The 56,027-nt window shown below is 71.7% G+C and carries 58 protein-coding genes (2 of these 58 running past the window's edge); 23 read left to right on the top strand and 35 right to left on the bottom strand.

What is annotated here, in order from left to right:
* The 5 genes from HS041_RS13755 to HS041_RS13735 form a co-directional block, all read left to right on the top strand.
* Positions 1–724 carry the 3' portion of an extracellular solute-binding protein gene (locus HS041_RS13755; RefSeq protein WP_196441078.1) on the top strand. 611 nt of this gene lie to the left of the window's left edge, so the window shows 724 of its 1,335 coding nt (coding positions 612–1,335); its start codon lies off the left edge, out of view; the stop codon is at positions 722–724.
* 2 nt (positions 725–726) lie between these two features.
* Positions 727–1,740: a carbohydrate ABC transporter permease gene (locus tag HS041_RS13750; RefSeq protein ID WP_196441077.1), complete on the top strand. Its 1,014-nt coding sequence runs from the start codon at positions 727–729 to the stop codon at positions 1,738–1,740.
* Positions 1,737–2,642, top strand: coding sequence for a carbohydrate ABC transporter permease (locus tag HS041_RS13745; RefSeq protein ID WP_196441076.1), 906 nt, complete (start codon positions 1,737–1,739; stop codon positions 2,640–2,642). The genes HS041_RS13750 and HS041_RS13745 overlap by 4 nt, the downstream gene beginning before the upstream one ends.
* 97 nt (positions 2,643–2,739) lie before the next feature.
* Positions 2,740–4,194, top strand: a complete 1,455-nt coding sequence (locus tag HS041_RS13740) for a glycoside hydrolase family 3 protein (RefSeq protein ID WP_196441075.1) — start codon at positions 2,740–2,742, stop codon at positions 4,192–4,194.
* 114 nt (positions 4,195–4,308) lie between these two features.
* Positions 4,309–6,033, top strand: coding sequence for a glycoside hydrolase family 3 protein (locus tag HS041_RS13735; protein ID WP_196441074.1), 1,725 nt, complete (start codon positions 4,309–4,311; stop codon positions 6,031–6,033).
* A gap of 5 nt (positions 6,034–6,038) precedes the next feature.
* Here HS041_RS13735 and HS041_RS13730 read toward each other — a convergent pair whose 3' ends face one another.
* The gene (locus tag HS041_RS13730) at positions 6,039–7,217 is read right to left on the bottom strand and encodes an ROK family transcriptional regulator (RefSeq protein ID WP_196441073.1); all 1,179 of its coding nucleotides are present in this window, start codon (positions 7,215–7,217) and stop codon (positions 6,039–6,041) included.
* 187 nt (positions 7,218–7,404) lie between these two features.
* Here HS041_RS13730 and HS041_RS13725 point away from each other — a divergent pair, with 187 nt between their 5' ends.
* Entirely contained in the window at positions 7,405–7,854 is a 450-nt protein-coding gene (locus HS041_RS13725) for an RrF2 family transcriptional regulator (RefSeq protein WP_196441072.1), read from the top strand.
* A 52-nt stretch (positions 7,855–7,906) separates the two neighbouring features.
* The gene (locus HS041_RS13720; RefSeq protein WP_196441071.1) at positions 7,907–8,686 is read left to right on the top strand and encodes an Fpg/Nei family DNA glycosylase; all 780 of its coding nucleotides are present in this window, start codon (positions 7,907–7,909) and stop codon (positions 8,684–8,686) included.
* A gap of 49 nt (positions 8,687–8,735) precedes the next feature.
* Here HS041_RS13720 and HS041_RS38265 read toward each other — a convergent pair whose 3' ends face one another.
* From HS041_RS38265 to HS041_RS13675, 9 genes are all read right to left on the bottom strand, one after another.
* Complete coding sequence (locus HS041_RS38265) at positions 8,736–9,131, bottom strand: helix-turn-helix domain-containing protein (protein WP_230879059.1); 396 nt, start codon at positions 9,129–9,131, stop codon at positions 8,736–8,738.
* A gap of 207 nt (positions 9,132–9,338) precedes the next feature.
* Positions 9,339–9,860 (bottom strand): CinA family protein, encoded by a 522-nt coding sequence (locus HS041_RS13710; protein ID WP_196441070.1) that lies wholly within the window; start codon positions 9,858–9,860, stop codon positions 9,339–9,341.
* Positions 9,857–10,465, bottom strand: coding sequence for a CDP-diacylglycerol--glycerol-3-phosphate 3-phosphatidyltransferase (pgsA, locus tag HS041_RS13705; RefSeq protein ID WP_196441069.1), 609 nt, complete (start codon positions 10,463–10,465; stop codon positions 9,857–9,859). Before pgsA ends, HS041_RS13710 begins: the two co-directional genes overlap by 4 nt.
* A 25-nt stretch (positions 10,466–10,490) precedes the next feature.
* The gene (gene rimO, locus HS041_RS13700; protein ID WP_196441068.1) at positions 10,491–11,900 is read right to left on the bottom strand and encodes a 30S ribosomal protein S12 methylthiotransferase RimO; all 1,410 of its coding nucleotides are present in this window, start codon (positions 11,898–11,900) and stop codon (positions 10,491–10,493) included.
* An 80-nt stretch (positions 11,901–11,980) separates the two neighbouring features.
* Positions 11,981–12,769: a helix-turn-helix domain-containing protein gene (locus HS041_RS13695; RefSeq protein ID WP_307845280.1), complete on the bottom strand. Its 789-nt coding sequence runs from the start codon at positions 12,767–12,769 to the stop codon at positions 11,981–11,983.
* Positions 12,770–12,847: 78 nt separating this feature from the next.
* Complete coding sequence (locus HS041_RS13690; protein ID WP_196441066.1) at positions 12,848–15,412, bottom strand: DNA translocase FtsK; 2,565 nt, start codon at positions 15,410–15,412, stop codon at positions 12,848–12,850.
* A 226-nt stretch (positions 15,413–15,638) separates the two neighbouring features.
* Positions 15,639–17,324 (bottom strand): ribonuclease J, encoded by a 1,686-nt coding sequence (locus tag HS041_RS13685; RefSeq protein ID WP_196441065.1) that lies wholly within the window; start codon positions 17,322–17,324, stop codon positions 15,639–15,641.
* Positions 17,325–17,482: 158 nt separating this feature from the next.
* Positions 17,483–18,409: a 4-hydroxy-tetrahydrodipicolinate synthase gene (gene dapA, locus HS041_RS13680; RefSeq protein ID WP_196441064.1), complete on the bottom strand. Its 927-nt coding sequence runs from the start codon at positions 18,407–18,409 to the stop codon at positions 17,483–17,485.
* Between the two features lie 149 nt (positions 18,410–18,558).
* The gene (locus HS041_RS13675; protein WP_196441063.1) at positions 18,559–20,925 is read right to left on the bottom strand and encodes a discoidin domain-containing protein; all 2,367 of its coding nucleotides are present in this window, start codon (positions 20,923–20,925) and stop codon (positions 18,559–18,561) included.
* A gap of 292 nt (positions 20,926–21,217) precedes the next feature.
* Here HS041_RS13675 and HS041_RS13670 point away from each other — a divergent pair, with 292 nt between their 5' ends.
* The gene (locus HS041_RS13670; protein ID WP_196441062.1) at positions 21,218–21,940 is read left to right on the top strand and encodes a GntR family transcriptional regulator; all 723 of its coding nucleotides are present in this window, start codon (positions 21,218–21,220) and stop codon (positions 21,938–21,940) included.
* A gap of 169 nt (positions 21,941–22,109) precedes the next feature.
* Positions 22,110–22,751: a JAB domain-containing protein gene (locus tag HS041_RS13665; RefSeq protein WP_230879058.1), complete on the top strand. Its 642-nt coding sequence runs from the start codon at positions 22,110–22,112 to the stop codon at positions 22,749–22,751.
* A 324-nt stretch (positions 22,752–23,075) separates the two neighbouring features.
* Here HS041_RS13665 and HS041_RS13660 read toward each other — a convergent pair whose 3' ends face one another.
* Positions 23,076–23,369 (bottom strand): hypothetical protein, encoded by a 294-nt coding sequence (locus HS041_RS13660; protein ID WP_307845279.1) that lies wholly within the window; start codon positions 23,367–23,369, stop codon positions 23,076–23,078.
* Positions 23,370–23,510: 141 nt separating this feature from the next.
* On the opposite strand from HS041_RS13660, the gene HS041_RS13655 reads away from it, so the two are divergent.
* From HS041_RS13655 to HS041_RS13645, 3 genes are all read left to right on the top strand, one after another.
* Positions 23,511–23,996 (top strand): GntR family transcriptional regulator, encoded by a 486-nt coding sequence (locus HS041_RS13655; RefSeq protein ID WP_307845278.1) that lies wholly within the window; start codon positions 23,511–23,513, stop codon positions 23,994–23,996.
* 75 nt (positions 23,997–24,071) lie between these two features.
* Complete coding sequence (locus HS041_RS13650; RefSeq protein ID WP_196441058.1) at positions 24,072–24,362, top strand: FitA-like ribbon-helix-helix domain-containing protein; 291 nt, start codon at positions 24,072–24,074, stop codon at positions 24,360–24,362.
* 4 nt (positions 24,363–24,366) lie between these two features.
* The gene (locus HS041_RS13645) at positions 24,367–24,813 is read left to right on the top strand and encodes a type II toxin-antitoxin system VapC family toxin (RefSeq protein WP_196441057.1); all 447 of its coding nucleotides are present in this window, start codon (positions 24,367–24,369) and stop codon (positions 24,811–24,813) included.
* A gap of 20 nt (positions 24,814–24,833) precedes the next feature.
* Here the strand turns inward: HS041_RS13645 and HS041_RS13640 are convergent, their stop codons facing one another.
* On the bottom strand, positions 24,834–25,310 hold the full coding sequence (locus HS041_RS13640; protein ID WP_196441056.1) for a peroxiredoxin: 477 nt from the start codon (positions 25,308–25,310) through the stop codon (positions 24,834–24,836).
* Positions 25,311–25,456: 146 nt separating this feature from the next.
* Positions 25,457–25,915, bottom strand: a complete 459-nt coding sequence (locus tag HS041_RS13635; RefSeq protein WP_196441055.1) for a GNAT family N-acetyltransferase — start codon at positions 25,913–25,915, stop codon at positions 25,457–25,459.
* A 150-nt stretch (positions 25,916–26,065) separates the two neighbouring features.
* Between HS041_RS13635 and HS041_RS13630 the strand changes: the two genes are divergently transcribed.
* Complete coding sequence (locus HS041_RS13630; RefSeq protein WP_196441054.1) at positions 26,066–26,470, top strand: YybH family protein; 405 nt, start codon at positions 26,066–26,068, stop codon at positions 26,468–26,470.
* A 90-nt stretch (positions 26,471–26,560) separates the two neighbouring features.
* Here the strand turns inward: HS041_RS13630 and HS041_RS13625 are convergent, their stop codons facing one another.
* Positions 26,561–27,583, bottom strand: a complete 1,023-nt coding sequence (locus HS041_RS13625) for a hypothetical protein (protein ID WP_196441053.1) — start codon at positions 27,581–27,583, stop codon at positions 26,561–26,563.
* 58 nt (positions 27,584–27,641) lie between these two features.
* A complete protein-coding gene (locus tag HS041_RS13620) occupies positions 27,642–28,577 on the bottom strand; it encodes a DMT family transporter (RefSeq protein WP_196441052.1) in 936 nt (311 codons plus the stop codon).
* Between HS041_RS13620 and HS041_RS13615 the strand changes: the two genes are divergently transcribed.
* Positions 28,576–29,979 (top strand): aminotransferase-like domain-containing protein, encoded by a 1,404-nt coding sequence (locus HS041_RS13615; protein ID WP_196441051.1) that lies wholly within the window; start codon positions 28,576–28,578, stop codon positions 29,977–29,979. The genes HS041_RS13620 and HS041_RS13615 overlap by 2 nt on opposite strands.
* Before the next feature lie 26 nt (positions 29,980–30,005).
* On the opposite strand, the gene HS041_RS39270 is transcribed toward HS041_RS13615, so the two are convergent.
* On the bottom strand, positions 30,006–30,134 hold the full coding sequence (locus HS041_RS39270) for a hypothetical protein (RefSeq protein WP_255529967.1): 129 nt from the start codon (positions 30,132–30,134) through the stop codon (positions 30,006–30,008).
* Positions 30,135–30,233: 99 nt separating this feature from the next.
* On the opposite strand from HS041_RS39270, the gene HS041_RS13610 reads away from it, so the two are divergent.
* The 3 genes from HS041_RS13610 to HS041_RS13600 all read left to right on the top strand — a co-directional run bounded on the left by HS041_RS13610 (position 30,234) and on the right by HS041_RS13600 (position 32,525).
* Positions 30,234–30,803, top strand: a complete 570-nt coding sequence (locus HS041_RS13610) for a CGNR zinc finger domain-containing protein (RefSeq protein ID WP_196441050.1) — start codon at positions 30,234–30,236, stop codon at positions 30,801–30,803.
* A 128-nt stretch (positions 30,804–30,931) separates the two neighbouring features.
* Positions 30,932–31,543: a GNAT family N-acetyltransferase gene (locus HS041_RS13605; protein ID WP_196441049.1), complete on the top strand. Its 612-nt coding sequence runs from the start codon at positions 30,932–30,934 to the stop codon at positions 31,541–31,543.
* A 112-nt stretch (positions 31,544–31,655) separates the two neighbouring features.
* Entirely contained in the window at positions 31,656–32,525 is an 870-nt protein-coding gene (locus tag HS041_RS13600; RefSeq protein WP_196441048.1) for a 1,4-dihydroxy-2-naphthoate polyprenyltransferase, read from the top strand.
* 128 nt (positions 32,526–32,653) lie between these two features.
* On the opposite strand, the gene HS041_RS13595 is transcribed toward HS041_RS13600, so the two are convergent.
* The 8 genes from HS041_RS13595 to HS041_RS13560 all read right to left on the bottom strand — a co-directional run bounded on the left by HS041_RS13595 (position 32,654) and on the right by HS041_RS13560 (position 41,660).
* A complete protein-coding gene (locus HS041_RS13595; protein ID WP_196441047.1) occupies positions 32,654–33,163 on the bottom strand; it encodes a GNAT family N-acetyltransferase in 510 nt (169 codons plus the stop codon).
* Entirely contained in the window at positions 33,132–33,308 is a 177-nt protein-coding gene (locus HS041_RS13590; RefSeq protein WP_196441046.1) for a hypothetical protein, read from the bottom strand. The genes HS041_RS13595 and HS041_RS13590 overlap by 32 nt, the downstream gene beginning before the upstream one ends.
* A 60-nt stretch (positions 33,309–33,368) precedes the next feature.
* Positions 33,369–34,106, bottom strand: coding sequence for a 4-hydroxy-tetrahydrodipicolinate reductase (gene dapB / locus HS041_RS13585; protein WP_196441045.1), 738 nt, complete (start codon positions 34,104–34,106; stop codon positions 33,369–33,371).
* A 115-nt stretch (positions 34,107–34,221) separates the two neighbouring features.
* Positions 34,222–35,535 (bottom strand): M16 family metallopeptidase, encoded by a 1,314-nt coding sequence (locus tag HS041_RS13580; protein WP_196442477.1) that lies wholly within the window; start codon positions 35,533–35,535, stop codon positions 34,222–34,224.
* Positions 35,535–37,886: a polyribonucleotide nucleotidyltransferase gene (locus tag HS041_RS13575; protein ID WP_196441044.1), complete on the bottom strand. Its 2,352-nt coding sequence runs from the start codon at positions 37,884–37,886 to the stop codon at positions 35,535–35,537. Before HS041_RS13575 ends, HS041_RS13580 begins: the two co-directional genes overlap by 1 nt.
* A 317-nt stretch (positions 37,887–38,203) precedes the next feature.
* Positions 38,204–38,473 (bottom strand): 30S ribosomal protein S15, encoded by a 270-nt coding sequence (rpsO, locus tag HS041_RS13570; protein WP_196441043.1) that lies wholly within the window; start codon positions 38,471–38,473, stop codon positions 38,204–38,206.
* Positions 38,474–38,649: 176 nt separating this feature from the next.
* Complete coding sequence (locus tag HS041_RS13565) at positions 38,650–40,266, bottom strand: amidohydrolase (RefSeq protein WP_196441042.1); 1,617 nt, start codon at positions 40,264–40,266, stop codon at positions 38,650–38,652.
* A complete protein-coding gene (locus HS041_RS13560) occupies positions 40,263–41,660 on the bottom strand; it encodes an APC family permease (protein ID WP_196441041.1) in 1,398 nt (465 codons plus the stop codon). Before HS041_RS13560 ends, HS041_RS13565 begins: the two co-directional genes overlap by 4 nt.
* Before the next feature lie 122 nt (positions 41,661–41,782).
* On the opposite strand from HS041_RS13560, the gene HS041_RS13555 reads away from it, so the two are divergent.
* Positions 41,783–42,400: a TetR family transcriptional regulator C-terminal domain-containing protein gene (locus HS041_RS13555; protein WP_196441040.1), complete on the top strand. Its 618-nt coding sequence runs from the start codon at positions 41,783–41,785 to the stop codon at positions 42,398–42,400.
* Between the two features lie 9 nt (positions 42,401–42,409).
* Here the strand turns inward: HS041_RS13555 and HS041_RS13550 are convergent, their stop codons facing one another.
* The 9 genes from HS041_RS13550 to rimP form a co-directional block, all read right to left on the bottom strand.
* Positions 42,410–43,363 carry a bifunctional riboflavin kinase/FAD synthetase gene (locus tag HS041_RS13550; RefSeq protein ID WP_196441039.1) on the bottom strand — a complete coding sequence of 318 codons (954 nt, stop codon included), beginning with the start codon at positions 43,361–43,363 and terminating at the stop codon, positions 42,410–42,412.
* A 135-nt stretch (positions 43,364–43,498) separates the two neighbouring features.
* Entirely contained in the window at positions 43,499–44,398 is a 900-nt protein-coding gene (gene truB / locus HS041_RS13545; protein WP_196441038.1) for a tRNA pseudouridine(55) synthase TruB, read from the bottom strand.
* Positions 44,399–44,459: 61 nt separating this feature from the next.
* Positions 44,460–45,458 carry a DHH family phosphoesterase gene (locus tag HS041_RS13540; RefSeq protein WP_196441037.1) on the bottom strand — a complete coding sequence of 333 codons (999 nt, stop codon included), beginning with the start codon at positions 45,456–45,458 and terminating at the stop codon, positions 44,460–44,462.
* On the bottom strand, positions 45,455–45,946 hold the full coding sequence (gene rbfA / locus HS041_RS13535) for a 30S ribosome-binding factor RbfA (protein ID WP_196441036.1): 492 nt from the start codon (positions 45,944–45,946) through the stop codon (positions 45,455–45,457). The genes HS041_RS13540 and rbfA overlap by 4 nt, the downstream gene beginning before the upstream one ends.
* Positions 45,947–46,012: 66 nt before the next feature.
* A complete protein-coding gene (locus HS041_RS13530; RefSeq protein ID WP_196441035.1) occupies positions 46,013–46,312 on the bottom strand; it encodes a DUF503 domain-containing protein in 300 nt (99 codons plus the stop codon).
* Positions 46,313–46,388: 76 nt separating this feature from the next.
* A complete protein-coding gene (gene infB, locus HS041_RS13525) occupies positions 46,389–49,514 on the bottom strand; it encodes a translation initiation factor IF-2 (protein ID WP_196441034.1) in 3,126 nt (1,041 codons plus the stop codon).
* A gap of 142 nt (positions 49,515–49,656) precedes the next feature.
* Positions 49,657–49,959: a YlxR family protein gene (locus tag HS041_RS13520; protein WP_196441033.1), complete on the bottom strand. Its 303-nt coding sequence runs from the start codon at positions 49,957–49,959 to the stop codon at positions 49,657–49,659.
* On the bottom strand, positions 49,943–50,947 hold the full coding sequence (nusA, locus tag HS041_RS13515; protein WP_307845277.1) for a transcription termination factor NusA: 1,005 nt from the start codon (positions 50,945–50,947) through the stop codon (positions 49,943–49,945). The genes HS041_RS13520 and nusA overlap by 17 nt, the downstream gene beginning before the upstream one ends.
* A gap of 11 nt (positions 50,948–50,958) precedes the next feature.
* Positions 50,959–51,480 carry a ribosome maturation factor RimP gene (rimP, locus tag HS041_RS13510; protein WP_196441032.1) on the bottom strand — a complete coding sequence of 174 codons (522 nt, stop codon included), beginning with the start codon at positions 51,478–51,480 and terminating at the stop codon, positions 50,959–50,961.
* Positions 51,481–51,632: 152 nt separating this feature from the next.
* Here rimP and HS041_RS13505 point away from each other — a divergent pair, with 152 nt between their 5' ends.
* From HS041_RS13505 to HS041_RS13490, 4 genes are all read left to right on the top strand, one after another.
* Entirely contained in the window at positions 51,633–52,148 is a 516-nt protein-coding gene (locus tag HS041_RS13505; RefSeq protein WP_196441031.1) for a hypothetical protein, read from the top strand.
* Complete coding sequence (locus tag HS041_RS13500) at positions 52,145–52,600, top strand: ferritin-like domain-containing protein (RefSeq protein ID WP_196441030.1); 456 nt, start codon at positions 52,145–52,147, stop codon at positions 52,598–52,600. Before HS041_RS13505 ends, HS041_RS13500 begins: the two co-directional genes overlap by 4 nt.
* Positions 52,601–52,723: 123 nt before the next feature.
* A complete protein-coding gene (locus HS041_RS13495; RefSeq protein WP_196441029.1) occupies positions 52,724–52,918 on the top strand; it encodes a DUF4236 domain-containing protein in 195 nt (64 codons plus the stop codon).
* Between the two features lie 64 nt (positions 52,919–52,982).
* The gene (locus HS041_RS13490; protein WP_196441028.1) at positions 52,983–53,186 is read left to right on the top strand and encodes a DUF4236 domain-containing protein; all 204 of its coding nucleotides are present in this window, start codon (positions 52,983–52,985) and stop codon (positions 53,184–53,186) included.
* A 157-nt stretch (positions 53,187–53,343) separates the two neighbouring features.
* Here HS041_RS13490 and HS041_RS13485 read toward each other — a convergent pair whose 3' ends face one another.
* The gene (locus HS041_RS13485; RefSeq protein WP_196441027.1) at positions 53,344–55,086 is read right to left on the bottom strand and encodes a proline--tRNA ligase; all 1,743 of its coding nucleotides are present in this window, start codon (positions 55,084–55,086) and stop codon (positions 53,344–53,346) included.
* Between the two features lie 77 nt (positions 55,087–55,163).
* A complete protein-coding gene (locus HS041_RS13480) occupies positions 55,164–55,796 on the bottom strand; it encodes a hypothetical protein (RefSeq protein ID WP_196441026.1) in 633 nt (210 codons plus the stop codon).
* Between the two features lie 120 nt (positions 55,797–55,916).
* Here HS041_RS13480 and HS041_RS13475 point away from each other — a divergent pair, with 120 nt between their 5' ends.
* Positions 55,917–56,027, top strand: partial view of an acyl-CoA dehydrogenase family protein gene (locus HS041_RS13475; RefSeq protein WP_307845276.1) — the 5' end (the start) only. 891 nt of this gene lie beyond the right edge of the window; the window shows 111 of its 1,002 coding nt (coding positions 1–111); its start codon is at positions 55,917–55,919; the stop codon falls past the right edge of the window.

Genomic DNA, 56,027 nt, shown 5'->3' with positions numbered 1-56,027 from the left:
CGGCTTCGCCTTCAACGGCGGCTCCGACGCCAACATGTCGCTCTCGCCGTTCGTCTGGTCCGCCGGCGGCGACTTCGCCGCCTTCGAGGGCGGCAAGTGGGTCGGCAAGCTGACCGAGCCCGGCTTCAAGGAGGGCTTCCAGTACTACACCGACCTCGTCGTCAAGCACGGCGTCTCGCGCAAGTCCGCCCTGACCCAGAACTCGGTGGACATCGCGACCCGCTTCGCCAACAGCAAGGTCGGCATGTACGTGACCGGCGGCTGGGACATCACCACCATCAAGGAGCAGAGCGGCGGCAAGGTCGGCGACGAGAAGATGGCCTTCTTCTCGCTCCCGGCCAAGGACGGCAGCGGCCCGGCGCCCGCCTTCCAGGGCGGTAACGACATCGCCATCTGGAAGGACGCCAAGAACCCCGAGCTGGCCGCCGAGTACATCAAGCTCGCCGCGGGCGAGGAGTTCGGCACCCGCTACGCCAAGGACGGCGGCCTGCTGCCGCTGTACCCGAAGGCGCTGGGCGAGTACGCCTCCGACCCGGTCCAGGCCCCGTTCGCGGAGACCTTCAAGGTCGCCAAGGGCTTCCCGAACGACACCAACTGGGCTGAGGCCAACGACACCAAGGCGGTCCTGCAGAACGCGGCCCGCTCGGTCATCGAGGGCAAGAAGGACGTCGACACCGCGCTGGCCGACGCCAACAAGGAACTCGAAGAGATCCTGAACCAGTAAACATGGCCGACACCTCAACCATCGCCCGGGGCGGGGACTCCTCCCCCGCCCCGGCGCGGGGGCGCCGAGGCAGTGCACCCCCGCGCAAGCCCAGCGGGCTGCCCGCCTGGGTGGTCCCCTACGCGCTGCTCCTGCCCGGCCTGGTGGTCATCGGCGGGCTCCTGCTCTACCCGCTGTATCAAATGGTCGTCATGTCCTTCCAGAACGTGGGACTGCGGCAGATCCGGGGCGTGCCCGCCGAGTCGGTGGGGCTGGAGAACTACGAGAAGCTGCTGGAGTCGGAGCTCTTCTGGACCTCGCTCCGCAACACCGTCGTCTTCGCCGTCGTCACCGTGGCGTTCACCATGATCCTCGGCACCCTGGTCGGGATCCTGCTGCACAACCTCGGCAAGAAGATGTCGACCTTCCTCGTCGTCGGCATCATGGCCGCCTGGGCCACGCCGGCGATCGCCAGCGCGATCATCTGGCGCTGGATGTTCGACGCGGAGTCCGGCATCATCAACTGGGCCCTCAACGCCCTCCCCGACTGGTTCTCGGAGCTGCTCTTCGGCCGCTCCGACTGGGCCGGTGAGCCCTGGCTCAACGAGCCCTTCACCATCTACCTCGTGCTCATCCTCGTGGTGACGTGGGCGGGCTTCCCGTTCATCGCGGTGTCGGTCCTCGCCGGGCTCAAGAGCATCTCCGCGGAGCTCTACGAAGCGGCCCGGGTGGACGGCGCCTCCGCGTGGCGCACGTTCTGGAAGATCACGTTCCCGCTGCTGAAGCCGGTCTTCTCGGTGCTGATCGTGCTCTCCACGATCTGGAACTTCAAGGTCTTCACCCAGCTCTTCGTCCTGGCCGGCGGGACCTCCAACCGCGAGGCGTTCAACCTGTCGCTGTACTCCTTCACCCAGGCGTTCAGCGCACCGCCCAAGATGGGCATGGGCGCGGCCATCGCGGTGGTGCTGACACTGATCCTGCTCGTCATCACCGCCGTCTACGTCCGCCAGATCGTGAAGACGGAGGACGTGCGATGACCGCTGTCGAAACGTCCCGGCGGGCCGCCGGAGCGCGCGACCGGGCGCATCAGAAGGCCGGCAAGCGCAAGCGACTGCGCAGATACGGACTCAACGCCGCGGCCATCGCGGTTTTCCTGTTCGCGGTGTTCCCCGTCTACTGGATGGTGACCACGGCGTTCAAGAGCAGTGAGCAGATCTTCACCACCGACTTCATCCCGTTCCCGACCGACCCGACCTTCGAGCACGTCGAGCGGGTCTTCACCCAGGGCGTCGCCGGGCACTCCATCTGGCGGTTCCTGCTCAACAGCGCCATCGTGGCGATCGGCACGGTGCTCGTCGGCGCGGTCTTCGCCCTGCTGGGCGCGACCGCGGTGGCCCGCTTCCGCTTCCGGGGCCGCACCTCGTTCCTGATCCTGCTGCTCATCGTGCAGATGGTCCCGGCTGAGGCGCTGCTCATCCCGCTCTTCCTGATGGTCCGCCGGGCCGGGCTCTACGACCAGCTCCTCGGCCTCATCGTGGTGAACGTCGCGCTGACGCTGCCGTTCGCCATCTGGATGCTGCGCACCTTCGTCGCGGCGGTGCCCAAGTCGCTGGAGGAGGCGGCCTGGATCGACGGCGCGAGCCGGTTCACCACCTTCTGGCGGGTGCTGTTCCCGCTGGTGGCCCCCGGCCTCGTCGCGACCAGCATCTTCTCGTTCATCACCGCGTGGAACGAGTTCGTGTTCGCGCTGATCCTGATCAACGACCAGGGCAGCTACACCATGCCGGTGGCACTGCGGTTCTTCGTGAGCCAGCGGTCGGTGGACTGGGGCGCGATCATGGCCGCCTCCACCCTGATGACCATCCCGGTGGTCATCTTCTTCCTCCTGGTGCAGCGGCGGATGGTCTCCGGCCTCGTCGCGGGCGCCGTCAAGGGCTGACCCCCCTGGCGCTGGTACGGCTCGCGCCCACAAGGCGCGAGCCGTACCAGCCCTGCTCGTATTCGCATCCCCTTCAGGTAAGGAGCTCTCCAGCGCCATGTCCGAGTTCATCACGGGTCCCGGTGAACAGGGGCTGTACCGCCTCGCGGCCGGCACGCTGCTCGCCGCCTTCCAGGGGACCACCGCTCCCGAATGGGTTCTCCGGGAGCTGGACAACGGCCTCGGCGGCGTCACCCTCTTCGGCTTCAACGTCGCCGACCCCGGCCAGCTCTCCGCGCTGACCGCGCGCCTGCGCGCGGCCGGTGACCCGGTCGTCTCGCTGGACGAGGAGGGCGGCGACGTCACCCGCCTCGCCTACCACGTGGGCAGCCCCTATCCCGGCAACGCCGCCCTCGGCGCCGTGGACGACGTCGAGCTGACCCGGAGCGTCTACCGATCCATCGGCGACGACCTGGCCCGCTGCGGCGTCAACCTCGACATGGCTCCGGACGCCGACGTCAACACCGCCGACGACAACCCGGTGATCGGCACCCGCGCGTTCGGCTCCGACGCCGGGCTCGTCGCCCGGCACACCGTCGCCGCCGTCCACGGCCTGCAGTCGGCGGGCGTGGCCGCCTGCGTCAAGCACTTCCCCGGCCACGGCGCCACCCGCCAGGACTCCCACCTGGAGGTCCCCCTCGTCGACGCCTCCATGGAGCTGCTGCACGCGCGCGAGCTGGTGCCCTTCCGCGCCGCCATCGAGGCCGGGGCCAAGTCCGTCATGACCGCGCACGTCCAGGTCCCGGCCCTCACCGGAAACCTGCCCGCGACGCTCTCCCCCGCCGCCCTGACCGGCCTGCTCCGGGGCGAGCTGGGCTACGACGGCGTCGTCGTCTCCGACGCCCTCGACATGAAGGCGATCACCGACGCCTACGGGCTGGCCGGTGGCGCGGTGCTCTCCCTGGCCGCGGGGACCGACCTGCTCTGCCTCGGCCCGCTGCCCACCGAGGAGGACGTCCGCCGGATCGTCGCCGGGATCGTCGCCGCGACCCGCGACGGCCGCCTGCCCGTCTCCAGGCTGGAGGAGGCCGCCGAGCGCGTGGCCCGCCTGCGCGCCTGGTTCGGCGAGCCCCGGCAGGTCCCGGCCGGGGAGAACGTGATCGGGCTGACCGCGGCCCGCCGCGCCGTCAGCATGACCGGTTCGGCCTCGCCGCTGGTCGACCCGCTGGTGGTCGAGGTGGACACCCCGCCGACCATCGCGGTCGGCGACGTGCCGTGGGGCTTCTCCCCCTGGCTCTCCCAGGCGGAGATCATCCGGGTGAAGCCGGAGGCCGCGGACGTTCCGGGCATCCTGGCGCGGGCGAGCGGCCGGTCCCTGGTGGTCGTCGTCAAGGACGCGCACCGCTACGAGGCCAGCCAGACGGTGGTCTCCGCGCTGCTCGCCGCCCGCCCGGACGCGACCGTGGTGGAGATGGGCCTGCCGATCTGGCGGCCCGCCGGGACCACCTACCTCGCCACGTACGGCGCCGCCCGCGCCAACGCCCAGGCCGCCGCCGAGCTCCTGAGTCTCTGAGGCCCCGGGTCTCGGGGCCCCGCGCCGTCGAGTTCCCGGGTTCCGGGGTCCGAACCGGTGACCTCGCCGGGGACGCCCGGAGAGTCGTCCGAACCACCGACCGGAAGGCTTCACATGACCATGCGCGAGAGCGCGAGTCCCGAACTGGCCAGACTCGCCGCCACCGTGCTGCAGCCCGGGTTCGTGGGAACCGAGGTACCCGGCTGGCTGCGCGGGCGCCTGGCCGAGGGCCTGGGCGGGGTGGCCCTCTACTCCCGCAACATCGTGGACGGCGACCAGGTCAGGGCGCTGACCGCGGCGCTGCGCGCCGAGAACCCGGACGTGGTGATCGCCACCGACGAGGAGGCGGGAGACGTCACCCGGCTGGAGGCGCTGACCGGCAGCTCCCGTCCGGGGAACCTGGCGCTCGGAGCGGCGGACGACTGCGCGCTGACCGAGCGCGTCGCCCGGGACGTCGGCCTGGACCTGGCGGCGGCGGGCATCACGCTGAACTACGCGCCCGTCGTCGACGTCAACTCCGACCTCGACAACCCCGTCGTGGGCACGCGAGCCTTCGGCTCCGACCCGCGGCTGGTCGCCAGGCACACCCGCGCCTGGGTCGCCGGCCTGCAGTCCGCCGGGGTGGCCGCCTGCGCCAAGCACTTCCCCGGCCACGGGGCGACGGCGACGGACTCCCATCACGGCCTGCCGGTGGTGTCCTGCTCCGCCGAGGAACTGGCCGCCACCGCCCTGCCTCCCTACCGGGCCGCCATCGCGGCCGGGGTGCGCGCCGTGATGACCGGCCACCTGCTCGTCCCCGTCTACGATCCGGACTCCCCCGCCACGATGAGCGGCCGCATCCTGATCGGGCTGCTCCGCGAGGAGCTGGGCTTCGACGGGCTGATCGTGACCGACGGGGTGGAGATGCCCTCGGTCGCCGACCGGTACGGCGTGACCGGCGCGGCCGTCCGCGCGCTCGCGGCGGGCGCCGACGCGATCTGCGTCGGCGGCGAGCGCAAGGGCCCCGGCGTGGTCGGCTTCATCCGCAACGCCATCGTGGCGGCGGTGATGGACGGCACCCTGCCCGAGGAACGCCTGGCGGAGGCGGCGTCCCGCGTCCGCCGCCTGGCCGCCTGGTCCGCCGGGCGGCTGGAGAGCGGTCACGCCGGAGCCGGAGCGCCCTCGCCCCCGGTTCGCCCCGCCGTGATCCTCCATGCAGGCCCCCCGCACCCGGCCTCTCCCGCAGGCCTCGCCGCCCCGGCGGGCCCCGGTCCCGTCCCGCCCGTCCCCTCCCCGTCCCCCGCCTCGACCGCCCCCGGCCTGGCCGCCGCCCGGCGCGCCCTTCGGGTGACCGGTGCGGGTCTGCCCCTTGCGGACGCGCCCCACGTCGTCGAGATCGTCTCCCCCACGAACATCGCCATCGACCCCCTCACGCCGTGGGGGGTCGCCGCGCCGCTGTCGGCACTGCTCCCCGGCACCACCTCGGTCCGCCTCACGGAAAAGGACCTGTCCCCCCCGCGCCCCGACGCACCCGACGCACCCGACGCACCCGACGCACCCGACGCACCCGACGCACCCGACGCACCCGACGCACGAACCGCGCTCGACGTCCTCAAGATTCCCGCCGACCGGCCGCTGGTGCTCGTGGTGCGGGACGCGCACCGGCATGCCTGGGTGGCGGCCCTGCTCGACACCGTGCTCGCCCGGCACCCCGGCGCGATCGTGGTGGAGACGGGTCTTCCAGGGCGTCACACCCGCGGCGGCACGCGCGTCGTCACCCACGGGGCGACGGCCGTGTCGAGCCGGGCCGCGGCCGAACTGCTGGCCGGCGCGGTTCCGCCGGAACCGTCTCCCGCCTGAGGGCGTCAGGAGGCGAAGATCTCCTCGCGGGCCTGCTCCAGGGCGGCGAGGACGGCGCCGCGCAGCACTGGGTTGCCGTCCACCTCGCTGGCCACCACCTGCGGACGGACCGGGCAGATCCGGGCCACGGCCTCCTCGATCCGCCCGGTGAGCATGCTCCCGCCCGCCTGGCTGACCTCGCCCGCGAGCACGACCAGCCCGGGGTCGAGCACCACGCACACCGAGGCCACGCCCAGAGCCAGCCTCCCGGCGATATCGTCCAGCAGGGGTCTGCCGCGCTCGCCCGCCTCGACCGCGGCCGCCACGCACTCGGCCGCGCTCTGCCCCGTGAAGCCGTACTGGGCGGCGAGCTCGGTCACCGCCTCGGCGCTCACCAAGGACTGCAGCCCGCCGGCGAGCGACGGCAGCCGCCCCGGTACGGCCCGCACGTCCTCGGCCAGCGGCACTCCCGGTACCGGCAGGTAGCCGATCTCGCCCGCGCTGCCGGACCGGCCGCGGTGCAGCCGTCCGCCGAGCACGACGCCGAGACCGATGCCGCGGCCCACCCAGAGCAGCACGAAGTCGTCGGCGTCGCGGGCGGCGCCCAGGGTGCGCTCGGCGACCGCGACGAGGTTCACGTCGTTCTCGATCTTCACGTCGCGGCGCAGGTCGCGGGCGAGCGCCTCGTGGATGCCCTCGTGCCAGCCCGGCAGGTCGAAGGAGAATCGCACGTCGCCGGTGCGCGGGTCGACCACGCCCGGCGTGCCGATCACGACCGCCCGCAGTTTGGAGAGCGCGACCTTGGCCGAGCGGCACGCCTTGACCACCGCGTTGTGCACGACCGCGACCGGGTCGTCGTGCCCGTCGGGCGCGACCGTCGCCTCGGCGACGATCCGTCCCCGGATGTCGGCGATGGCGGTGGTGACGAACTCCGGGCCCACGTCCAGCCCCGCCACGTAGGCCGAGGAGGAGACGACGCCGTAGAGGGCCGCGTTGGGCCCCCTGCCTCCCGCCTGCTCGCCCGCCACCTCGACCAGGCCCCGCTCCTCCAGCCGGGCCAGCGTCTGCGACGCCGTCACCTTGGACAATCCGGTGAGCTCCCCGATCTGGCCCCGCGTCAGCGGTCCGGAGGAGAGCAGCAGCTCCAGAGCGGCCCTGTCGTTGATCTCCCGCAGCAGCCTGGGCACGCCAGGACGTCGCTCCATACGCATGCTCTCTTATTCGCCGTTCCCCGTCGCCATTACATTCGGGCAGAATAACGATTCTGTCGATTAACAAAGCTTGCTGAAGTTTAGCGCGGGCCGAGAGCCCTCACGGGCCCCGCTGGGAGCGCTCCCGTCCTGGTGGGACCTCGCGTCCGAGGAGTGGACCGCAGCCGGGATAATCGATCGCATGCGTCTATCCGCTCGTGTCGACTATGCCCTGCGCGCCGCCGCCGAACTCGCCGCCGCAGGCGACGGCCCAACCACCGTGGGCGAGCTGGCCAAAGAGCAGGACATGCCGCCCAAGTACCTCGAGAACATCCTGCTCCAGATGCGCCGCGCCGGCCTGGTCCGCGGCCAGCGCGGCCCGGAGGGCGGCTACGTGCTGGCCCGCCCCGCCACCGAGATCACCCTCGCCGACGTGATCCGGGCGGTGGACGGCCCGCTGGCCAACGTGCGGGGGGAGCGTCCCGAGCACGTGGGCTACCGCGGACCCGCCGAGTCTCTGCAGCAGGTGTGGATCGCACTGCGCGCCAGCGAGCGGGCCATCCTGGAGGAGGTCACGCTCGACAGCGTGGCCACCGGCGCGCTTCCCGCGCGGGTCCGCCAGCTCGCCGCCGACCCCGCCGCCTGGGACTGATCCCGGCCGGAGCGGAGGGCCGGTCCCGGACCGCCGGGGATACCCTGGGCCCATGCCCGAGGGTGACGTCGTCTACCGGACCGCGAGGCGGCTCGGCCGGGCGCTCGACGGCTGGCCCCTCATCCGCTCGGACTTCCGTGTGCCCCGCCACGCCACCGCGGACCTCTCCGGGCGGACCGTGCTGGAGACCGTCTCCCGGGGCAAGCACCTGCTCACCCGGGTCGAGGGCGATCTGACCGTCCACACCCATCTGCGGATGGACGGCGCCTGGAACGTCTCCCCCGCAGGCCACCGGGTCCCCGGGGGCGATCGCGTCCGCCTGGTGCTCGCCAATGCCGAGTGGCAGGCGGTGGGCGTGCGACTGGGCGTGGTCGACCTGCTGGCGACGGGTGAGGAGCACCGGGTCGTCGGGCATCTCGGCCCCGACCCGCTGGGGCCGGACTGGGATCCGGAGGAGGCCGTACGGCGGCTGCGGGAGAGCCCCGGACGGACCATCGGGGAGGCGCTGCTCGACCAGCGCGCCCTGGCCGGGGTCGGCACCATCTACCGGGCCGAGACGCTGTTCCTCGCGGGAGTCTCGCCGTGGCGGCCGGTGGAGGAGGTCGGCGACCTGAACGGGATCGTGGAGCTCGCGCGCCGGTTGCTGGAGGCGAACAAGGACCGGCCGGACAGGACGACCACCGGAGATCTGCGGCCCGGGCGGGGCATGTGGGTCTACGGGCGGGCGGGACGTGCCTGCCTGCGCTGCGGAGGCAGGGTCGGCCGGGGAGAGATGGGGGCACAGCCGCAGGAACGGCTGATCTACTGGTGCCGCGGCTGTCAGCCCGGCTGAGGTTCCGGCCCCCGGCGACCGGTCACCGGTGGCCAGGCGCCGGCAGCGGTCAGGCGGCGACCATGTCCTTGACCTCGGGACTGTGCTCGATGGGCGGGACGACCGCCCGGAAACCCTCGAACGCGTCCTCCGGCAGGGATCCCGGCACGGTCTCGGGGATCGGCAGGCGCTCCCGCTCGGGAACGTCGGCGAGCACCGGGGCGTGCTGGAGCTCGGCCAGCGCGAACTGGTCGGACACCTCACGCAGCACCTGGGACAGCGGCACCCCCAGGGCGCCGCAGATCGACGCGAGCAGCTCGGACGACGCCTCCTTCTGACCGCGTTCCACCTCGGACAGATAGCCGAGGGAGACCCGAGCCAGCGTGGAGACCTCACGCAGGGTGCGGCCCTGCCGCACCCGCAGCCGCCGCAGCACGTCACCGAGCAGCTGACGCAGCAAGACCATCTGTCGCTCCCTCCCCGGCGCGGACGCCTTCACGACGTTCCGCGCGGCCGGTTCGTACCGCCCGTTCTTCGAACGCGACCCTTCGTACATTCGCCTCGCCGTCATCATCGCTTGACGCTGCCCTCACTCACAGATCCACCGTACCCGCATCCACAGGCACCGCGGCAGACCGTGGTGAGCATGTTCGCTGGGGACGTAACGCGGTAATCATCCTGAATGTTCCCCGGAGTTCGTCTCCAGAACCTCCCCGAGCAGATCCACCGCCTCGTTCACGGTCCACCCACGGATCTCCTCACGTGTCCCACTCAGGTGCAGTTCCCGATGCCATACCCGCCTACCGGGCCCGCTAACAGCCAGGTGCACGGTGCCGACCGGTTTTCCGTCCTGCGGGTCGGGCCCGGCCACGCCCGTGGCGGCCAGGCCGTACGTGGCGCCGGTCAGTTCGCGCACGCCGCCCGCCATGGCCTCCGCGACCTGCGGATGCACGGCCCCCTCGCGTTCCAGCAGATCCGCCGGGACGCCGAGCAGACGCTGCTTGAGCTCGGTGGCGTAGGAGACGACCCCGCCCACGAAGGCCGCGGAGGCCCCCGGGGGACCGGTCAGCGCCGCGCCGATCGCCCCGGCCGTCAGCGACTCCGCCACCGCCGCCGTCTCGCCCCGGGCGACCAGCAGCGACAGCACCCGGGCCGCGGGCGACGCGCCCCGGCCCGCCGGCCGCTCCCGGCTCACCGGCCGGCCCTCGCCCGCTTGGCCACCTGCCGCAGCTTGACGGCCCGGACCACGTAGTCCACCCCGGTGCCGACGGTCACGAGGACCGCCGCGCCCATGGCGATCCAGCGGACGAGGCCGGGCACGCCCGGCCACATGTAGCAGGTGATGGCGAAGATCTGCAGGACGGTCTTCACCTTGCCGCCGTAGCTGGCCGGGATCACCCCGTGCCTGATGACCGCGAACCGCAGAAGGGTGACGCCGACCTCCCTGCCGATGATCACGGCGGTGGCCCACCAGGTCAGCTCGCCGAGGATCGAGAGGCTGACGAGCGCGGCGCCGATGAGGGCCTTGTCCGCGATCGGATCGGCGATCTTCCCGAAGTCGGTGACCAGGCCGTAGCGGCGGGCCAGCTCGCCGTCGAGCAGGTCGGTGAGCGACGCCACCAGGAACACCACCAGCGCGGTGATCCGCCAGCCGGTGCCCGGCAGGAAGAGGCAGACCACGAAGAACGGAACCATCGCCAGTCGTAGCACCGTCACGATGTTGGCGATGTTCCACGCGCTCACCTGAGGGCTCGCGGTCGCCGGAGTCGCGTCGGTGCCGGTCTCTGGCGTGTTGGTCATACGCCCTCCAGGCCCGGGGGCGCGCTCATGGCGCGGCCTTGATGCGAGCGATCAGATCGACTCCCTCGGAGTCGACGACGACGGCCCTGACGATCTGACCGGGGACCAGGCCGATGCCCTGGACCGTGACGCATCCGTCGACCTCGGGCCCCTGGTGGGCCGCCCGGCCCTCGTAGCCGCCGTCGCCGAGGTCCTCCTCGATGAGGACGTCCACCTCGGTGCCGATCCGCTCCTCGGCCCGCTGGGCCATCAGCTCCTCGGCCAGCTCGGTGAGGGCGGCCACGCGGGCGTCCACGGTCTCCTGGTCCAGCTTCCCGGGGAGCGTCGCCGCCTCGGTGCCCTCCTCGTCGGAGTAGCCGAAGACGCCGATCACGTCGAGTCTCGCCTCCTGCAGGAAGTCCACCAGTTCGGCGAACTCCTCCTCCGTCTCGCCGGGGAAGCCGACGATGAAGTTGGAGCGCACTCCCGCCTCGGGGGCGACGGCCCGGATGCCCTCCAGCAGGCCGAGGAAGCGCCGGGGATCGCCGAAGCGGCGCATCCGGCGCAGCACCGAACCGCTGGCGTGCTGGAAGGACAGGTCGAAGTACGGCGCCACGCCCTCCGTGCCGGCGATCATCTCCAGCAGGCCGGGACGGAGCTCTGCGGGCTGCAGGTAGCTGACCCGCACCCGCTCGATTCCCTCGACCTCGGCGAGGGCGGGCAGCAGCTTCTCCAGCGCCCGCAGGTCCCCGAGGTCCTTGCCGTAGGAGGTGGAGTTCTCGCTCACCAGCACGAGCTCCTTGACGCCCTGCTCGGCCAGCCAGGCGGCCTCACCGAGGAGCTCCTCGGGGCCGCGCGAGACGTAGGCGCCGCGGAAGGCCGGGATCGCGCAGAACGTGCAGCGCCGGTCGCAGCCGGAGGCCAGCTTCAGCGAGGCCACCGGTCCGTCGCCCAGGCGTTTGCGCAGCGGCCGGGGGCCGCTGGCGGGGGCCAGGCCTTCGGGCAGCTCACCGTGGCCGGGGATGGCGGTCTTGGGGGCGGCCGCGCGCTCGACCGGCGAGATGGGCAGCAGCGTCCTGCGGTCGCGCGGGCTGTGCGGGACGAGCGGGCGGCCCGCCAGCACGTCGTCCAGGCGCGCGCCGATCTCGGTGTAGTCGTCGAAGGAGACGACGGCCGCCGCCTCCGGCAGCGCGTCGGCGAGCTGGTCGCCGTAGCGCTCGGCCATGCAGCCTGCAGCGACCACCTTGGCCCCGGAGTCGGCTGCGGCGAGCAGCGTGTCGATGGAGTCCTTTTTCGCTGAGTCGATGAAGCCGCAGGTGTTGACGACGATGACGTCGGGGTCGTCGTCGCCCACCTGCCAGCCGGCAGCCTCAAGCCGCGCGGCGAGCTCTTCGGAGTCGACCTCGTTGCGCGCGCAACCCAGTGTGATCAGCGATGCGGTTCGGCGGGATGACATGGTGAACACTACGGTATCGGGAGTTGGCCACTACCCGGTGCACCTCCCCCGCTCCGGCCGCCTTATCCGTCCTCCGAGGGCTATCTCCGGGAGGCCGTGGCGACCCCGTAGAAGCGCTTGAGGCTCTGCCCCGGACGGCCGGGAGCGCCGAGGTTCTTCCCGTTCACCAGCAGGGAGACCGCTCCTCCGTCGCCGAAGGTGACCCGCACCCCGGTCTTGGCCTTCCACACGGAGGTTTTACCCGCCTTCAGCGTGCCGGAGAACAGTCGGCGTCCTTTGGCGTCCCTGACGTCGAGCCGCGAGGAACGCTCCGCCCTCACCTGGAACACGACCGTGTCGCCTCCCCTGGCTCCCAGCGAGGCAGCCCGCTTCTTCGGTTCGGGCGCCTTGACGATGGAGGCGGGCGGTGAGGCGGGCGACGCCGAATGGACCTCCGCCGTGGGGACGTCGCCGGCCCCGCCCATGGTCTTCACCACGCCGAACACGACGATGACGGCCAGCGCGACGGCCATGGCCATCGCCCAGTTGGGCGAGCGGCGCTGGCGGATCTTGAGTGGCCGCTCCGCCTGGAACACGGCGGCGGCCCGAACCGGGAGCGGCACGCCCCCGTGCAGCTCGTCGAACTCATGAACCATGGCCTCGGCGTCAAGCCCGACGAGCTTGGACAGGTTGCGGATGTGCCCCCGCGCGTAGAAGTCCCCCCCGCACAGGGAGAACTCGTCCCTTTCGATGGCCTTGATCAGTGTGTCGCGCACGCGTGAGCGTACGCTCAGCTGCTCGACGGTCAGCCCCGCCGCCTGGCGGGCCTCCGCCAGGGTGGCTCCGAGACTCTTGCGACTTCCCTGTCCGGTGCTCTCCTCGTTCTCCACTGCACGCCTCCCCCGATCACGACGCTGCGTAATGGGTCCCATTCAACCAGTAATGTCCGGGAGAGGGCACGGGGGGTCTCATTCTCCGCGGAGGTCCGCCAGCAGGCCCGGGAGCTCGTCGGGCTTGACCATGACCTCGCGCGCCTTCGACCCCTCGCTCGGGCCGACGACGTTGCGGCTCTCCAGCAGGTCCATCAGGCGGCCCGCCTTGGCGAAGCCCACGCGCAGCTTGCGCTGGAGCATGGAGGTCGAGCCGAACTGGGTGGTCACGATCAGCTCGGCCGCCTGGACCAGCAGGTCGAGGTCGTCGCCGATGTCCTCGTCGATCTCCTTCTTCGCGGTGGCGGCGGCCGTGACGTCAGGGCGGTACTCGGCCTGCATCTGGGCCTTGCAGTGCGCCACCACCTCCGCGATCTCCTTCTCGGAGACGAAGGCGTTCTGCAGGCGCATGGGCTTGCTCGCGCCCATCGGCAGGAAGAGCGCGTCGCCCTGGCCGACGAGCTTCTCGGCGCCCGGCTGGTCGAGGATGACCCGGCTGTCGGCGAGGCTGGAGGTCGCGAACGCCAGGCGCGAGGGCACGTTGGCCTTGATCAGGCCGGTGACCACGTCCACGGACGGGCGCTGGGTGGCGATCACCAGGTGGATCCCGGCCGCCCGGGCGAGCTGGGTGATGCGGACGATGGAGTCCTCCACGTCGCGGGGGGCGACCATCATCAGGTCGGCCAGCTCGTCGACGATCACCAGCAGGTAGGGATAGGGCTGGTAGACCCGCTCGCTGCCGGGCGGCGGCACGAGCTTGCCCGCGCGCACCGCCTTGTTGAAGTCGTCGACGTGCCGGAACCCGCTGGCCGCCAGGTCGTCGTAGCGGCGGTCCATCTCGCCCACCACCCACTCCAGGGCCTCGGCGGCCTTCTTGGGGTTGGTGATGATCGGCGTGATGAGGTGCGGGATGCCCTCGTAGACGCTGAGCTCGACCCGCTTGGGGTCGACCAGCACCATGCGGACCTCGTCCGGGGTGGCGCGCATCAGGATCGAGGAGATCAGGCCGTTGACGCAGACCGACTTGCCGGCGCCGGTGGCGCCCGCGATGAGCAGGTGCGGCATCTTGGCGAGGTTGGCCACGATCGTGCGGCCCTCGACGTCCTTGCCGAGCCCGACGATCATCGGATGCTGGTCGGCCTGAGCCACCTGCGAGCGCAGGATGTCGCCGAGGGAGACCAGGTCCTTGTCGGTGTTGGGGATCTCCACGCCGATCGCCGACCGCCCGGGGATCGGCGACAGGATGCGCACGTCGGCCGACTTGACCGCGTAGGCGATGTTCTTGGTGAGCGCCGTGACCTTCTCGACCTTGACCGCCGGTCCGAGCTCGATCTCGTAGCGCGTCACCGTCGGCCCCCGGGTGAAGCCGATCACCTGGGCGTCGATCGCGAACTGCTCCAGCACGCTGGTCAGCGCGTTGACCACGACCGTGTTGGCCTTGGTCTGCGGCTTGGGCGCGCTGCCCGGCCGCAGCAACTGGGTGTCGGGCAGGGTGTACGGCCCCGCCTGCGGGGAGAGCACGAGCTGCTCGACCTTGCGCGGCGCCGGGGTCGGCTCGGGCAGCTCCGCCTTGCGGACCGGCTGGTCCTCCGCGGCCGGTTCCTCCGGGACCAGGCCGGGCACGATCTCCGGAGAGTGGTCGGCGAGCCTGCCCGGCGTCTCGGCGATGACCGGCGTGTCGTACGGCTTGACGCCGCCGTCGCCGCCGTCGCCGCCGTCGCCGGGACCACCGGCCCGCTCACCGGCGGACTTCCTGCGGGCGGGCCGCCTGGCCGGCGGGCGGGGCGCGCGGGAGCCGGCCGGGATGTCCCGGGTGAAGAGCATGTGCCTGATCTCGGCCAGCCGCTCGGGGACCCGGTGCACCGGGGTGGCGGTGATGACCAGCACGCCGAAACCCGACAGGAGCAGCAGCAGCGGGACCGTGATGAAGACCGGCAGGATGCTGTCGGGCGGGGCGGAGACGATGAACCCGATCATGCCGCCCGCCGCCGACACCTTGTCCATGCCGTCGGAGGCCCCGCCCGACGGGTACGGCGTGCCGTTCGCGACGTGCACGACGCCCAGCACGCCGATCGTCAGGGCGGACCACCCGATCATCATCCGGCCGGTGTCCGTGCTCTGGTCGGGGTGACGCAGCAGCCGCCAGGCCAGCAGCACCAGCAGGAGCGGGATCAGCCAGGTCAGCGCGCCGAAGACGCCGCGCATGACGGTGTTGACCACTTCCGAGACCGTGCCCGTGGGGGTCCGCCAGGTCATCGCGGCCAGCACGATCGCCCCGGCGATCACGGTCAGCCCGAGGCCGTCGCGGCGGTGCACCGGGTCCAGCTCCCGCGCGTTCTGCCCCAGCGCCCGCGCCGCGCTGCCGATGCCGCCGGCGAACAGCATCCAGATCCCCACGAACAGCTTGCCGATCATGGTGAAGACCCAGCCGAGCGGGTCGGGCTGGGAACCGGCCGGCCTGCGGGCCGGACCGGCCGCCCTCGCCCGGGCGGAGGCCCCTCGCGCGGTCGTACGGGAGGCGGGCCTGGACCGGCCGGAGGCTCCCTTGGCCGGGGTTTTGCCCTGCGGCTTTCCTGGGGTGCCTTTAGACGTACGGGTGGCCATGGTAGGGAGGCTAGCCACGTGACGGGCGGTTCGCCCGGAGACTCGCCGTTCGGGGAGAAAACAACCCCGAACCGGACATGACTCAGTCTCGCCGGTCCCTTTGCCTCCGCGCCGCCCCGACTCGGGCGAGAGCCCGCCGCCGACCCGCCGCCGTTCCGAACGGCGGCGGTGACGGAAGGCAGGGCCGCCGTACGGCGATCGCGGCACCGCCGTACGGCCGGGCGGGTCAGACCTCGACGATCACCGGAATGATCATCGGGCGGCGGCGGTAGGTGTCGCTCACCCAGCGGCCCACGGTCCTGCGGACCACCCTGCGGATCTGCTGGATGTCCACCACACCGTCGGCGGCGTTGTCCTGCAGCGCCTTCTCCACCTGCGGCAGGATCTCCTCGAAACGCTCGGGGTCGATGCCCGAGCCGCGGGCGTGGATCTCCGGCGCGGCGGCCAGGTCGCCGGTGGCGGTGTCGACCACGATGACGACCGAGATGAACCCTTCCTCACCCAGGATCCGCCGGTCCTTCAGGGCGAACTCGGTGACGTCGCCCACCGAGGAGCCGTCCACGTAGACGTAGCCGGCCTGGACCGCGCCCGCGATCCGCGCGCGGCCGTCGATCAGATCGACCACGACGCCGTCCTCGGCGATCACGATGTGGTCGTCCGGCACCCCGGTCAGCGCGGCCAGCTTGGCGTGCGCCCGCAGGTGCCGCCACTCGCCGTGCACCGGCATGAAGTTGGACGGCCTGGTCAGGTTGAGCACGTAGAGCAGCTCGCCCGCGGCGGCGTGCCCGGAGACGTGCACCTTGGCGTTGCCCTTGTGCACGACGCGGGCGCCCCACCGGGTCAGCCCGTTGATCACCCTGTTGACGGCCGTCTCGTTGCCCGGCACCAGCGAGGAGGCCAGCAGCACGGTGTCGCCCTCGGCGACCCGGATCGGGTGGTCGCGGTTGGCCATGCGCGACAGCGCGGCCATCGGCTCGCCCTGGGAGCCGGTGCAGATCAGCACCACCTCCTCCGGCGGCCAGCCCTCGATCTCCTTGGAGTCGACGATCAGTCCCGGCGGCACCTTCAGGTAGCCCAGGTCGCGCGCCACGCCCATGTTGCGCACCATGGAGCGGCCGATGAGGGCGACCTTGCGGCCGTGCCGCTCGGCGGCGTCGATGACCTGCTGCACGCGGTGGATGTGGGAGGCGAAGCTCGCCACGATCACCCGCTTGGCCGAGGTCCGGACCACCTCGTCGATGACCGGCCCGATCTCCCGCTCGCTGGTGACGAAGCCCGGCACCTCGGCGTTGGTGGAGTCCGACATCAGCAGGTCGACGCCCTCGCGGCCGAGCCGGGCGAAGCCGCCCAGGTCGGTCAGGCGCCCGTCGCTGGGCAGCTGGTCCATCCGGAAGTCACCGGTGTGCAGCACGATCCCGGCCGGGGTGCGGATCGCAACCGCCAGCGCGTCCGGGATGGAGTGGTTGACCGCGAAGAACTCACACTCGAACGGCCCGAACCGGTGCCGTTCCTCCTCCACGACCTCGACCTTCACCGGCTGGATGCGGTGCTCGGTCAGCTTGGCCTCGATCAGCGCCAGCGTCAGCTTCGATCCCGCGATGGGGATGTCGCGGCGCTCGCGCAGCAGGTACGGCACCGCGCCGATGTGGTCCTCGTGACCGTGGGTCAGGATGACCGCCTCGATGTCGTCCAGGCGGCCGCGGATGTAGTCGAAGTCGGGAAGGATCAGGTCGACGCCCGGCTGCTCGTCCTCGGGGAACAGCACCCCGCAGTCGACGATCAGCAGGCGCCCGTCGAACTCGAACACCGCCATGTTGCGGCCGATCTCCCCGAGGCCGCCCAGCGCGACGATGCGCAGTGCGCCCTCGGCGAGGACCGGCGGCGGCCCGAGCTCGGGATGGGGGTGACTCATCCGGTCACACCTCTCTTACACGTGTCGGCGAATCCTCTGGACGGCAGGACTGCTCCCTCGCCGAGCACTCCGGACTCCATCGGGCCCTTGTATCGGTGCTTCAAACCGCCGTTCCTCCCTCCCGCGGCCGTCTGTGCCGCGGTATCCGTTGTTCCCTGTCATGCCACACCTTCTCCGGACAGCTTCACGCCGCCCGCGACCAAGCTCGCGCGCAGGTTCTCGACCTGCTGTTCCGTGGCCTCCACCAGAGGCGGGCGCACCGGGCCCGCGGCCTGGCCCACCAGAGCCAGCGCCACCTTGGCCATGATCGCGCCACCGGCCTGCATCATGATCCCGGAGACCACCGGGAGAAGCCTGCGATGGATCTCCAGCGCGCCCGCGACCTCGCCGGCGCGGTACAGCGCCATCATCTCGGCGATGTCCGCGCCCACGACGTGGCCCACGACACTCACGCACCCGGCGGCCCCCACCGACACCCACGGCAGGTTCAGCGTGTCGTCACCGGAGTAGAAGACCAGGTCGGTGGCGAGCATGACCTGCGACCCGGCGAACAGGTCGGCCTTGGCGTCCTTCACCGCGACGATGCGCTCGTGCTGCGCCAGGCGGATGAGGGTCTCGGTCTCGATGGGCACGCCGCTGCGGCCGGGGATGTCGTAGAGCATGACCGGCAGCCCGGTGGCGTCGGCCACGGCGGTGAAGTGCCGGTAGAGCCCCTCCTGCGGGGGCTTGTTGTAGTAGGGCGTCACCACCAGCAGGCCGTGGGCCCCCGCACGCTCGGCGGCACGGGCCAGCTCCACGCTGTGGTGGGTGTCGTTGCTGCCGGCCCCGGCCACCACGACGGCGCGGTCGCCGACCGCCTCCATGACGGCGCGCAGGATGCGCTCCTTCTCCCCGTCCGAGGTCGTCGGGGACTCACCCGTGGTCCCGCTCACCACGAGGCCGTCATTGCGCTGTTCGTCCACCAGGTAGGTGGCCAGGCGCTGCACCGCCTCGTAGTCGACCGCACCATCACGGGTGAAGGGCGTGACCATGGCGGTCAGCATGCGGCCGAAGGGGGCGTCGGAGGTTGTCGTTGGCGCTGCCATAGACGGAACGGTACCCGGATCCGGGAAGACGGTGGACCCCGCCACCCCGCTCCGCCCCTCCTTCCCGCCCCGCGCGGCCTCCGCGGAGCGGCCTGCCTGCGGTTCCGGCACCGGCCGGGCAGGCCCCGCACGGGCCCTCCCCGCCCGCTTCAGCCCTCGTACACCGACAGCCCCATGAGCGAGTAGCCCCACCCGGTGCCCCTGCGCACGCCGTGCACCCGGACGTGCCGCGCGACGGCGGACAGTCCCGCGACCTCGTCCACGCCCCCGTCCCCGGTGCCCACCTCGCGGAGCACGGTCCACGAGACGCCGTCGGGGGAACCCTCGATCCGGTAGCGGGAGCCGTACGCCCGCTCCCAGTGGAGCACCACCCGGCCGACCTTCCGGGCGGCGCCGAGGTCGACCTGGATCCACTGCGGGTCGGCCCTCTTGACCGAACCCCAGCGCGTGTCCGGGTCGCCGTCGACGGCCTTCTCCGGGCCGAGCTCCCCCGACTCGACTCCCGAGGCGGTGGCCGGGCGGCCCAGCGCCAGGTCCGGGCCGATGGAGTCGGCCCGGTGGCGTTCCCGGGCCTGCCGGTCCGTCAGCGCCGTGCCGGACATGGCGACCTCGTCCAGGGCGCCCCCGAACGGGCCCATGGACCACGCCGGCAGGCCGATCACCTCGGGCACGGTCCCGATCCGCCGCCCGTCCGCGTGCAGGGTGGTGCCGCCCGGCGTCGCGACGAGGACGAGGTGGGTCCAGCGGTTCAGCGGGAGGCGGTACCCGAAGGCGAACTCCCGGACGCCGGAGACGGCGATCTCGCCCCCGTCGACGACGATCGCCTGGCCGAGACCGCCGAGCAGCGTCCCCCGGGCCCGGTCCTCGCTCCGCACCCACATGGAGACCGTCCAGGGCGGGGGCGCCGAGGCACCGCCGAGTGTGAACCGCCTGCCCTCGCCGAACCTCGCCGCCGTGCCGAGCCGGCCCGGCACGGGGAACCACGGCGCAGCGCCCCTCCCCGGCTCCGCGGTCGCGTGCACGCCGCCCTCCTCCGGCGGGGTTCCGCCCGCCCCCTCATCCGGGCGTGCACCGCCCGCGCCGTCCGCGGCGCTGACCAGCAGCCCCTGCCGCCACGCGGCCGGGGCGTGCGTGCCGCCCGCCGGAACGTGGAGCCCGTCGAAGCCGTAGCGGTGCTCCGCCCCGCCCGCCCGGGGGTTCTCCGAGAGAAGACCCGGCGCCCCGCCCACCGCGCCGAGCCTGGCGGAGAACCCCTCGGCGGGCGAGTCCCGGTTCCAGGCCCGCTCGGCGAACTCGGCGAGCGGGCCCGCCAGCGCCGCCTCGGCCGCGCCCGGATCGCCGAAGGGCGTGATCTCTGCGAGCAGGGCCCGGCCGGACCCGCCGGCGCCGGGATCCTGCCTCAGGAGGTCTCCGGCGTACCAGCCAGCGGCCTCGACGACGTCGACGACGTCGTGCTCCCCGGACCGGGCGGACGCCCGGGTCTCCGGCGCGGCCTCGTGCAGGATCACCGGCTCGCCCTCCAGCGGCGGGACCCGGTCCCGGACCGTGAGAACCGGCCGCCTGCCCAGGCTCACGGCGTGCGCGATCAGCTCCCGCGCCCCCTCCCGCCACTCGGGCTCGTCGCAGGCGTCCACCCGGCCGAGGCCGACGAGTCCCGCGCCGAACCATCCCGAGAAGGTGTCGAGCACGGCCGCCAGCCGCTTTCTTACCTCGGCGTCGGCGAGGTCGGGCACGTGCTCGCCGGCGCAGCGGCGCACCGGGGTGAGCGCAGCGGTACCGTCCAGCACGTCGATCTCCGGGACCACGGTGACGTGGTGACGGGCGGCCACGGCCTGGACGGCGTCGATGTCCGCACGGGTGTAGTGCCGGGCGGGGACCGCGGCGGCGAAGGCCGGGCCGGACGGGGCCGGGTCCGACAGCCGCAGCGCGGCGTCTCCGGACAGCCGCAGGTGCAGGGTGTTCAGCTTCAGCCAGGCCATCCTGCGGATGAGGTCCTGGATGCGCGCGGCGGGCCAGAACCCCCGCTGCACGTCCAGGATGACCATGCGGGTGCGCAGCGCCGGCCGGTCCTCCAGCGTGCCGCGCGGCGCCGTCCGGTCCGCCCCGAGCAACTGGAGCAGCGTACGCCCGCCGTAGAAGAGCCCGGCCTGCTCCGGAGCCCCGATCTCGACATGGTCGCCGATCTCCATGCGGTACCCCTCGGGACCGCCGGTCCCGGCCTCCCTGACGAGGCGTACGTCACCGGGGGCGGGTTCCGGGACCGGGCCGGTGACCACGGGAACCGCCAGGCCGGTCGCCTCGCGCAGGTGCTCGCCGAGCAGGCCGGCGAGCTCGGCGCTCTGCGGGGCGGCGAGGATCCGCGACTCCGGGGTGAGCTGGAACGATCCGCCCGCGCCGCTCCACCGCGCGGGCGCGGGAACCGTGGCCGGAAGCTCCTCCGCGTGGGCGCCGGCCGGTACGGCCGCCGCCTGGACGGCGAGCAGCACCGCGAGCCACAGAGTTAAAGATCGTCCCAAATACCCATACACAAGGAGTAAGGGTATTAATGTCCTCTTTGGGGGAGTTATTCGGACCCCGGGAACGTGAAAGAGGCCGCCGATATGTGCTCGGGGGTACACACATCGACGACCTCTACCGGTGAATCGGGGGCACTCGCGAGTGTGTTACAGATCCTTTCGGAGATTTTTTCGCCTTCGGGACCGGTCGGCGAGTCCGTAAAGTTGGGGCTCCAACTTGGGGCCATCACCCTGCGTCTCCTCGCGGATACGACAAGATGGGCTACCCGAGACCCCCCCTTGGATGGCTCACGTGGCAAGCTCAGATCCGGTCTACCTGCGCGTCGTCGCCGACATCCGCCGCCAGATCGTCGACGGCTCCCTGCCTCCCGGCGCCCCGATCCCCTCACGCGCCCAGCTCACCCGCAAGTACGGCATCGGCGAGACCGCCGCCCGCCACGCGCTGCGCGTGCTCGCCGCCGAGGGCCTGATCGTCGGCCGAGTCGGCTCCGGCCATTACGTCAGGGCCAAACCCGTGCTCCTGCCCCTGTACCGCTGGCGCTTCCACGACCACCACGCCCCGCTCGGCGCCGACCTGCACGCGCAGGGTGCCCGCACCACCTGGGACTGGCGCGCCGAGCCCGTCGAGGCCACGCCGGACATCGCGCACCGCCTCCGGCTGGACGAGTCGGCCCCCGTCACCCGGACCCACTACGTCTTCCGCGGTGACGGCAGGCCCGTGCAGCTCGCCACCTCCTATGAGCCCGCCGAGTTCAGCGTCCCCGGCGAGGAGGCCCCGCGCGCCCTGACCGGCCGCCTGTCCTCGCTCGGAGTGAAGATCACCGAAATAGTGGAGGAGGTCTACTCCCGCGTTCCCCAGCCCGCGGAGAGTGACGCCCTCGCCCTGCCCGCCGGAGTCCACGTCCTGCACGTCGAGCGCACCCACTGGGCCGGCGACCGGCCCATCGAGACCAGCGACATCGTCATCCCGGGCGACCGCTTCCGCCTGGTCTACTCCCACCCGATGCACTCCTGAGACCCTCACGACGGACTCCCCGCGGCCGAGTGCCGCGTGCATATCGCGGGGCCGCCCCGACGCGGCCGGCGGACGGCTCTGCGCGACCGGGGCACCACGGAATGTCAGCGCCCGCTGGTAGAACCTGGACAGGTTTCCCAGCCGGAGGTGCCGATTGCGCGTCAAGGACATGCCCCCGACCGACCAGCCGCGCGAGCGACTCCTCTCGATCGGCGCCACCGCCCTGGCGGACCGAGAGCTGCTGGCGTTACTGCTCGGCTCGGGCGGCCGGGGCACCAACGCGGTCGAGCTCGCCTCCCACCTGATCGCCCACTGCGGTGACCTGCGCGGCCTGGCCCGCTCCGACGCGCACCGCCTGATGGCGGTCCCGGGCGTCGGCCCGGCCAAGGCGGCCCGGATCATCGCCGCCTTCCACCTGGTACGGCAGTCGCAGGCCGAACCGGAGCGCCGCCGCGTCACCGGCTCGGGAGACCTGGCCGCCGTCGCCTCCCCGCTGCTGCGCAACCTCGGCCACGAGCGGGTGGTCGCGGTGGTCTGCGACTCCGGCGGGGCGGTGGTCCGCCGGGCCATCGTCAGCGAGGGCGGCAGCGACCGCGCCCTCGCCCCGGTCCGGGAGATCATCACGACCGTCCTCACCTCCGGCGGCTCCTCCTTCGGCCTGGCCCACAACCATCCCAGCGGCTCCCTCGACCCCAGCCCCGCCGACCTCGACGTCACCGCCCGCCTCCGCCAGGCCGCCGAGACCGTCGGCCTGCGCTTCCTCGACCATCTGATCGTCACCGACACCGCCTGGCGCCGCATCCCCGACTGAGCCCCACTCCCCGGGCACGGGTCCCGGTCACCGCCGCCCCGGAAACGGCGGTGACCGGGGTGGCCTCGCCCATGCCGCGAGACCACGGTGCCTCCCGGCAGGCGGCTCTTCGAGAGCCGCCTGCCGGGAGTCCGAGCCCGGCGGACGGTGGGATGGGAGGGACGTCCGCCGGGGGTTCGACCGGTGGTCCCGCCCCCTCCAATGACACGGGACCACCGCCCGGCCCTTCCGGAGATACTCAGGGCGCCCGGAAGGGCCGGGAGTCTTCTGGTCCCGGCGGCGGGAGCCGTACGCTCCACGCCGCCGGGCACGTCCATCGATCGGTCAGCGAGCGCTTCCCATCAGGAGCCGCAGCCAGAGCCCCTGCGTCTCCTTCGCGACCACCCAGGGGGACTCGTGCACGATCACCTCTCCCATCTGGCGGTGCGTCCGCCGTATGAACATCAGCCCGGCCGCCTGGCAGAGCTCATAGAAGGTGGCCTTGCAGTCGCAGGTGTGCTCCTTGATCCGCACCCGCTCGACCCTCGGCTGCTCCGGCCGCCAGTCGATCCGCTCGTGCGGCTCCTGCAGCGCCCCGATGTGGTGGCTGTGATACCGCTCCACCGGCGCCACAACCACCACATCGATCCCTCGCTCCCGCCCAAGCACTTTACCACTATAAGTATCTACGTAGTCTCCGGTCTACCAGCCCGTATGCTTCACGGTCTCAAGATGTCTGTTTTGTGCATCGATGCGTACCTATTGGTCTATCGTTCGACTGTGCTGGATCGCGACGGGCCCATACCGGTCTACATGCAGATAGCAGCCCTGATTCGAGAACAAATCGAGAAGGGCGACATCCCTCCCGGCCAGGCAATGCCCAGCGAGGCCGAACTCGAGCGCGAGTACGGCATCGCCCGCACCACCGCCCGCCGCGCGACGCGGGAACTACGGGAGCAGGGGTTTGTCTACACGGTTCAGGGTGAGGGCACCTTCGTCGGCGAGCCCGACGTGCCGCGCGCTCCGCGGAAAACCCCGCTCTACCAGGAGATCGCCAACGAGGTCGCCGAGCGGATCCGGAACGGCGAGTTCCGGCCGAACCGTCCGATCCCGAGCGAGAAGCTACTCATGGAGCAGTACGGCGTCGCCAAGGTCACCGCCCGAAACACGGTCGCCTTCCTCCGCGATCAAGGATGGGTCTTCACCGTTCCCCACCGGGGCACCTATGTGAACCAGCCCGAAAAGTGGCCCAAAGATAACAGTTAGCACATCAGGCAAGAGCGCCCGGCAATCGACGAGGAGTGCTATCACTCTTCTCGATTAATTGATATCACTCGGTCCATGAAGCAGCTACTCCTTCGCATCGACGATGATCTCCATCAGCGCATAACGAGGAGAGCTCACCGGACCGGTCGCTCCATCAACGCGACCGCCGGGGAGATCCTCGCCCGCGGAGTGTCCGATGAAGTACTGGACGCACGCGCAGAGCTTCGTGCACGTGCACGTCGACTTGGCGTTCTCGCCGAACGCCCTCCAGTCGCACCCGTGACCGAAGCCCAGCGCGAGCGGGCGCTTTCCAGCGCCAAGGGCATTGGCCCCATTCTCGACAGACTCTGGGCTGAGGGCCGCTGACCACATGCTCACCTATATCGGCTCCTCTGTGCTGGCCTGCGCATATCTTCCCGATGAGCCGGGCCATCGCCGAGCCCGCGATCTAATAGAGAGCTCCGACCACCTTCTCGTCACAGGCACATTGACCGTGGTGGAGGTGACCGGCGTTCTTGTCCGCGCCTCTCGTGCTCACCGGCTGCTGGAACTGGACAACGCCCTCGCTGTTCTCGCGTCCGATCTTGGGGAGGATGGGCCGGTCACCTTAGTAGCCGCCGCTCGCGACTCCGTAGAACTCAGAGCCACCGAAATCGTCTACACGCACGCGTTGCGCGCCCTTGATGCGCTTCACCTCGCGGTCGCAGAACTCGCTGCCGTGCCACTACTGGACAGCCCTGGAGACAAACTCGGCTTTGCCAGCCGCGACATCAGTCAGTCAGAAGCAGCACTGGCACTGGGCTTCATTCCCGTTTGAGAAACCACACTCCGGCGAGATCAGGACTGCCGGGCGCGGAGGACCTCGAGGGCGCGGTCGGCGTGGACGTGCATGTCGGCCTCGTCGTGGATCACTTCGAGGACGTGGCGGCCGGCGTCGATGACGAAGGTCATCCGACGGGTGAGGAACGGGCCCACGGCGTAGCTGCGGCGGGCACCGAGGCGCCGGGCGACGGCGCCGTCGGGGTCCGACAGCAGCGGGAAGCCGAGGCCGTAGGTGTCGGCGAAACGCTTCTGCCGGGGGACGGCGTCGCGGCTGATGCCGACCGGGGTGGCCTTCACCTCGGCGAAGCTCGTCGCCAGGTCACGAAACCGGCAGCTCTCCAGCGTGCAGCCCGAGGTCAGGGCCGCCGGATAGAAGAACAGCACCACCGGCCCGCTGGCCAGCAGATCTCCGTCGAGCCGCCGGGGCGTCCCGGTCTCGTCGGGCAGTTCGAAGTCCTCGACCACGTCCCCAACCGCAACGCCTGCAGCCACGACAGATCCTCCCGGTAGCGACCAGCGACCCCGGTGGGCGCCGCATGGCGGACGCGGCCGGGGTTCGGCGTTCTCGCGCTCCGAACCCGCCAATCCACCGTACGGCGGACAGGGCCGACGAACAGACCCAGAATGATGGCCCGCGATCAGTCGAGCAAGAGTTCTCCGACGATCTCTCCCTCGAAGATCTGCCCGGTGCGGCGGAAGCCCAGCTTGAGGTAGAACTCCTCGGGACCGTGCTCATGCACCTCCCACAGCACGGTGACGCGCTTGCCGCCCCTGCGCCGGGCCTCCGCGCACAGGGCCTCCACGGCGAACCGCCCGTAGCCCCTGCCCTGGTGCTTCGCATCGATGTTCAGTCGCCAGATGCCGCAGCGGAACAGGTCGATCGGGGCGTCGAGGTCGAAGTTGCCCATGATGAACCCGACCACCTCGTCCCCGTCGCAGACCAGCCGGGGCCAGGCCGTCTCCCGGGAGGCGTAGGCCTCGGCGAGGGAGCGCTCGACGGAGGCGACGGTCCCCTCCTGCTCGGGGCGGATCCTGATCTTGAACGCGTCGGCGATGTTGTCCGGAGTCACCTGTTCCAGGCGCGGTGATGAGGTCATAGCCGGACAGTAGGCCACGGGGCCGACATGCCCCGCCCGAGAACGGCGACGGCGGGCGTCCGCCCGGCGCCGGAGGAGGGCAGTGGGCGGTCGACCGGCCCGGTCGACGGCCCGCGGCGAAGATCACATTTGTGGTACGATACATATGTCATGACGAATCATGACGACAGCGCGCTGAGCGCGATCCTCCCCGACGACGCCGCGCAGCTTCCCGCGGCCTTCGTGAGCGCGTTCAACTCCGGGAACGCCGAACAGCTCGACCTCCTCTACGACGACCCGGGCGTGCTCGTCCCCCGGCCGGGCCATCCCGTCACGGGTGAGGAGCGAGCCGCCGCCGACCGGTATCTGCTCGGTCTCGGCCTGCCGATGGACGCCCGGCTGCGGCACGCCTACACCGCCGGCGACACCGCCCTGCTCATCGTCGACTGGTCCGTTCGCGGCACGGCGCCCGGCGGCGAGGAGATCGACCTCCGGGGAACGGCGGCCGACGTCGCGCGGCGCGGCGCGGACGGACGGTGGCGTTACGTGGTCAACAACCCCTTCGGCGGGGGCTGAGCCCGGCGAAGAGGCCGCCGCCCGTCCCCGCGGGCGGGCGGCGCCCCGGATGACCGCCGTCACGCTCTCCCGCACCGGGCCCGGCGGCGGTCAGAACACCGGGATGATGTCCTCGGGGTCGAGGAAGTCGACCTCGACGCCCTCGATGTCCAGCTCGGGGATCGCCGGGAACTCGATGCCCCAGCGTTCCACGATCGCCCGGATCCGGGCCATGGCGACCCGCCAGTTCTCCGCCTGCTCCTCGTACGACAGCACGCCGAGACCGGCGTCGCGGGCGTGGTCCATCAGGACCCGGTGGTTGTGCAGGAAGTACGGCGGCAGCTCCCAGAAGCCCTCCGGCGGCTCCCAGAGGATCATGGAGAGGAAGACGAACCCGGCGCGGAGCTGGCGGGTGATGAGGGAGCGGGTGTCGTCGGTGAGACCGGGCCACTCGTTCTCCAGGATCGTCATGCAGATCTGCAGGTGGCGGGACTCGTCACGGCCGATGCGGTGGAACATCTCGCTGAAGACCGGGTGCCGGGCGCCGGAGGCCATGCCCCGGAAGAGGGTGGAGGCGGCCATCTCCCCCATCATGAAGCTGGTGAACAGCACCGGCAGGGTGTACTTGCCGACCGCGCTGTTGTAGCCCGTCCAGTAGCGGCCGCCGTTGTGGTAGAGCCAGCCGATGTTGTTGTGCGCCGCCTTCTCCAGATCGGTCTCGGGCGTCCAGTTCAGCGGCCCGCCCGGCCAGAGCCGGGCGATGGTCCGCTGGCAGCACTCCTCGTGGTTCATCTCGTCACGGGTGATCGAGAAGAAGCACTTCCTGACCGGGTCCTCCTCGTGCTTCTCGAACGCCTGGATGGTGGCCCGGGCGAAGACGGCCGGACCGGAGGCGTCGAAGTTGGCGAGCACGGAGAACCAGTACATGATCCCCAGGCGCTGCTCGACGGTGAACCCGGCCGGGTCCAGGCCGTCCCAGGGCAGGTCGGCGGGGTTCCAGAGCATGCGCTTGGACTTCTCGTAGATGGCCACGAGCTTCTCGGTCTCGACCCGCCACTCCATGGGGTAGATGTTCGGCTGCGGGATCTCCGGTGCGGGCCAGAAGCCGCCGTCGGGAATGGTCAGGTCCGCCATGTCTCCACCCCTTTTGTGACACCTATAGCTCACACACTGCTCCTCGATGTCACATCTTTCAAGACCTGGCGCGCTGCGTCATGGCGACACACAGGAGTACGGCGAGCGCACCGGCGACCGTGGCGGGTCCGAAGCGCTCGCCGAGCAGGAGCCAGGCCCACGCCAGCGTCAGCAGCGGCTGGGCGAGCTGGGTCTGCCCCGCGCGGGCGATGCCGCCCGCGGCCAGCCCCGCGTACCAGGGGATGAAGCCGAGGAACATGGAGATCAGGCCGGCGTAGGCGAACCCGGCCAGCGACGCCGCCGCGGGCCGCGGATCGGTGGTCAGCGCCAGTACGGCGGTCACCGGCACGGTGATCGGCAGGGCGACGACCAGGGCGTGGGAGATCACCCGCCAGCCGGGGGTCTCACGGGCGAGGCGGCCGCCCTCGGTGTACCCGGCGGCGGCCGAGAGCAGGGCCGCCATCAGGAGCAGGTCGGCCCCGGTGACGTGGCCGCCGCCCCGGCTGAGGGTGAAGGCCGTGACGGAGACCGCGCCGAGACCGCAGGCCGCCCAGAACAGCGCCCGGGGCCGCTCCCCCGCCCGCAGCACGGCGCAGGCCGCGGTCGCGGCGGGCAGCAGCCCGATGACCACGGCTGCGTGGGAGGTGCTCGCTCCGGAGTCGAGCGCGAGCCCGCTGAAGACGGGGAAACCGAAGACCACCCCGGCCGCGATGACGAGATACGACCTCAGGTGGGCCCGGGGAGGCAGCAGCGGTGCCCTGGCCACCAGCAGGAAGGCCAGCGCCGCGGCTCCGGCCAACACGGCACGCCCCACCGCCACCAGATAGGGGTCGAATCCCTCCATCGCGAACACCGTCGCCGGGAACGACCCCGAGAACGCCAGCATCCCGAGGCTCGCCAGCGCCGTCCCCCGCCATGCCGTGCTTCCCGGTGCCGGGGAGGGAAAGGGGGCCGCTACTCGATTCAGGACAGTAGCGCTATCGTTGTGTCTCATGAATGACGATAGCAGTATCGTCCGTCTGGCCGCCATCCTGCGGGAGGAGGCCGAGCGGCTGCGGCCCGGCGACCGGCTGCCGTCCAGCCGGGAGCTGGTACGGCTGCACGGGGTGAGCCCGGTGACCGTCTCTCGGGCGCTCGGACGGCTGGCGGCCGAGGGGCGGGTGGTCACCCGGCCGGGCAGCGGGGCCTACGTCGCCCACCGGCCCGCCCGCGCGAACGACACCGCCGACCTCTCCTGGCAGACCGTGGCCCTCGGCGACCGGACGGTGGACGACACCGGAGTGAGCGGGCTGCTCGCACCCCCGCCCGACGGGGTCGTCCCGCTGACGGGGGGCTACCTCAATCCGGCCCTGCGTCCGTCCAGGGCCCTCAACGCCGCCGCCGTGCGGGCGCTGCGCCGTCCCGACGCCTGGGCGCTCCCGCCGCTCACCGGCCTGGCGGAGCTGCGCCGCTGGTTCGCCCAGGAGGCCGGCGGCGACGTCACGGCCTCCGACGCCCTCGTGGTCAGCGGCGGGCAGTCGGCTCTCACCCACGCCTTCCGCGCCCTCGCCGCGCCGGGCACACCCGTACTCGTCGAAACCCCCACCTACCCGGGCGCGCTGGCCGCCGCGCGGGCCGCCGGGCTCCGGGCGACCGCCGTGCCGATGGACCGTGACGGGGTCCGGCCCGAACTTCTCGCCGAGGCCTTCGCCGTCACGGGGGCGCGGGTCTTCTTCTGTCAGCCGACCCTGCACAACCCGACCGGCGCGACGCTCACCCCGGAGCGCCGCGAGCAGGTCCTGGCGGTGGCGCGGGCGGCGGGGGCGTTCGTGATCGAAGACGACTACGCCCGCTACTTCGCGACCGCGCCCGTCCCTCCTCCGCTCGTCGCGCTCGACGCCCACGGCACCGTCGTCCACATCAACTCGCTGACCAAGGTCCTGGCCCCGAGCATGCGGGTGGCCGGCGTGATCGCCAGGGGCCCGGCCGCGCATCGGCTGCGGGCGAGCCAGCTCGTGGAGTCGTTCTTCGTCGCCAGGCCGCTCCAGGAGACCGCGCTGGAGTTCGTCAGCTCACCGGCCTGGCCCCGGCACCTGTCCGCCCTCGCCTCCGAGCTGGCGGTCCGCAGGGACGCGCTCGCCGCCGCCCTCGCCGCCCGGCTGCCCTCCGCCGAGCTCCACCTCGTCCCGCGGGGCGGCCTGCACCTGTGGGTGCGGCTCCCGTCGGGCCTCGACGAGGAGGCCGCGGTCGAGGCGACCCGCCGGGCGGGGGTCCTGGTGAGCCCGGGACGCATCTACTATCCGGCCGAGCCGCCGGGGCCCCGGATCCGCCTCACTCACACGGCCGCGATCCACCTGGCGGAGCTGGCCGAGGGCGTCAGGCGACTGGCGCTGGCCGTCGACCAGGTCACGGCGTAGACGGCGGGCGCGGCGAGGAGCGCTCCTCACTCGCAGGCCGGACGCTCCTTCTCGCCGTCCTGCCGGGCCACGTCCCGGCGCTCGGGGCTCTGGTAACGCTCACGCCTGTGCCGCTCCTGGAACGCCAGGCGGGCCAGATAGGGAAGAGAACTCATGACGACCTCCTAGTGCAACCACTGAAGACATTACGCCGGTGTCGCAGCGAACACAACCCCCTATTGGCGTACAGTGGTGACAGAGAGGTGATTCATTCCATGACCGCCCCCGCCGCCCTGGTGTGCGACTTCGTCAACAGCTACGACGTCGAAAGTGATACCGACGCCCTGTCCTCCCCCGCCGCGCTCGCCGCGTGGCTCGGCAGGCGCGGCCTGGTCGAACCCGGGACCACCGCCGGCGACGAGGACCTGGCCGTCGCCGTGGACCTGCGCGAGGCCCTGCGCGCGGCGCTCCGCCACCACCACGGCCGCGGGCCCGCCGGAGACGGGCAGGACGAGGACGGGCAGGACCGGGCTTCGGCACCGCACGCGTTCGACCGGCTGCCCGTCACGGTCGTCCTGACCGCGGGCGGCCCCGTGCTGGAGCCCGCGGTGACCGGGACCCTCGGCGGTCTTGCCCGGATCGCCGTCGCGGTGATGGAGGTCCGCGCGGAAGGGTCCTGGCCGAGACTGAAGGTGTGCACCGAGAGCACCTGCCAGTGGGCGTTCGTCGACTCCTCCAAGAACCGCTCGCGCTCCTGGTGCTCGATGAAGGTCTGCGGCAACCGCACCAAGACAAGGGCATATCGGGCACGACGTCAGACGGGGACAGGTTCACGTCATCTGTGAGCCAGATTCCCCGATACGGTGTAACTGCCTGTCTCATGGGTCCGTCCGCCTGACGCCCGCTAGCGCGGTCCGGGAATCCACGGAGAGGCGTGTCCTGGCGGCGTACGGCAGATAAGGAGCGGGCCGAGATGGCAGACGTAGGGGTGCGGGCGGCTCGGCACGACGATGTCGATGCGGTCACTGGCACCCAGATCCGCGCCTGGCGGTACGGCTACCGCGAGTTCCTGCCCGAGGGACCGCTGGAGCAGATGACCGGCCCGGCCGCCGAGCAGATGTGGCGGCGGCAGTGGGACGAGGCGATCGTCACCCCGCCGACCTCCCGGCACCGCGTGCTCGTCGCGGTGGAGCAGGTCGTCCTCGACACCGACGCGTTCCCCGCGCTGGGCCCCGGCGGGATCGAGGCCCTGGCGGCGATGCAGGGCGCGGAGCGCGTGGTGGGCCTGGCCTCCCACGCCCCCGCCGAGGACCCCGACCTCGACCCCACGACCACGGCCGAGATGCTCACCTTCCTCGTGGACCCGGACCACGTCCGGCGCGGCCACGGCAGCCGCCTGCTCAACGCCACGGTCGACCACCTGCGCGAGGACGGCTATCACACCGTCGTGACCTGGGTGTTCGCCGACAACCACCAGCTGCTCGGCTTCCTCGAGTCGGCGGGCTGGGGCGACGACGGCGCCGAGCGGGTTCTGAACATGGGCCGGCCGGTGCGGATGATCCGCCTGGCCACCGACATCAGCTAGAGCCGGGCCCTTCCGGATCCGCGGGGCCGCCGAGAATCCCTCGAGACCCGCCCCGGAGCCGTACGGACCCGGGCGAACCCCCAGACGAGCCCGAGAGGACATCCGCAACACCATGGCCACCCCGAGCCAGTGGATCGCCGGCGCCCGGCCCCGCACCCTCCCCGCCGCCGTCGTCCCGGTCGCCGTCGGCACCGGCATCGCCGCCGGGTACGGCGGAGCGGTGTGGTGGCGGGCCCTGCTCGCCCTGTTCGTGGCGCTCGCCCTCCAGGTGGGGGTGAACTACGCCAACGACTACAGCGACGGCGTGCGCGGCACCGACGACGACCGGGTCGGCCCGATGCGCCTGGTCGGCTCCCGCGCCGCCGCCCCCCGCCAGGTCCTGGCGGCCGCCCTGGGCTGCTTCCTGGCCGCCGCCGTGGCCGGGCTGGTGCTGGTCGTGGTGACCCGGGCCTGGTGGATGCTGCCGGTCGGCGCGGCCTCGATCGCGGCGGGCTGGTTCTACACCGGCGGCTCGCGCCCGTACGGCTACCGCGCGCTCGGCGAGATCTCGGTCTTCGTCTTCTTCGGCCTGGTGGCCGTGGCGGGCACCACCTTCGTCCAGCTCGAGACGCTGCCCTGGACCGCGGTGGCCGCCGCCGTTCCCGTCGGCCTGCTGGCCTGCGCGATGCTGGTGGTCAACAACCTGCGCGACATCGCGACCGACGGCCCGGCGGGCAAGCGCACCATGGCCGTCGTCCTCGGCGACAGCCGTACCCGCACGCTCTACGCCCTGTGCCTGGTCCTGCCGCTGGCGATCTGTCTGGCCCTGGTCCCCTGGCACCCGTTCGCGGCGCTGGGCGTGCTCGCCGCGCCGCTGGCGGTCGCCCCGGTGAAGGCGGTGCGAGCCGGGGCCACCGGGCCCGCGCTGATCACCACACTCCAGCAGACGGGCCGCCTCCAGCTGGTCTTCGGCCTGCTGTTCACCGTCGGCCTGGCCCTGTAGGAGCGGCCCCGCCACCCGCCCGGCCCGCAGCCCGGACCGGCGGACGGGGCCTTCTCCGTCGATCCGCACACCCCGCACGGAGCCCCGGGACGGGGTCCGGCAGGCCTCTCTACTCACAGGATCCGGACTCACAGGATCCGGCGCATCACCACGCGGGGCGCGAGCTCGATGCCCAGCTCCCGCTCGTGGGCCACCAGCGCGGCCAGCTCAGGCCCCCACTCGGCGGGATCGAGCACGGTGAAGCCGCGCCGGCCGTACCAGGGCCCGTTCCACGGCACGTCCCGGAAGGTGGTGAGCGTGACGGCCGCCGAGCCGACCGAGACCGCGTGCGCGCAGAGCGCCTCCACCAACCGCCCGCCGACGCCCCTGCGCCCGTGATCGGGATGGACCGCGAGCTGGTCGAGGTGGACGTTCCCGTCGACCCAGCCGAACATCGCGAACCCGACCGGCGGATCACCCGCGACCAGGACCCGTGACGGGTCGTCGGTCTCCTCGATCATCGTCGTCCCTGCCGGGAAGACGATCCCCACCTGGGCGAACACCCCGTCGGCCGCGACTTCCACCGCCGCCAGCCCGGGCAGCTCCCCCGCCTCGGCCCAGCGGATGTCAGTCGAAGTCGAAGATGGAGCGCTTGTCATAGAAGTGGAGGATATAGCGGCAGCGCGTGCAGATCATCAGGGTTACCCGGTGGGAGGTCATCCCCCACCGGGTGTCCAGCCGCCCCTTCTCCTGCTGGAACTCCGTGTTCCGGCACAGCGGGCAGACGAGCTCAGGTCGTGTCATGCCGGAAGAACGGGCGGTCCCGTGATCGGAGTTCCGGTCGCCGGACCCGGCGCCGGCGGCTCAGAGGTCGAGCAGGTGCTCCAGGCCCACGGTCAGGCCCGGAATCTCGCGGACCCGGCGCACGCCCAGCAGCACGCCCGGCGTGAACGACGCGCGGTTCATGGTGTCGTGGCGGAGGGTGAGGATCTCCCCGTCGCCGCCCAGGATCACCTCCTGGTGCGCGATCAGCCCGGCCAGACGTATGGCGTGCACGTGCACCCCGTCCACGTCCGCGCCGCGCGCGCCGTCCAGTTCCGTGCTGGTCGCGTCGGGCATCGGCGCCATCCCGGCCTTGCGCCGCGCCTCGGCGACCAGCTCGGCCGTACGGCGGGCGGTGCCGGAAGGCGCGTCCGCCTTGTTCGGGTGGTGCAGCTCGACGATCTCGACAGAGTCGAAGTAGCGGGCGGCCTGCTGGGCGAAGTGCATCATCAGCACGGCGGCGATGCCGAAGTTGGGCGCGATCAGGGCGTTGACGCCCGGGTTGGCGTCCAGCCAGCCGCGCACCGTGGCCAGCCGGTCCGCGTCGAAGCCGGTGGTGCCGACCACCGGGTGGACGCCGTTCTCGATGCACCAGCGCATGTTGTCCATGACCACGCCGGGGTGGGTGAAGTCGACCACCACCTCGGCGCCCCGCAGCCCCTCGATCGGGTCGTCCCTGTCGACGGCCGCGACCAGCTCCAGGTCGTCCGCCGCCTCGACGGCCTTGCACACTTCGATACCGACGCGCCCGCGGGCGCCGAGAACCCCAACCCTGATCACGGGTCCAAGGCTATACCGTCCGCTTCTGCGGCGATCCCGGCACCCTCCCGGCCCGGAGACCGGTGCGGCCCCCGCCGCACGGAGCGCCGGGGGCCGCAGGGCGGGCGAAGGACCGCTAGGCGGACAGGAACGGACTGAAGTCCTTGTCCTCGTAGGGCCCGATGACCGCGAGGGTCATCGGGCGGGTGAAGACGTCCTGGGCGACCTCCGCGATCTCCTCCGGGGTCACCGCGTCGATCCTCGCCAGCACCTCGTCGACCGAGAGCAGCTCGTCGTAGACGAGCTCGCCCTTGCCGATCCGGGACATCCGGGAGCCGGTGTCCTCCAGGCCGAGCACGAGGCCGCCGCGCATCTGGCCCTTGCCGCGGACGATCTCCTCCTCGGTGATCCCGTCGGCGACCACGCGCGCGATCTCCTCGCGGCAGATCTTCAGCACATCGTCGATCTTTGAGGGCAGGCAGCCGGCGTAGACGCCGAACTGACCGGTGTCGGCGTACTGCGAGGTGTAGCTGTACGTCGAGTAGGCCAGGCCGCGCTTCTCCCTGATCTCCTGGAACAGGCGCGACGACATGCCGCCGCCGAGCGCCGCGTTGAGCACGCCGAGGGCGAAGCGGCGCTCGTCGGTGCGGGTGATGCCCGTCGTGCCGAGGACCAGGTTGGCCTGCTCGGTCGGACGGTGCACCACCCGGATGCCGGAGCGCGTCTCCGGGACGCCCTCGCCGGAGACGCGCGGGGGGATCGGCGAGGCGTCCCCGCCCAGCGCCCCCGCCCGCTCGTAGGCCGCGGCGACCAGCTCCACCACCTGCTCGTGGGTGACGTTGCCCGCCACCGAGACCACGGTGTGCGTGGGCAGGTAGTGGCGCCGGTAGTACTCCGCGATCCGGTCGCGGTCGATCGCGTTGATCGACTCGACCGTGCCGAGGATCGGCCTGCCGATGGGCGTGTCGCCGTACAGCTCGGCGGAGAACTGCTCGTGCACCACGTCCGACGGGTCGTCGTCGTGCATGGCGATCTCCTCGAGGATCACGCCGCGCTCGGCCTCGACGTCGTCGGGGGTGATGAGCGAGGAGGTCACCACGTCGGCGAGGACGTCGATCGCCACCCGCAGGTCCTCGTCGAGGACCCGCGCGTAGTAGCAGGTGTACTCCTTGGCGGTGAAGGCGTTGATCTCACCGCCGATGCCCTCGATCGCCGCGGAGATCTCCAGTGCGTCCCGCGTGGGCGTGCCCTTGAACAGCAGGTGCTCAAGGAAGTGGGAGGCCCCCATGTGCTCGGAGGACTCGTCCCTCGATCCGATGCCGACCCACATGCCGACCGCGACGGAACGCACGGTCGGCATGGACTCGGTCACCACCCGGAGCCCACCGGGGAGGACGGTGCGCTGCACGACCCCGGCTCCACCGGAGCCGGGGTGCAGAGTGGTGGTGATCACGAGTTGCGGTCTTCTCCCCCGCGGCCGCCACCGCTGCTGCGGGTGCGCGTACGGGTGCGGCGGGGCTGCTCCTCGCGCGGCCTCTCCTCGGCCGGCGCGGCGGAGGCGCCGGCGGCCGCGGGAGCGGCGTCCGACTCTCCCGACTCGGGGGTGCCGGCCTCGCCCTGCGTCTCGGCCTCCTTCTCGACGACCTCGACGGGGACCAGGGAGAGCTTGCCGCGCGAGTCGATCTCGGCGATCTCCACCTGGATCTTCTCGCCGACGTTCATGACGTCCTCGACGTTCTCGATGCGCTTGCCGCCGTGCAGCTTGCGGATCTGGGAGACGTGCAGCAGGCCGTCCTTGCCCGGCATGAGGGAGATGAACGCGCCGAAAGCGGCGATCTTGACGACCGTGCCCAGGTAGCGCTCGCCGACCTCCGGCATGTGCGGGTTGGCGATGGCGTTGATCGCCGACCGGGCCGCCTCGGCGGACGGGCCGTCGGTCGCGCCGATGTAGATGGTTCCGTCGTCCTCGATCGTGATCTCGGCGCCGGTGTCGTCCTGGATCTGGTTGATCATCTTGCCCTTCGGGCCGATGACCTCGCCGATCTTGTCGACCGGGACCTTGATCGTGATGATGCGCGGGGCCGTCACGTTCATCTCCGCCGGGGAGTCGATGGCCTCCTGCATCACGTCGATGATGGCCAGGCGGGCGCCCTTGGCCTGCTTCAGCGCGGCGGCCAGGATCGAGGCGGGGATGCCGTCGAGCTTGGTGTCGAGCTGCAGGGCGGTGATGATCTCCTTGGTACCGGCGACCTTGAAGTCCATGTCGCCCATGGCGTCCTCAGCCCCGAGGATGTCGGTCAGCGTGACGTACTGGTCGCCCTCGTTGATGAGGCCCATCGCGATGCCCGCGACGATGCCCTTCAGCGGGACGCCCGCGTCCAGCAGGGACATCGTGCTGGCGCAGACCGAGCCCATGGAGGTGGAGCCGTTGGAGCCGAGCGCCTCCGACACCTGGCGGATCGCGTAGGGGAACTCCTCGCGGGCCGGCAGGACCGGGATGAGCGCCCGCTCGGCGAGCGCGCCGTGGCCGATCTCGCGGCGCTTGGGCGAGCCCACGCGGCCGGTCTCGCCGGTGGAGTAGGGCGGGAAGTTGTAGTTGTGCATGTAACGCTTGGTGCGCTCGGGGTTGAGCGTGTCGATCATCTGCTCCATGCGGAGCATGTTCAGCGTGGTGACGCCCAGGATCTGGGTCTCCCCGCGCTCGAACAGGGCCGAGCCGTGCACCCGGGGCACGACGTGGACCTCGGCGTTGAGCTGGCGGATGTCCTTCACGCCGCGGCCGTCGATGCGCACGCCCTCGGAGATGACCCGCTCGCGCATGAGCTTCTTGGTCAGCGACCGGAAGGCGGCCCCGATCTCCTTCTCGCGGCCCTCGAAGTCGGCGGCGACCTTCTCGGCGGCCAGCGTCTTCACCCGGTCGAGCTCGGCCTCGCGCTCCTGCTTGCCCGCGATGGTCAGCGCGGCGGCCAGCTCGCTCTTGACCGCGCCGGTCACGGCCTCCAGGACGTCGTCCTGGTAGTCGAGGAAGAGGGGGTACTCGCGGGTCTCCTTGGCGGCGACCTTGGCCACCTTGGACTGCGCCTCGCACAGCACCTTGATGAACGGCTTGGCGGCCTCCAGGCCCTGCGCCACGGTCTCCTCGGTCGGCGCGACGGCGCCGTCGGCGATGAGCTTGAGCGTGTCGCGGGTGGACTCGGCCTCGACCATCATGATCGCGACGTCGCCGTCCTCCAGCACGCGGCCGGCCACGACCATGTCGAAGGTGGCGCTCTCCAGCTCCGTGTGGGTCGGGAAGCCGATCCACTGGCCCTCGATCAGCGCGACGCGCACGCCGCCGATCGGGCCCGAGAAGGGCAGCCCGGCGAGCTGCGTCGACAGGGAGGCGGCGTTGATCGCGACCACGTCGTAGAGGTGGTCGGGGTGGAGCGCCATGATCGTGGCGACGACCTGGATCTCGTTGCGCAGGCCCTTGACGAACGACGGGCGCAGCGGCCGGTCGATCAGGCGGCAGGTGAGGATGGCGTCCTCGGAGGGACGGCCCTCACGCCGGAAGAACGAGCCGGGGATGCGGCCCGCGGCGTACATGCGCTCCTCGACGTCCACCGTCAGGGGGAAGAAGTCGAGGTTGTCCTTGGGGTTCTTGGACGCGGTGGTCGCGGACAGGACCATCGTCTCGTCGTCCAGGTGAACGACGGCGGAACCCGCCGCCTGGCGCGCGAACCGCCCGGTCTCGAACCGGATGGTGCGCGTGCCGAAAGAGCCGTTGTCGATGACGGCTTCGCTGCTGTGGACACCCTCCACGGGGGACCTCCTTGTGTCGGTCGCCCGCGTCCGTCCAGGCACGCGTGTCGTGACTGGGTCGTCTTCTCGCCGCTTCCCCGTAGGTGCAGCGCCGGTCTTCGATCGAAGCGCCCGGTCCGAACACGGCTCTAGCCGTGCCGACCGGGGGCCACTACCGAGGACCGGCCCTCCGACGCCGTGGGGCGCGTTTGCTTGCGGACGCGGGGCACTGTCTCGGCTATTCAGTTTGCTCATGGGACGGGGCTGAAGGGGGCGCGACGCGCCGGAAGCGGCCCCATGAGATGGGGGAGCGGCGCGAACGCCACTCCCCCGTCATGCTAGCGGCGCAGGCCGAGCCGCTCGATAAGCGAACGGTAACGCTGGATGTCCTTGCTCTGCAGGTACTTGAGCAGGCGGCGGCGACGGCCGACCAGCAGCAGCAGACCGCGCTGGCTGTGGAAGTCGTGCTTGTTGCGCTTCATGTGCTCGGTGAGCTCACTGATGCGCTTGCTGAGCAGCGCGATCTGCACCTCGGGCGAACCGGTGTCGGTCTCGCTCTTGGCGTACTCACCGATGATCTGCTTCTTTGCGGCGCTGTCGAGCGACACATCTCTCCTTGAACGTCTACGGGCACACGTGATTGGAAGAAGCCCGAACGACCGTGCGTGCCTACAGTCGCCGTGGCGGGATCAGCGGCCGGGGGCGTGAACACCACCGGTTACAGAGCTGACATGCCAGACTACCATCGGCCTCCACCTCCCCGCACACCCCGCGATCGGCCGGATCACGCTTCCGCGTGGGCGATCCGGCCGCCCACGATCACGGTCTCGGCCCGGACCTCGGGGATGCGCTCGGCGGGGATCTCGAAGAGGTCCTCGGAGAGGATCACCAGGTCGGCGAGTTTGCCCGCGGTCAGGGAACCGCGGTCGTGGTCGCAGAAGTTGGCGTAGGCCGAGCCCAGGGTGTAGGCCCGGACGGCGGTCTCCAGGTCGACGGTCTCCTCCGGCACCCAGGCGGGACCGCCCGCCAGGCCGCGCCGGGTGACGGCGGTGTACAGGCCGATCATGGGGTCCATCTCGGCCACGTTCCAGTCGCTCGAGAAGGCCAGCACGGCTCCCGCCTCGTGCAGCGACCGCATCGGCCACGCCTTCGCCCACCGGCCCGGCCCCACGGCCTCGGCCCAGTCGTGGCCGGGCCCGGCGATGTCGGGAGAGCAGTGCCGGGGCTGCATGCAGGCGACGACGCCCAGCTCGGCGAAGCGCGGCACGTCCGCCGGGTCGAGGCACTCGACGTGGACGACCTGGTGGCGGGCGTCGCGGGGGCCGTTCAGCTCCCGGGCGTGCTGGACGGCGTCCAGCACGGTTCGGATGCCCCGGTCCCCGGTGGCGTGCACGAACGCCTGGAAGCCGGCCGCGTCCAGCTTGGCCAGCAGCTCGGCGAACTCCTCCGGAGGGTAGAAGGTCTCCCCCCGGTGCGCGTGCCCGCAGTACGGCTCCAGCAGCGCCGCCGTGTGCGGCTCCACCACGTCGTCGATGTAGAGCTTGAGCGGCCCGGCCCGCAGCCACTCGTCCCCGCCGCGTGCCGCCGCCGCGAAGTCCGCCAGCTCGGCGTCGCCGGTTCCCCGGGGGTGGAACAGCGCGGCGATCACCCGCGACCGGAGCCGCCCCTCGGCCCTGGCGCGCTCGAACAGCGCAAGGTCGTCCAGGGAGTTCTGCGGCTCGACGATCGTGGTGATGCCGAGCCGGATGGCCATGTCGAGGCTGGCCAGCAGCCGGGGATACTGCCGCCCGGCGCTCGCCCACGGCACTCCCAGCTCCGCCAGGGCGCGCTGCCCGTCCCGCGACAGGCCGCGCACCGCGAACTCGGTGACGAACCCGGTCGGCTCGCCCGTCCCGTCGGTCTCGGCCACACCGTACGGCAGGTCGGTGTGGTCGCGGTCGATGCCCAGCTCGCGCATGGCGGCCGTGTTCACCCACATGGTGTGCACGTCGTAGCCGAGCACGAAGGCGGGCAGCCCCTCGGTGAGGGGGTCCAGATCGGCGGCGCGGGGCATCCTGCCGCCGGGGATCGCGGAGTACTCGAAGCCCTCGCACTCGATCCAGCGGGCGTCCGGGTTGGCCGTCCGCCACGCGGCGATCCGCCGCCCGATCTCCGCCGGTGAGTCCGCTCCGGCGAGCTGGACGCACGCGGAGTCCGAGCCGAGCCGTACATGGTTGTGGGCGTCCACGAAGCCGGGCAGGACCAGCCGGCCGCCCGCGTCGATCACCTCGGCGGCCGGCGGGCGGGAGGCGTCGTCGCCGACCCAGGTGATCCGCCCGTCCCGTACGGCCAGCGCCTGCGCCCGGGGAAGCGCCCGGTCCACGGTGTGGATCCGGGCGTTGCGCACGACCAGGTCGTTCACGGCGCGCCCTCCTGGAAGTCCGTCTCCTCGGGGGTCTCCACGACCCAGCGGCTGGCGGCGCGGGGCCGCAGGTACAGGAGGTAGTACGCGGCGCAGATCGCGACGATGGCGCCGGCGACGGCCAGGTCCTTCAGCTCCTGCTCGGCCAGGGCGTAGAGCAGGGCGGCGATCACCGCGACCGGGACGGCCGGCCAGAGCGGCATCCGCCAGGCGGCGGCCCTGCGGTAACCGCCGGCGCGGGCGCGCAGAGCGGCGACCGCGATGACCAGGGAGACCAGTGTCAGGATGACCGAGGTGACGCCGAGCAGGCCCTCGATGTCGAACAGCGCCGCCATCAGCGCGCCGGGCAGGCCGACGGCCAGGGTGCTCACCCAGGGCGAGCCCCACGTGGGGTGGAGCCTGGTGAGGGCCCGGTTGACCGGCTCGGGCCAGGCGCGGTCGCGGCCGGAGGCGAAGATGACGCGGCCGTTCTGCAGCGCCATGACCAGGACCGCGTTGAGGATCGCGATCGCGATGCCCAGGTTGATCACGGTGGCGACGCCGGGGCTGGTCCAGGACTCCACGTAGTCCGGGAAGGTCCCGTTGACCAGGTCGTCGAGCGAGCCGACGCCGAGCACCGCGCCGGCCGTGGGCACGATGATGATCACCGCGGCCAGGCCGAGCGCCCAGAAGACGGTGCGCGGGACGTTGCGGCGCGGATCCTTGATCTCCTCGGTGAGGTAGACGGCCGAGCCGAAGCCGTTGAAGGAGAACATGGTGACCGTCAGCCCGGCCATCAGGATCCCCAGGGAGAAGGCCGAGAGCCCGCCCTGGCCGTCGGGCACCACCGGGGAGATGAGCACCGACACGTCGCGCTGGGAGTTGAGGAACCCGAAGCCGGCGACCACGGCGGCGGCGATGATCTCGACGGCCAGGAAGAGACCGGTGATGAAGGCGTTGGAGCGGACGTCGAGTACGGCGAACAGCGTGGCCAGCAGCATGACGACCGCCCCGGCGAGGGCGCGGTCCACGGTGAACAGGTTCGCCAGGTAGTCGGCGGTGCCCAGCGCGATGATCGGCGGGATGACGACCAGCAGGGAGGCCGAGAGGCCGAAGGTGATCCATCCGGAGAACCGGCCGAGCAGCGTGGTCACCATGGCGTACTCTCCGCCGGAGCTCGGTGCGAGCGTGCCCAGCTCGGCGTAGCAGCACGCGATGCCGATCGACACCAGCAGGCCCGCGACCAGCGCGAGCACCGCACCGCTCCCCTGCCCCGCCAGCACCTCCGGGACGATGATGAACAGCGACGAGGTGGGGGTGATGCACGACAGGGTCAGCATGACCGCGCCGAACAGGCCGAGCACGCGGGGCAGGGACGGAGCCGCTTGCGGCGTGAGAGCCGATTGGTCGAGCACGGGAGCTCCTCACACGACGATCATTTTGAATGTCATTCAAAATTTTGAATGTCATTCAAAATGCACTGTCGTAGAGTTCAGCGTCAAGAGTCCTTAACGACCCGTTACCGGAACGAGGCGACATGGCACGCGGTCAGGCGCGCGGCACGGTCCGGCGGCGGCTGGAGCGCCCGCGCGAGCAGGTTCTGGAAGCCGCGATGGAGGCGATCGCCGAGTACGGCCCGGCCGAGATGACGATGGCCGAGCTCGCGCGCCGGGTGGGCACCAGCGGCGGTCACGTCCTCTACTACTTCGGCAGCAAGGACCGCATCCTGCTGGAAACGCTGCGCTGGAGCGAGGAGAAGCACGTCCCGGGCCGCGCGGCGCTGCTGGCGGCCGGCGGGAGCGCGATGGACCGGCTGCCCGCCTTCGTGGAGCTGTACCTGCCGGAGGGAGCCGCCGACCCCCGCTGGCTGCTCTGGGTCCACGTGTGGGGCCGCACGCTCGCGGCGCCCGAGCTGCGCGACACCCAGGCGGAGCTCGACCTGGCCTGGCACCGCGACCTGGTCGCCCTGCTGGAGCAGGGCGCACGCGGCGGCGAGTTCGCCCCCGCCGACCTGCCCGGTTTCTCGGTACGGCTGCGCGCGATGCTGGACGGGTTCAGCACCCAGATCGTGATCGGCGTGCCCGGGGTGACCCGTGAGGGCTCGCTCGCCCACGCGATGGACTACGCCCGCCAGGCCCTCGGCCGGCCGGGCTGACCGGCCGGGTCAGGAGGTGAGGCGGCGGGCCTCGGCGACGTCGGCGTTCATCTGCTCGACCAGCGCCTCGATCGAGTCGAACTTCGTGTTGCCGCGGAGCCGGTGGCCGAACTCGACCGCCACGTGCGCGCCGTACAGGTCCAGGTCGTCGCGGTCGAGCGCGTAGGCCTCGACGGTGCGGGGCACGCCCTCGAAGGTCGGGTTGGTGCCCACGGAGATCGCGGCCGGCCAGCGCTCGCCCGCGTAGACCGCGGGCAGGTTCCCGGTCGGGATGCACTGGAGCCAGCCGGCGTAGACCCCGTCGGCGGGGATCGCGGTGTACTCCGGCGACTCGACGTTGGCGGTCGGGAAGCCGAGCTGGCGCCCGCGCTGGTAGCCGCGGACCACCACGCCCTCCACCCGGTGCGGGCGGCCCAGCGCGGCGGTGACGGCCTCGATGTCCCCTCCGGCGAGCCGTTCGCGGATCAGGGTGGAGGAGATGGCCTCCCCGTTGCTCACCAGGGGCACGCCCTCGGCCTCGAAGTCGTACTTCTCTCCCAGGGTCCGCAGCGTCTCGACGTCGCCGGAGGCCTTGTGACCGAAGCGGAAGTTCTCCCCCACCACGACTCCGGCCGCGTGCAGCCGGTCGACCAGGACGGTCTGCACGAACTCGTCCGGGCTCATCCGGGAGAACTCCAGCGTGAACGGGAGCACGCAGACCGCGTCCACCCCGAGGGCGGCCAGCAGCTCGGTGCGGTGCCTGGCCGTCGTCAGCCTGGGCGGATGCGTGCCCGGCCGGACCACCTCGTCCGGGTGGGGATCGAACGTCACGACCACCGAGGGAAGCCCGAGCCGGCCGGCCATCGCGACAGCACGGGCCACCATCTGCTGGTGACCGGTGTGGACGCCGTCGAAGACGCCGATCGTGATGACGGACCTGCCCCAGTCCTCGGGCACGTCCTGCAATCCGTGCCAGCCTCGCACCGCAGCCTCTTCCTTCGTGACGGATGACCCCTAAAGCCTGCCATGCTCCCCGCCTCTTCCCCCAATCGGGGAGGCCGTTGCCCGGCGGCGAAGTCGCCGTACGCCCCTGGCCAGCCCGGGAGCGGATCCCCCGGGTCAACCGGCGAAGACCGCCAGGGACTTGGCGACCCTGCCGTGCTCCTCGACCAGCGCCACCAGCGTGCCGTCCGGGGCGAACACCCCGATCGGGCCCTTGCCCAGGCCCATGGCGGGCAGCCGCCCGCCGTGGGCCACCGCGCTCGCCTCCTCGGCGGTCACGTCCCGGCGCGGGAAGGCCGCCGCCACGGCCTCGGCCATGGGCAGGATCGCGCACTCCCGGCCGAGCTCCTCGATCGTGCGCGCCATCGACAGGTCGTAGGGGCCGACCCGGGTGCGGCGCAGGAAGGTCAGATGCCCGCCGGTGCCCAGGGCCGCGCCGAGGTCGCGGGCGAGCGCCCGGATGTAGGTCCCGCTGGAGCAGGTCACCGAGGCGTCGACGTCGAGCAGGTCGCCCTCCCGGCGGATCGCCGTGATCTCGAAGCCGGAGACCGTCACCGGACGCGCCTGGAGCTCGACCTCCTCCCCCGCCCTGGCCCGCTTGTAGGCCCGCTCGCCGTTCACCTTGATGGCGCTCACCTGCGGCGGGATCTGCATGATCCGTCCGGTCAGCGCCGCGACCCCGGCACGGACGGCCTCTTCGGCCACCTCGGCCGCCGACGCGGTCGCGATGATCTCGCCCTCGGCGTCGTCGGTGTTGGTGGACCGGCCGAGCCTGATCGTGGCGTCGTAGCCCTTCTCGGTGAGCGCGAGGTGCCCCAGCAGGCGGGTCGCCTTCTCCACGCCGACCACCAGCACGCCGGTGGCCATCGGGTCCAGGGTCCCGGCGTGGCCCACCCTGCGGGTGCCCGCGATGCCGCGGAGCTTGCCCACGACGTCGTGCGAGGTCCACTCCGCGGGCTTGTCCACGATGATCAGCCCGCTCGGCGGCGGGGTTCGCTTGGCGCGAGCCGTACCCATCGAATCTCCTTGAGCATGCGGCCGCGGGCTCCGGCCGTGGCCGGCGGACCGCAGGGGGTTCTTACAGCAGCGTGCGCAGGCGCGCCATCGTCTCCTCGACGGGCAGCCGGGAGGTGAAGCCCGCGGCCCTGGCGTGCCCGCCGCCGCCCAGCTCCGCGCAGAGCCGCGCGACGTCGGTCCCTCCCCTGGACCGGGTGGAGACCTGCCAGGCGCCGTCGTCGTCCTCCTTGAGGACCACGGCCACGTCCGCCTCGTCGGTACGCCTGATCACGTCGATGATCCCCTCGACCGCGTCGTACGGCAGGCCGTGCGCGGCCCGGTCGTCGCGGGTGACGAACGTCCAGACCAGGCCGCCGCCCACGCCAGGCTCCAGGGAGACCCGGCCGAGAACGGCGCCGAGGATGCGCAGGTAGCCGAACGGGGCGCTGTCCCAGAGCCGGCGCGAGGTCTGCTCCGGGTCCACGCCGGCGGCCACCAGCCGGGCGGCCATGAGGTGCGCCGCGGGGGTGGTCGAGGCGTGCCGGAAGGAACCCGTGTCGGTCACCAGGCCGGTGTAGAGGCAGGTGGCGACCGCCTCGTCGATCGGCAGAGCGAGCCTGCCCAGCAGTTCCTCGACGAGCGCGGTGGTGGAGGGCGCGCCGGGATCGACCAGGTTGAGTGTGCCGAAGCCGGGGTTGGACGGATGGTGGTCCACCACGATCAGCTCACGGGCCTTGCCCGCGTTGACCGCCAGCACCCCGAGGCGGTCGGCGACGGCCGCATCGAAAGTGATCATCAGCTCGGGCGCGGGCGGATAGTCCGAAGGCTCGACCAGGAGGTCCTGCCCCGGCAGGAAGCGCAGCAGCCGGGGGACCTCGAACCTGCGGTCGCCGAAGGACGCCGCCACGCGCTTGCCCGCCGCGCGCAGCGCCCTCCCGGCCGCCAGCATCGAGCCGAGCGCGTCGCCGTCCGGGGAGACGTGACAGGCCAGGGCGATCTCGTCGGCGGACGAGATCAGTTCGACGGCCCGGTCCCAGTCCAGGTCCGGCACCGGACCGCCGTCGCGCAGCTCAGGCGTCACAGTGCCGAGTGTCCCGCGCGGCCCGGCGCCTCGTCCGCGTTTTCAGTGGATTCGTCGTCCTCGTCCTCGGCCTCGTCGGGCTTGCGGTACGGATCGGCGTCACCGGCGTACTGGGCGTTCTCCGCCTTCTTGGCGATCTCGGCGTCCCGGGCCCTGGCCTCGGCGAGCAGATCGTGGAGATGGCGGGCGCTGTCCGGGAGCGGGTCGTGGGTGAACGTCAGTGTCGGGGTGTGGCGCAGGCCGGTCTGGCGGCCCACCTCGGAGCGGATGAGCCCCTTGGCGCTCTCCAGCGCTGCGGCGGAGTCGGCCCGCTCGACCTCGGAGCCGAACACGGTGTAGAACACCGTGGCCTCGCTGAGGTCCGGGGTGATCCGCGCGTCCGTCACGGTCACGAAGCCCAGCCTCGGGTCCTTGATCCGGCGCTTCAGCAGCTCGGCCACGATCTGCTGGATACGGTCAGCGATCTTGCTGGCGCGTGCGGCGTCCATCTTCGCTTCCCCCTTCTCACCGGCGGCCGGACGCGGAGTGCGGCCTCCGCGTCCGGCCATCCGTAACTAGTCTTCGTCCTCGTTGTAGAGCCGCTGCCTGGCCGACAGCAGCTCGATCTCCGGGCGGCCGGCGATCAGGCGCTCGCAGTCGTCCATCACACCGCTGCAGTTGGCGGCGGTGGCGGAGACGACCGCGATCCCGATCTCGGTACGGCGGTGCAGATTCAGGTGGCCGGTCTCGGCGACCGCCACACCGGGGAACCGCCGCTGCACCTCGGCGATGATGGGACGCACCACGGAGCGCTTCTGCTTCAGCGAGTGAACGTCGCCGAGCAGGATGTCCAGTGTCAGGGCACCTACATACATGGTCGGTTCACCACGCGTGCCTTTCCCGTCCCGCCCCGGTGCGGGGTGCGCACCGGGGCGGGACGGGGGGCAGGCATCAGACGCGCGGCTTCTCCCGCATCTCGAACGTCTCGATGACGTCGTCGATCTTGATGTCGCTGTAGCCGACACCGATACCGCACTCGTAGCCCTCGCGGACCTCGGTCGCGTCGTCCTTGAAGCGACGCAGCGACGACACGGTGAGGTTGTCGGAGATCACGACACCGCCACGGATGATCCGCGCCTTGCTGTTGCGGACGATCGTGCCCGAACGGACCAGCGCACCGGCGATGTTGCCGATCTTCGGCACCTTGAAGACCTCGCGGACTTCGGCGGTGCCCATCTGGACCTCTTCGAACTCGGGCTTGAGCATGCCCTTGAGGGCCGCCTCGATCTCCTCGATCGCCTGGTAGATGACCGAGTAGTAGCGGATGTCGACGCCCTCGCGCTCGGCCAGGTCGCGCGCCCGGACCTCGGGACGCACGTTGAAGCCGATGATGACGGCGTTGTCGTCGGCCACCGCCAGGTTGACGTCGTACTCGGTGATCGCGCCGACCGCGCGGTGGAGCACCCGCAGGCGCACCTCCTCGCCGACATCGATCTTGAGCAGCGCGTCCTCCAGAGCCTCGACCGAACCGGAGACGTCACCCTTGATGATGAGCTTGAGCTCGTCGACCTGGCCCTTCTCCATCTCACTGAAGAGCTCTTCGAGGGTGCGGCGCCGGCCGGACCTGGCCATGTCCGCGATGCGCTTGCGGGCCGCACGCTGCTGGGCGATCTGGCGCGCCATCCGGTCGTCGGTGACGACGATGAAGTTGTCACCGGCGCCGGGCACCGCGGTCAGACCGAGGACCTGCACCGGACGCGACGGGTCGGCCTCGTCGATCGACTCGCCGTTGTCGTCCAGCATCGCCCGGACGCGGCCGAAGGCCTCGCCACAGACGATCGAGTCGCCGACGCGGAGCGTGCCGCGCTGGACCAGCACGGTCGCGACCGGGCCGCGGCCCTTGTCGAGGTGAGCCTCGATGGCGACGCCCTGGGCGTCCATCGTCGGGTTCGCCCGCAGGTCGAGCTCGGCGTCCGCGGTGAGCAGGACCGCCTCGAGCAGGCCCTCGATGCCGATGCCGTTCTTGGCGGAGATGTCGACGAACATCGTCGTGCCGCCGTATTCCTCGGCGACGAGGCCGTACTCGGTGAGCTGGGCCCGGACCTTGTTCGGGTCGGCGCCCTCCTTGTCGACCTTGTTGACCGCGACCACGATCGGCACGTCCGCCGCCTGCGCGTGGTTCAGCGCCTCGATGGTCTGCGGCTTCACACCGTCGTCGGCCGCGACCACCAGGATGGCGATGTCGGTGACCTTGGCACCACGGGCACGCATGGCGGTGAACGCCTCGTGACCCGGGGTGTCGATGAAGGTGATCCGCCGCTGCTCGCCCTCGTGCTCGGTGGCGATCTGGTAGGCACCGATGTGCTGGGTGATGCCACCGGCCTCGCGCGCCACCACGTTGGTCTTGCGGATGGCGTCGAGCAGCTTGGTCTTACCGTGGTCGACGTGACCCATGACGGTGACGACCGGCGGGCGCGCGGCCAGGTCGGCGTCGTCGCCCTCGTCCTCGCCGAACTCGATGTCGAAGGACTCGAGCAGCTCGCGGTCCTCCTCCTCCGGGCTGACCACCAGCAGGTTGTAGTCCAGCTCGGCGGCGAGAAGCTGCAGCGTCTCCTCGTTGACCGACTGCGTGGCGGTCACCATCTCGCCGAGGTGCAACATGATCTGCACCAGCGACGCGGGGTTGGCGCCGATCTTGTCGGCGAAGTCCGCCAGGGAGGCGCCGCGCGACAGGCGGATCGTCTGACCGCCGCCGCGGGGAGCCTGCACGCCGCCGATCGCCGGGGCCTGCATGTTGTCGAACTCCTGGCGCCTCTGGCGCTTGGACTTGCGACCGCGGGCGGGGCGTCCGCCCGGACGGCCGAAGGCGCCCGCCGTACCGCCGCCGCGGCCACGGCCACCGCCGCCGCCGGGACGGCCGGCGAACCCGCCGCCGCCACCACCGGGACCACCGGTTCCGGTTCCGGGACGACCGGCACCGCCGCCGCCGCCGGGACGGCCGGCGAACCCGCCGCCGCCGGGACGACCGGCACCGCCGCCGGGACGACCGGCACCGCCGCCGGGACGACCGCCGCCGCCGCCGGGACGACCGGCACCGCCGCCGCCGGGACCGGCGGGACGGCCCTGGGGCATCATCATCGGGCTGGGACGCGGGCCGCCGGGACGCGGGCCGGCGACACCGCCGCCGCCACCGGGACGCGGACCGCCTGCGCCGGGACCCGGACGCGGACCGGCCGCACCGGGCGGGCCGGGACGCGGGCCGCCGGGACGCGGGGCGGCGCCGTCACGAGGAGCGCGGTCCTCGCGCGGACCGCGGTCCTCGCGGGGACCCGGACGCGGGCCGCGGTCGCCGGGACCGCTGGGGCCGCCCGGACGCGGCGGACGGGCCTGGCCCATGCCGCTGGCGTTCGAGGAGAACGGGTTGTTGCCCGGACGCGGGCCACGCGGGCCCGGACGCGGACCGGGCTTCGCCCCACCGGCACCGGCACCGGCACCGGCGCCGGGGCGCGGGGCCGAAGGCGCTCCGCCGGGACCGCCGGAGGGACGGCCCTCGGGACGCGCCGCCTCGGGACGCCCGCCCGCGGCCGGACGCGGGCTCGGCCGCGGACCCGGCTTGGGACCGGGGCCGGCCGGACGCGGCGTCTCGGTGCGGGGAGCCTCGAAGCGCGGCGGCTGCACCGGAGACGGCTGCGGCTGCGCCGGAGGCTGCTGCTGGACCTGCGGGGGCTGCGGGACCTGCGGCGCGGGGGCCGCGGGACGCGGAGCCGGACTGGGCCGCGGACCCGGCTTGGGAGCCGGCCCCGGGCGTGGGGCTGCGGACGCCGGAGCGCCGCTGCCGGCCTGGCTGTCAGCCGGCCGGGGTGCCGCCTGAGGCGGCCTGGGCGTCCTGTTTCCGCCCTTGTCTGACGAGCCCTTGGTGGGCCCGCCCAAAGCTTCCGTGAGCCTGCGGACTACCGGTGCTTCGATAGTCGAGGACGCCGAACGCACGAACTCGCCCATCTCCTGGAGCTTGGCCATGACGACCTTGCTCTCCACACCGAACTCCTTGGCGAGCTCGTATACCCGGACCTTCGCCACTGCACTCCCTTACTCGGCCCGGGAGGCAGTGCCGCCGGACCGTCGTTACGTGAACGTACTCATCGCCGCATGCTCATCAGGCGCTCATAGCTATCTGACCAGCCCATCGACTCGGCGTCCTACATGACAGTTGGCAACCATTTCACCCGATCCTTTCAACTCGCAGCCCTTCCAGGTGATCCCGCACTCGCGACGGATCGAGCGGCCCCGCGACGCGAAACGCGCGCGGGAACGCTCGACGGCGCTCGGCGAGCTCGAGACAGCTCAGGGTCGGATGCAGCGAAGCACCGCGCCCCGGGAGCCGTCGTCGCAGGTCAGGGACTATGACGTCCTCGACCACCACCAGGCGGAGCAGCTCGGAGGAAACCGTGCGAACCCGGCAACCCACACATGTTCTCAGTGGGGCGGCCTGGCCACCATATTCCAGCTTACCGTGTAGACGCATCTGCGGAACCGGCCGCGTCCCCCGTCTGGGCGTCGGAGCGGATGTCGATGCGCCAGCCGGTGAGCCGAGCGGCCAGCCGGGCGTTCTGGCCCTCCTTGCCGATGGCGAGGGAGAGCTGGTAGTCCGGCACCACCACGCGCGCGGCCCTGCCGCCGGCGTCGATCACCTCGACGCTGGAGACACGGGCGGGCGACAGGGCGTTGCCCACGAACTCCGCCGGGTCCTCCGACCAGTCGATGATGTCGATCTTCTCACCGTGCAGCTCGGTCATCACGTTGCGCACCCGCGAGCCCATCGGGCCGATGCAGGCGCCCTTGGCGTTGACCCCCGGGCGGCGGGACCGAACCGCGATCTTGGTCCGGTGGCCGGCCTCGCGGGCGACGGCGGCGATCTCGACCGTGCCGTCGCCGATCTCCGGCACCTCCAGGGCGAAAAGCTTCTTCACCAGGCCGGGGTGGGTCCGGGACAGGGTCACCGACGGGCCCTTGTGCCCCTTCTTGACCTGGACCACGTAGCAGCGGATCCGCTCTCCGTGGATGTACTCCTCGCCGGGTACCTGCTCGTTGTGCGGGAGCACGGCCTCGATCTTGCCCAGGTCCACCAGGACGACCCGGGGGTCCTTGCCCTGCTGGATGACCCCGGCCACGAGCTCGCCCTCACGGCTGGCGAACTCGCCGAAGTTGATCTCGTCCTCGGCGTCCCTGAGCTGCTGCAGGATGACCTGCTTGGCCGTGGTCGCGGCGATGCGGCTGAAGTTGCCCGGCGTGTCGTCGAACTCCCTGAGCACCTCCCCGCCCTCACCGAGCTCGGCCGCGTAGATGGTCACGTGCCCGGTGCTCCGGTCAAGCTCGGCGCGCGCCTTGGCCGCCGCGCCCTCGGTCCGGAAATATGCGATCAGCAGCGCGTCCTCGATCGCCTTGACGACCAGGTCGAAGGAGATGTCCTTCTCCCGCTCCAGGCTGCGCAGGACGCTCATGTCGATGTCCACGAGGCTCCCCCTTAGCCCTCGTCGCCGTCGTCGCCGTCGTCGCCGGCGTCGTCGCCGGCGTCGTCGGTCTCATCGAGCCGGCGGAATTCCACCTGCACCCGTCCTCGGGCCAGGTCCTGATAGTCGACACGGCGCGACACGCCCTCGACGTCGAGCTCCACGCCGGTCTCGTCGGTGGCGACGATCCGGCCCTCCACTGAGGTGCCGTCCCGCAGGTCGGCCTTGACCAGCCGCTTCACCGCACGCCGCCAATGGCGCGGCTCGGTGAGCGGGCGGTCCACCCCGGGAGAGGAGACCTCCAGCACGTAGGGTGCGGAACCCATCACGTCACCCGCGTCCAGCGCGGCGGAGACGGCGAGGCTGACCTCGGCGACGTCGTCCAGGCTCACGCCGCCGTCACGGTCGACGATGACGCGCAGCAGCCTCCGCTTGCCCGCCGGGGTGACCGTGACGTCCTCCAGGTCGAGCCCTTCGGCTGCGACAACGGGTTCCAGAAGCTTCATCAGGCGGTCGCGGGGTGTGACGCTGCCCATGCCGACCTCCCATTGTCACGATCCGCGCGGGCGTACCTCGCCCATGCGGTTCACCAGCCTATCCACACCAGGGCGTGGAAAGAGCGCCACTCGGTGTGGCGAGGCCGCCCGAGAAGCGCGATGACTGTCATTCTGAGCCCGTACGATGCTAGATGCATCAGCAGCCCACCCTGGACCGGAGGTCGTCCGTGCGCTCCCTCTCCCGGCGGGCCCTGCTGGGGGGCGGTGCCCTCGGAGTGGCCGCCGCGGTGACCGCGGGGTGTGCCGCCGGGGAGCCCGAGCCCCCGGCGGCCGAGCCTCCCGATCCGGAGACCGTGCTGCTCAGGCAGCTCGTGGAGGAGAAGGAGCGGACGGTCGCGCTCTACGCGTCGGCGACGTCGAGCAGGCTCGTCCCCTTCCGGCAGCGGCACGAGGCCCACCTCGCCGAGCTCCGCCGGCGCCTGCCTCCCGAGCCGTCCGCGACCCCCTCGGCCCCGGCCTCGCCGGGTGCCGCGTCCCCGTCTCCCGAGCCGAAGGTCTCCCTGCGGACCCTGCGCGATCTCGAACGGAAGGCGGCGGCGCTCCGCTCCCGGCAGCTCACGGGGGCCTCTCCCGCCCTGGCCCAGCTGATCGCGTCCATCGGCGCCTGCGAGGCCGCCCACGCGCTGGCGTTGTCGAGGGCCCTGTGAGGTCCGACCAGGGGCTCGGCGCGGCCCTGGCCGCCGAGCACGCCGCCGTCTACGCCTACGGGGTCATCGCCGCCCGGACCACGGGAAGGCTGAGGACCACCGCGACGAGCGCCTTCAACGCCCACCGCGCCCGCCGCGACCGGCTCCGCACCCTGATCACCGCCCGTGGCGGCACCCCCTCCGAGCCCCGCGCCGCCTACGCGCTCCCGATCACCCCGTCCACCGCGGCGCAGGCCGTGGAGCTGGCGGTGCTCGTCGAGCGGGGCGTCACCGCGGCCTACCTGGAGCTGGCCGCCTCCGACGACGCGGACCTGCGCCGCATGGCCGCGCTGGCCATGCAGGAGTGCGTCACCCGCTCGTACGGCCTGCGCCCGGAGATCGAGGCCTTCCCCGGCATGCCCTCGCCCCTCGCGCCCGGGACGGGCACGCCGGCACCGACGCCCTCGTCCTGACCGGACACCGACGCCCTCGTCCTGACCGGCCCGCCTCTTCGGCGTCCGCCCGGCGCCCTGACCGGCGTTTGCATCGCCGCTGAGGGGTAGCTGAACGTCCTGAATCCATCAAGGGAGTACCAAATGGGCTGGGGATACAGGAAGTCGATCAAGCTGGGCCCGTTCCGGCTCAACCTCTCCCGGGGCGGGGTCGGCCACAGCTGGGGCAACCGCGCCTTCCGGGTGACGAAGACGGCCGACGGCCGACGGACGCTGAGCGTCAATCTCCCCGGGGGCCTCCACTGGCGCAAGACCCTGGGCAGCGGCTCCCGGCGGTGAGCCGGAACCATCGGCGGACGCCGGCCGTTCTCCCGGGTGACGGATGAGACCCCGGGGGGATGTCATGGGCTGGAGCTACAGGAAGTCGATCAAGCTGGGCCCGTTCCGGCTCAACCTCTCCCGGCACGGGGTCGGGCAGAGCTTCGGCAATCGGCGGTTCCACGTCTCCAGGGGCCCGGACGGCCGCATGTACGTGACCCTGTACCTGCCCGGCGGCCTCCACGTGAGCAAGGCCGTCGGCAAGCGTTCCCGCCGCTACCGCCACTGACCTCGCGCGGCCGCCCCGCCGGGCGGCGCTGTCGCGCGGGGAGCGCCACGGCTCGGGGAGAGGCGTCTCCGCGCCTGCCGGGCACGCCGATGAGCGGCCCGCTGGACGGCGGGCCGCTCATCGATCACTCAGCGGGCCGGGCGAAGGCCCGTGGCGGTCAGGCGCGGCAGGCGGCCTCGACGCGGTCGGCGGCCTCGGCGATCGGGATCTCCTCCTTGACGCCGGTGGCCCGGTCGCGCAGCTCGGCGACGCCCTGGGCGAGGCCCCGGCCGATGACCACGATGGTCGGCATGCCGAGCAGCTCTGCGTCTTTGAACTTCACACCGGGCGAGACCCCGGCGCGGTCGTCCACCAGGACGCGCAGGCCGCGGGCCCGCAGTTCCTCGGCGAGCCGGACGGCGACCTCGATCTGGTTCTCCTTGCCGGTGCCCACGATGTGCACGTCGGCGGGGGCGACCTCCCGGGGCCAGACCAGGCCGAGCTCGTCGTGCCTCTGCTCGACCAGCACCGCCACCGCGCGCGAGACGCCGATGCCGTACGAGCCCATGGTGATGCGGACCGGCTTTCCGTCGGGTCCGAGGGCGTCGAGCTTGGCAGCGTCGGCGTACTTGCGGCCGAGCTGGAAGATGTGGCCGATCTCGATGCCCCGGTCGATCGACAGGGGCGAGCCGCAGGCCGGGCAGTCGTCGCCGGCGCGGACCTCGGCGGCCTCGATGGTGCCGTCGGCGACGAAGTCGCGCCCGGCGACCACGCCGACGGCGTGCTTGCCGGGCTCGTTGGCGCCGGTCACCCAGGCGCTGCCCTCGACGACCCGGGGATCGACGAGGTAGCGGATGCCGAGCCCCTTGAGCACCTGCGGGCCGATGTAACCACGGACCAGGCCGGGGTGCCTGGCGAAGTCCTCGGCCTCGAAGATGGCGGGCTCGCCGGGCGCCAGCGAGGCCTCCAGCCGCTTGAAGTCGACCTCCCGGTCGCCGGGCACGCCGACGACCAGGACCTCGGTCTTGTCCGAGCCGGGCGTGGCGACCTTGATCACGACGTTCTTGAGCGTGTCGGCGGCGGTGATGTCCAGGCCGTGGTGCTCGTTGACGTGGTTGACCAGCGACTCGATGGTCGGGGTGCCGGGGGTGTCCAGGACCCGCAGGGCGGGGCGGTCTCCGGTGACCGCGGCCGGGGCGGGTGTGGTGACCGCCTCGGCGTTGGCCGCGTAGCCGCAGTGGTGGCAGGCCACGAAGGTGTCCTCGCCGGTCTCGGCGGGGGCGAGGAACTCCTCCGACGCCGAGCCGCCCATCGCCCCGGAGGTGGCGAAGCAGATCTTGTAGGTGATCCCGAGCCGGTCGAAGGTCCGGATGTAGGTCTCACGGTGCTGCTCGTAGGAGCGCTTGAGGCCGTCGTCGTCCAGGTCGAAGGAGTAGGAGTCCTTCATGACGAACTCGCGCCCGCGCAGGATGCCCGCCCGGGGACGGGCCTCGTCGCGGTACTTCGTCTGGATCTGGTAGAGCGTCACCGGGTAGTCCTTGTAGGAGGCGTACTCCCCCTTGACCATGTCGGTGAACATCTCCTCGTGGGTGGGACCGAGGAGGTAGTCGGCGCCCTTGCGGTCCTTGAGGCGGAAGAGCGTGTCGCCGTACTCCGTCCAGCGGCCGGTGGCCTCGTAGTACTCCCGGGGCAGGAGGGCGGGGAAGAGCACCTCCTGACCGCCCATCCGGTCCATCTCCTCGCGCACGATGCGTGCGACGTTCTCCAGGACCATCTTGCCGAGCGGCAGCCAGGAGTAGACGCCGGGTGCGACCCGGCGGACGTAGCCGGCGCGGACGAGCAGCTTGTGGCTCGGGACTTCCGCGTCTGCCGGGTCGTCCCTCAGCGTCCGGAGAAACAACGACGACATGCGCAGCAGCACGGCTACTCCTAGGTGGCAAGGGTTACAGGGATTGTCGCCCTACAGGGTATCGACTCGGGCGACCCGGCCGCCTGCCGTTATACGCCCCCGGAGAACACGAGGTACGCCGTGCCCATGATCAGTCCCACCAGGGCCGCGCGGATCCGTCCGGTGCCCTCCCGCAGGGAGAGGACCACCATCGCGAGGATGACGATCACCAGAGGAGCGCCCCAGGACCACGGCGCGCCGCTCCCGGCTCCCGTCTGCCGTACCGCCTCGACGCCCTCGATCGCCACGATCCCGGCCAGCAGCCCCGCCGCGACGTCGCCCCGCAGACCGCCGTACTTGGTGAGGTGGGCCATGGTCGCGATGGAGGTCAGGACCAGGAGCATGATGTTCAGCATCATGCCGTCGAAGTTCACGTAGAGGATGTGCTCTCTCGGCAGGAAGAACGTCGCCCCCAGCATGGACAGGACCGGCCCGAGGGCGGCCAGCGCCCCGGAGAGCACCGCCCAGCCGAGCCCGGCGGCGCTGCGTCCCACGACCGCGGCCATCAGGATGTAGGCGTAGGGATCGTAGGCGCCGTGCAGCGGACCCGGGCTGCGTGAGAGGGCCTCTCCCAGCGCGCCGAGCGCCAGCCCGGCGATCAGCGAGAGCACCATGTGGCGCAGGATCGCCCGTTCCTTGCGATCCCCCGCGAGGAAGTCGAGCGTGTCGTTATGTCCAACCAAAGCCGCTGACCCCCCGATCTGCGTCCTACTGTGGCTATATGGAGCATATCTGACCTGCAAATATCGACAAAAACGGTCAAGCTATATTAAGCAAGCGAGCGCTTGTTTTATGCTGTGGCCGTGAACCCCGCCGATCTGGACCATGACACCATGAGCCTCACCGAGGAGCAGGAAGGGCTCCGCGACGCGGTCCGCTCCTTCCTCGCCGGCAGGCCCGGCGCCCCATGGGCC

Source organism: Planomonospora sp. ID67723 (assembly GCF_015711605.1).
In the GTDB taxonomy this organism is placed as follows: Bacteria; Actinomycetota; Actinomycetes; order Streptosporangiales; family Streptosporangiaceae; genus Planomonospora_A.
This window is presented reverse-complemented; position numbering and strand designations above follow the sequence as displayed.

Excerpts from the sequence above, each read along its gene's own strand:
- HS041_RS13750 (WP_196441077.1), top strand. The coding sequence starts at position 727 with ATGGCCGACACCTCAACCATCGCCCGGGGCGGGGACTCCTCCCCCGCC.
- HS041_RS13745 (WP_196441076.1), top strand. The coding sequence starts at position 1,737 with ATGACCGCTGTCGAAACGTCCCGGCGGGCCGCCGGAGCGCGCGACCGG.
- HS041_RS13740 (WP_196441075.1), top strand. The coding sequence starts at position 2,740 with ATGTCCGAGTTCATCACGGGTCCCGGTGAACAGGGGCTGTACCGCCTC.
- HS041_RS13735 (WP_196441074.1), top strand. The coding sequence starts at position 4,309 with ATGACCATGCGCGAGAGCGCGAGTCCCGAACTGGCCAGACTCGCCGCC.
- HS041_RS13730 (WP_196441073.1), bottom strand. The coding sequence starts at position 7,217 with ATGGAGCGACGTCCTGGCGTGCCCAGGCTGCTGCGGGAGATCAACGAC.
- HS041_RS13725 (WP_196441072.1), top strand. The coding sequence starts at position 7,405 with ATGCGTCTATCCGCTCGTGTCGACTATGCCCTGCGCGCCGCCGCCGAA.
- HS041_RS13720 (WP_196441071.1), top strand. The coding sequence starts at position 7,907 with ATGCCCGAGGGTGACGTCGTCTACCGGACCGCGAGGCGGCTCGGCCGG.
- HS041_RS38265 (WP_230879059.1), bottom strand. The coding sequence starts at position 9,131 with ATGGTCTTGCTGCGTCAGCTGCTCGGTGACGTGCTGCGGCGGCTGCGG.
- pgsA (WP_196441069.1), bottom strand. The coding sequence starts at position 10,465 with ATGACCAACACGCCAGAGACCGGCACCGACGCGACTCCGGCGACCGCG.
- rimO (WP_196441068.1), bottom strand. The coding sequence starts at position 11,900 with ATGTCATCCCGCCGAACCGCATCGCTGATCACACTGGGTTGCGCGCGC.
- HS041_RS13690 (WP_196441066.1), bottom strand. The coding sequence starts at position 15,412 with ATGGCCACCCGTACGTCTAAAGGCACCCCAGGAAAGCCGCAGGGCAAA.
- HS041_RS13685 (WP_196441065.1), bottom strand. The coding sequence starts at position 17,324 with ATGAGTCACCCCCATCCCGAGCTCGGGCCGCCGCCGGTCCTCGCCGAG.
- dapA (WP_196441064.1), bottom strand. The coding sequence starts at position 18,409 with ATGGCAGCGCCAACGACAACCTCCGACGCCCCCTTCGGCCGCATGCTG.
- HS041_RS13665 (WP_230879058.1), top strand. The coding sequence starts at position 22,110 with ATGCCCCCGACCGACCAGCCGCGCGAGCGACTCCTCTCGATCGGCGCC.
- HS041_RS13650 (WP_196441058.1), top strand. The coding sequence starts at position 24,072 with ATGAAGCAGCTACTCCTTCGCATCGACGATGATCTCCATCAGCGCATA.
- HS041_RS13645 (WP_196441057.1), top strand. The coding sequence starts at position 24,367 with ATGCTCACCTATATCGGCTCCTCTGTGCTGGCCTGCGCATATCTTCCC.
- HS041_RS13635 (WP_196441055.1), bottom strand. The coding sequence starts at position 25,915 with ATGACCTCATCACCGCGCCTGGAACAGGTGACTCCGGACAACATCGCC.
- HS041_RS13630 (WP_196441054.1), top strand. The coding sequence starts at position 26,066 with ATGACGAATCATGACGACAGCGCGCTGAGCGCGATCCTCCCCGACGAC.
- HS041_RS13625 (WP_196441053.1), bottom strand. The coding sequence starts at position 27,583 with ATGGCGGACCTGACCATTCCCGACGGCGGCTTCTGGCCCGCACCGGAG.
- HS041_RS13615 (WP_196441051.1), top strand. The coding sequence starts at position 28,576 with ATGAATGACGATAGCAGTATCGTCCGTCTGGCCGCCATCCTGCGGGAG.
- HS041_RS13620 (WP_196441052.1), bottom strand. The coding sequence starts at position 28,577 with ATGAGACACAACGATAGCGCTACTGTCCTGAATCGAGTAGCGGCCCCC.
- HS041_RS39270 (WP_255529967.1), bottom strand. The coding sequence starts at position 30,134 with ATGAGTTCTCTTCCCTATCTGGCCCGCCTGGCGTTCCAGGAGCGGCAC.
- HS041_RS13610 (WP_196441050.1), top strand. The coding sequence starts at position 30,234 with ATGACCGCCCCCGCCGCCCTGGTGTGCGACTTCGTCAACAGCTACGAC.
- HS041_RS13605 (WP_196441049.1), top strand. The coding sequence starts at position 30,932 with ATGGCAGACGTAGGGGTGCGGGCGGCTCGGCACGACGATGTCGATGCG.
- HS041_RS13600 (WP_196441048.1), top strand. The coding sequence starts at position 31,656 with ATGGCCACCCCGAGCCAGTGGATCGCCGGCGCCCGGCCCCGCACCCTC.
- HS041_RS13595 (WP_196441047.1), bottom strand. The coding sequence starts at position 33,163 with ATGACAAGCGCTCCATCTTCGACTTCGACTGACATCCGCTGGGCCGAG.
- HS041_RS13590 (WP_196441046.1), bottom strand. The coding sequence starts at position 33,308 with ATGACACGACCTGAGCTCGTCTGCCCGCTGTGCCGGAACACGGAGTTC.
- HS041_RS13555 (WP_196441040.1), top strand. The coding sequence starts at position 41,783 with ATGGCACGCGGTCAGGCGCGCGGCACGGTCCGGCGGCGGCTGGAGCGC.
- truB (WP_196441038.1), bottom strand. The coding sequence starts at position 44,398 with ATGGGTACGGCTCGCGCCAAGCGAACCCCGCCGCCGAGCGGGCTGATC.
- rbfA (WP_196441036.1), bottom strand. The coding sequence starts at position 45,946 with ATGGACGCCGCACGCGCCAGCAAGATCGCTGACCGTATCCAGCAGATC.
- HS041_RS13530 (WP_196441035.1), bottom strand. The coding sequence starts at position 46,312 with ATGTATGTAGGTGCCCTGACACTGGACATCCTGCTCGGCGACGTTCAC.
- HS041_RS13520 (WP_196441033.1), bottom strand. The coding sequence starts at position 49,959 with ATGCGTCTACACGGTAAGCTGGAATATGGTGGCCAGGCCGCCCCACTG.
- rimP (WP_196441032.1), bottom strand. The coding sequence starts at position 51,480 with ATGGGCAGCGTCACACCCCGCGACCGCCTGATGAAGCTTCTGGAACCC.
- HS041_RS13505 (WP_196441031.1), top strand. The coding sequence starts at position 51,633 with ATGCATCAGCAGCCCACCCTGGACCGGAGGTCGTCCGTGCGCTCCCTC.
- HS041_RS13495 (WP_196441029.1), top strand. The coding sequence starts at position 52,724 with ATGGGCTGGGGATACAGGAAGTCGATCAAGCTGGGCCCGTTCCGGCTC.
- HS041_RS13490 (WP_196441028.1), top strand. The coding sequence starts at position 52,983 with ATGGGCTGGAGCTACAGGAAGTCGATCAAGCTGGGCCCGTTCCGGCTC.